Raw genomic sequence first — 53,919 nt, forward strand, 5'->3', positions numbered from 1 at the left:
AAAACCGCGCGCCGTGACCAGATCCTCAGCCTGCGCCGCGCGACGGCCTTTGTGTTCCAGAACTACGGGCTGTTTGCCAATCGCACCGCGTTGGAGAATATCTCAGAGGCGTTGATCACCGTGCAAAAACGCCCCCGCGAGGAAGCATTCGACCGCGCCCGCGCTATTCTGGCGGAAACGGGACTGGCGGATAAGGCTGACAGCTATCCTGCGGCGCTGTCCGGTGGACAGCAGCAACGGGTGGGAATCGGTCGCGCCATGGCGATCGGGGCAGAGCTTATGCTGTTTGACGAGCCGACCTCTGCGCTTGATCCGGAATGGGTGGGCGAGGTGCTGGACCTCATGCGGTCCGTGGCCGAGCAGCGCCAGACCATGCTGATCGTCACGCACGAGATGCGCTTTGCCCGCGAGATTGCGGATCGGGTGATCTTTATGGAAGGTGGGCGCATCGTCGAACAGGCCCCGCCCGATCAGCTGTTCGACGCGCCGAAAGATCCGCGGCTGCAGCAATTCCTGCGCCGCGTATCCGGCTGATTTCGCTTATGCCGAAGCAAGCGTGCGCAACTGATCGACGATAGAGGCCACAACCGCACGATCCTCGGACGCCGAGGCCACATGCGGTGTTACAAAGATCTGCGGATGCGACCAGAAGGCGTGGCCTGCAGGCAAGGGTTCAGTGTCGAACACATCAAGCGAGGCACCGGACAGATGGCCGCTGTCCAGCGCTGCGATCAAATCCTGCTCGACCAGATGTCCGCCGCGCCCGATGTGGATCAGCGCCGCGCCTTTGGGCAGCTTGGCGAAGGTGTCAGCGTTCAGAATGCCCTCTGTCTGCGGGGTCAGGGGCAGCACGTTGATCAGGATATCGCTGCGCGCCAGAAAGTGATCCAGACCGCCGTCTGTAAACGCCTCTACCCCGTCTTCAAGCGGCTCTGGCAGGCGTCGGGAATAGCCCGCCACGTCATAGCCAAGCGTCACCAGCGAGCGTGCCACCTCGCGTCCCATCAGGCCAAAGCCCATCACGCCCACGCGTTTTGACGCGGGCGACATGCGATGGTTGCGCGGGTTCCAGGCCTGTTGCGCCTGATCGTCCAGATATTGTCCCATGCGCCGGTGATGCCAGACCACGTGGAAGGCCGCGAAACCGGCCATCTGCAGGGCTTGGTCCGGATCTTCGACGCGGTAGACCGGCACATGATCGGGCCGTGACGGGCAGGCCATGATCGCATCCGTCCCCGCCCCGGCGGAGAAAATCGCACGCAGGTTGGGATAGGGCGCAAAAGTGTCGTCGTCCGGCACGAAGGTGAACACAAAGGACACCGCCGCCGGATCTGTGACCTCTTCGGGGCGCAGCAGGACCAGATCGGGGGCCAGCTCGGCGAATGCATCACCGTAATAGCCCAGCAAATCCACCGTGGCGCATGTGGCCACCCCCGTCAGCGCCTGTTCGGTCATGCCCGCTCCCTTTGTGCATCGGTCCATTGGCCGCCCGGTACAGCCGCCAACAGGTCGCGTGTATAGGCTTCTTTCGGCGCAAGGAAGATGTCGCGCACGGGACCGATCTCGATCAAGCGCCCCTTTTGCATCACCGCAATCCGGTCGCACAGCTGCGCCGCGACGCGCAAGTCATGGGTGATGAACAGGATCGACAGGTTCATACGGTCGCGCAGGTCCCGCAGAAGATCCAAGACCTGCGCCTGAATGGACACGTCCAGCGCGCTCACCGCCTCGTCCGCGACGATCAGTTCGGGGTCCATGGCCAGCGCCCGAGCGATCCCGATGCGCTGACGTTGACCGCCCGAAAACTCATGCGGGAAACGCTCGGCCGCATCCGCGCCAAGGCCCACAATCTCCAGCAACTCACGCGCCCGCGCCTGTGCCTGCGCGCGCGCCACACCTTTGGCAATCGGCCCATCGGTGAGCGCGCCCATGATCCGCTGGCGCGGGTTGAGCGAGGCATAGGGGTCTTGGAACACCATCTGCACCTTATGACGCTGGCGTCGCAGCTCTTCTTCGTCCAGGGCCGCAAGATCGGTGCCGCCGACGCGGACCTCGCCACTGTCGGGGGTGACCAGCCGGACAACGGTCCGCCCCAGCGTCGATTTCCCCGACCCGCTTTCGCCCACAAGCCCGACAACCTCGCCGCGCCCCACGGTCAGGGACACATCATCGACCGCGTGCACCTCGCGCACGGGGCGGAACAGTCCACCGCCGGTGCGATAGGTCTTGCGCAGGTGGCGGATCTCCAGCGCTGCATCTGACGCGGGACTGCGTGCAGGCGGCAGGGCGTCCGACGGGATCGCATCCAGCAATTTGCGCGTATATGCGTGCTGGGGATGGTCCAGGACCGCAGAGGCCGCGCCGCGTTCCACCACCTTTCCGTGGCGCATCACGATGACCTCATCGGCGATTTCCGCGACCACGCCGAAATCATGGGTAATGAACATCACCGCCATGCCGCGGCGGTCACGCAGATCAAGGATCAGCCGCAGAATTTGCGCCTGCGTGGTCACATCCAGCGCGGTCGTAGGTTCATCCGCGATCAGAACCGCCGGTTCCAGCGCCAGCGCCATAGCGATCATCGCCCGCTGGCGTTGCCCGCCCGACAGCTGGAAGGGAAAGGCGCGGATGATCTTTTCCGGGTCCGGCAGTTGCACCTCGCGGATCAGCTCCAGCGCCTTTGCGCGCCGCTCTGCCGGGGTGAAACGATTGTGGGCGGCAAAGACCTCCGCGATCTGGTCACCGATCCGCATCAGGGGGTTCAGCGCGGTCATCGGCTCCTGAAAGATCATGGCGATCTTTTCGCCCCGTAGTGCGCGGCGTTGCGCGTCCGGCAGACGCAGCACATCGGTGCCTTCGAATTTGGCAGCGCCTGCATGCACACGCACGCCCTGTGGCAAAAGCCCCATCAGCGCATTGGCGGTCATGGATTTTCCCGACCCGCTCTCGCCCACGACGCACAGGATGGTGCCCGCATCAATGGACAAGGACAGATCATCCACCGCAAAGGGGCGGTCCGCGCCCTGCGGCAGGGCGATCGACAGATGTTCGATGGCCAGCGTGGTCATGAGGTGCCCTTTCGGCTCAGATGCGGGTTCAGCGCGTCGTTCAGGCCCTCGCCAATCAGGTTCAGCGCCAACACAGTCAAAATGATCGCCACGCCGGGGAAGAAAGACAGCCACCATGCACTGCGGATCACGGTGCGGGCAGATCCGATCATGTAGCCCCAACTCATGGCGTTGGGATCACCCAGCCCCAGAAACGACAGCGAGCTTTCCAGCAAGATCGCCGTGGCCACCATCAAAGACGCCATCACGATGATCGGTGAGACCGTGTTCGGCAGCACCTGCTGGATCAGGATGCGCCTGCGTGTCAGACCGGCCAGCCGCGCGGCCTCGACAAATTCGCGTTGGCGCAGGGCCATGACCTCGGCGCGGACCAGACGCGCCACCGGCGGCCATGACACGATGGCAATGGCCAGCGTGATCGATCCCAAGGACGGTTCAAAAATCGCGACCAGCACAATGGCCAACGCAAAGTTGGGGATGGTCTGGAAGAATTCGGTAAAGCGCATAGCCCCCTCATCGACCCACGCGCCGTAAAAGCCCGCCAAGGCCCCCAGCGGCACACCGATCAAAAGCGCGACCAGCGTGGACACCAACCCCACCAGCAAGGACACGCGCGCGCCATAGGCCAGTTGCGCGGCCACGTTGCGGCCCAGCGTATCTGTGCCAAGCGGCAGACCGTCCATCGTGCCCGGCGTCAAAAAGGGACGCTGCACCATCTTCCACGGGCCACCGGGAAAAAGCACCGGCGCTAGCAGCGCGATGGCGAGCACCGCCAACAGCAACACCACACCTGCCATCGCGGCTGGATTTTTGCGAAACCGTTTCCACATGGCTCAGGCCCTCGAAGCGATGCGTGGATCGACAAGCCGGTAGACGATGTCGGTCACGACGTTGAAAAAGATCACCATGGCGGCAGAGACGATGAAAACGCCGAGAATGGTGTTGTAGTCACGGGCCGCGAGGCTTTCGAACATCAGCCGCCCGATCCCCGGCCATGCAAACACCGTCTCTGTCAGCACCGCCCCGCCCACAAGCTGCCCCGCCTGCAATCCGGCCAGCGTGACGACCGGCAGAATCGCGTTGCGCAGTATGTGGCGGCGTCGGATCACGCTGTCGGCCAACCCTTTGGCGCGGGCGGTTTTGACGAAATCCATCTGGCTCACCTCCAGCATGGAGGCGCGGGTCATGCGCATGTAAACGGCCATGAAAAACAGCCCCAAGGTCACCGCCGGCAGCACCAGATGGCGCGCGATGTCGACCAGTTTGGCAAGGCCCGTGTAATCCGCGCCCACGGTTTGATACCCAAAGCCCGGCAGCCATCCCAGCCAGACCGAAAAGACCAGAACCGCCATGAGCGCCGCCCAATAAAGCGGGGTCGCATAAAACAGCAGCGCCAGTGTCGTCAGGATGCTGTCAGACGGGCGCCCGATGCGCGCCGCCGCCGCCACACCAAAGGAAATCCCCAGCACGAGCGAGATCACAAAGGCGGTCATGGTCAGCAAAATGGTGGCGGGAAGACGTTCGGCGATCAGCTGCGCGACAGGCGCGCCTTGGCGGAAGGAATATCCCAGATCGAACTGCAGGATGCCCCATACGTATTTGCCAAGCTGCACGTGGAACGGCTGGTCCAGACCAAAGCGTTCGCGCAGCTGGGCAATGGTTTCCGCGTCGGCGGCGCCTGCTTCCCCCGCCAGCACCAGCGCGGGGTCGCCGGGTGCGGCGTGCAGCAGCAGAAAGTTCAGGATCGCGATGGCAATCAGGGTCAACGCCGCCTTCGCAAGCCGCGTGGCGATCGTCAGGAAAACAGTCATGACAGGGTCCTTTGGCAGGGTCGCAGGCGTGAGACAGAGCCCCTCACGCCTGCAACCGGCAGTCTTGCCCGCTTACTTTTCGATCCACGCGTCGCGCAGACCGTCGTTCACACCGATGGCCGTGGTCACCAGATCCTGCGTGTCACAGCGGTAGATGGTGGGGAATTCCAGCTCCATCAGCCACGCGACGGGCACGTCTTCGACGATCTCTTTCTGGATCTCGGCATAGGCCGCGGCGCGGTCTTCGGCAGAGACCATGGTCGCCGCCGCCGCCCATTTGGCGTCCAGCTCGGGGTTGTCATACCCCTCGACGTTGTTCCACGGGCTGCCCTTTTCGATACGGTCGGCGGTGTAGTTGCGCGACACACCCAAAGCGGGATCACCGTATTGGTACAGGTAGGTAAAGGCGATGTCGTAGTCCCACTGCGAGGTTTTCTCGTTCCAGCCGGCGACATCGGTGCTTTCCAGCTGGATGTTGATGCCGGCCTCGGACAGGTTCTGACGCACGGCTTCGGCCCACCGCAGCCATGTCTCGCCATAGGGGATCGGCAGCAGGCGCACCGGCTCGCCATCATAGCCCATCTCGTCGAGCAGTTCGCGCGCTTTATCAGGGTCATAGCTGTAGTCGGTGACGTCATCGCTATAGAAATTGGTCTTGGAGGAAACAGGCCCTGTGGCGACGGTGCCAAAGCCGTTCCAGACCACGTCACGGACGAATTCGCGGTCCATGGCATACATCACCGCCTGACGGAACCGCTCGTCCGAGGTCGGGCCTTCGCGGTTGTTCAACCACATCCACGCATGCGGGGCAAAGAACTCCCACCCTTTGCCGGTGGAACATACGCCGTCCATTTCGGTCAGGCGGGGCACATCCCAGTTTTCCACCGATCCGCCGGGCAACACGTCGACTTCGCCGGTTTCAAAAGCCACCGCACGGGCCGCCGCATCGGGGATCACGCGATAGTAGACCTCATCAAGGTGGGGCTGGCCCTCCAGATAGTAGTCCTCGTTCTTGACCAGATGGATGTAGCTGCCCTTTTCCCATTGTGCGAACTTGAATGGACCGGTGCCAATGGGCGTGGCGTTCATGTCGTTGGTGGCGTAATCGGTGCCCTCATAGATGTGTTTGGGCACGATGGGCATGGTACCCACCTCGAAGACGTTGATGAAGGGGCCAAACGGCTCTTTCAGCGTGAAGACAACCGTGTTGTCGTCGGGGGCCTCGATCGTGTCGACATAGGCAAGACTGGCCCGCAGACGCGCATGGGTTTCACGCAGGAACACATCTGCCGAGAACACCACATCCGCCGCCGTGAAGGCCGTGCCATCATGCCACGTCACCCCGTCCTGCAGCGTGAAAGTGTAGACCAGACCGTCATCGGAAATCTCCCATGACTTGGCAAGGCTCGGCTGCGGGGTCAGTTCCGTGTCATAGCGCAGAAGGCTTTCGTAGATGTCACCGGCCACCAGTTGGGTCGGCCCGTTCTGCACCAGACCCAGCATCAGGCCCGGCGGCTCTGGCTGCACCACAATATCAAGCCGTCCACCGGCCTCTTGGGCGGCCAAGGGCGCCGCAAGAGCGGCCGCAATGAGAAATGTCGTCGCTTTGAGGTAAGTCATCGGTTTTCCCTGTGGTGTTGAAGGAGGAACAAAAGCCGCGCGGTTGACCCGCGTCCTATTTTGATCAGTCAGCCCAGCCGGGCATCTCGCGGTCCAGCTTGCGCAGCATCGCGTCCCATTCGGGGTTCTTGCCGCTCCGCTCGACGCTGTCGTAGCCTTTTTCGTATTGCTGCGCGGTGTGTTCGGCGATGTCATCGGGCAGCACGCGCGGGGTCAGCCCCATGGAATAGGCCGCCACCTGCGCCTGACAGGACCGTTCAAGGTTCAGCGCATAAATCGCCGCTTCTGCCACCGAACGCCCCAGAACAAGCGTGCCGTGATTGCGCAGCAACATGATGTTACGCGCGCCCAGATCGGCCACGATCCGTTCGCGTTCGGACAGATCCAGCGCGATGCCTTCGTAGTCGTGATAGGCGATGCGGTTGTGGAACTGTGCCGACCATTGGTTCAGCGACAACAGCCCCTCCTCGATCGAGGACACGGCCACGCCTGCCACGGTATGATTGTGCAGCACGCACACCGCATCATGGCGCGCCATATGCACGGCGGAATGGATGGTGAACCCGGCGGCGTTCACACCTGCACCAAAGGGATCGTCGATCACCGCTCCTGTTTCGTCCACGGTCACCAGATTGCTGGCGCACACTTCATCAAAGGCCAGACCGTAGGGATTCAGCAGGAACCGCTTCTCTCCCTCCGGTCCATCGGGCAGGCGCGCCGATATATGCGTGTAGATGCTGTCATCCATCCCCCACAGCGCGATCAGGCGATAGGCCGCCGCAAGATCGCGGCGGATCTCGGAGACGGGGGTGTTTGCACCATCAGGCATTGAATTGATCCTTTTTTGTTCGCTTGACCCCAGCGTAACGTCATCGCCCCCGCCTTCGTCAAGAGAATTGTCGACAATCGGCAATTCTACAATTACGCTGACTGAGAAAGATGCAGTTTTGAGTAATGAAAGCCGTCAAACTATGGATGACACACAGGGCAATTCCGGGTTTGCACCACTGGACCGCGAAGGTTTGGTCGAAAGGATCACCAATCGGTTGTCGCAGGCGATTGTCACGGGCCAGCTTGCGCCCGGCGCGCGTCTGTCGGAATCCGTGATTGCCCGCGATCTGGGTGTGTCCCGCGCCCCTGTGCGCGAGGCGGCGCGGCTTTTGGAATCCTCGGGGCTGGTGTCCTACATCGCCAATCGCGGGTTCTTCGTCCGCCAGATCGACGCCAAGGCGCTCGACGATCTATACGAGCTCCGCATCATCATCGAGACCGCATCGATCCGGCGCCTGATCCGCGACGGTCTGGGCGAAACAGAGGCGCAGTTACGCGCCCATATCGACCGGCTGCACGAGGTGGCCAAACCCGGCCATGACATGCTGACGCAGGTGGAGGCCGATATGGAATTCCACCGCGCGCTTTGCGCAGGTTCCGGCAATCCCAAGCTTTTGGCAGTCTTCGACCAGATCGCCACCGAGACCGAGTTTTCCATCATGGTGATCGGCAGGCTGTATGACGATCCCGCCAAAATGGCGGAGACCCACGAACCCATTCTGGACGCCTTGCGCGCCTCGGACGAAACCCTGGCCGTTGAGGCCATCGAATACCACATCGAGGTCGCCCGTGATCTGGTGACCCAACAGTTCCGCTCTCTGGAAGAAGGCAAGCCCACCCCATGAAATGCTTTTACGCGCCCGACACTGAAGCCCACGATCCCGTCTTTCGCCTGACCAACGGCAAGATCCACCGCAACGCCGAACAAGCAGAGCGCGCGCGGCTTTTGCGCGCCGGACTGGATCAGCTTGGCCTTACAACTCAGACGCCCGCCCGCGCCCCGCAGGACGCGCTGGAAGCGGTCCATACTCCTGCGTTCCTGCAGTTTCTCGAGACCGCATGGGACGAATGGCAAAAGCTGCCCGATGCAGGGCCAGAGGTGGTGCCAAATGCCTTTGCGCAGCGGGCAACCGCGACCTATCCGACGGGTGTCGTGGGCCGCGCGGGTTGGCATATGGGCGACACCTCGGCGCCTTTGGGCGAACACAGCTGGCGCGCTACTCGTGCCGCAGCCGACTGTGCCGTCGCAGCGGCAGATGCGGTGATCTCGGGCGAACGAGCGGCCTATGCCCTGACCCGCCCACCGGGGCACCATTCCAGCGCCGATATGGCGGCAGGCCATTGCCTTCTGAATGTCTCGGCCATCGCCGCCGGACGGCTGCGCACGAAATTCGACAAGGTCGCGGTGCTCGACATCGATGTGCACCACGGCAACGGCACACAGGCGATCTTCTACGACCGCGCCGACGTGCTGACCGTCTCTGTGCATGCAGAGACGCAGGCCTATTATCCCTTCTTCGTCGGTTATGCCCATGAAACAGGCAGTGGCGCGGGTGAGGGCTACAACCTGAACCTGCCCCTGCCCCGAAGCACCACCGATGACGGTTGGATCGCGGCCATCGAAACCGGCCTTGCGAGGATCTCTGACTTTGAACCCGATGCCTTGGTCATCAGTCTGGGTCTGGATGCCCATGAAAAAGACCCATTGAAAGGGATGCAGGTTTCGTGGGACGGATTTGCACAGGCCGGACGTCTGATCGCCGCAGCCGGTCTTCCTTGTGCGATTGTCCAGGAGGGCGGCTACCTCTCGGACGATCTGACCACCTCTCTGACCTCTTTCCTTGGCGGCTTTATGGGCCGCCCCGCCCGCTGATCCCATTCTTGACACGCGCCACCGGAGCACTCCAATGAACGAACGCCCCAATTCGCTGCATGCCTCTGACATCGCCCATTCGATGCATCCCTACACCAACATGCGCGCCCATGAGACAACCGGCCCCATGATCATGACCCACGGCGATGGCGTGCGGGTCTTTGACAGCGAGGGCAAGGAATACATCGAGGCGCTGGCCGGGCTGTGGTCCGTCGCCGTGGGGTTTTCCGAAACCCGTCTGGCCGATGCCGCCTATGCGCAGATGAAAAAGCTGCCCTACTACCACAGCTTTGCCCATAAGGCGCATGAACCGTCGATCCGTCTGGCCGAAAAGCTGGTCGAGCTGACACCCGAGGGCATGAACCGCGTGTTTTTCACCAACTCCGGGTCCGAGGCCAACGACACCGTGGTCAAAATGGTCTGGTTCATGATGAACGGGCTGGGCAAGCCACAGAAAAAGAAGTTCCTGTCGCGCAACAAGGCCTATCACGGCATCACCATTGCGTCCGGATCCCTGACGGGGCTGCCGGCCAACCATACCGATTTCGACTTGCCCGCCATTCCTGTGGTGCATCTGACCTGTCCGCACCATTGGAAGTGGGGCGAGGCGGGAGAGTCCGAGGCCGATTTTACCGCCCGTCTGCTGCGCGAGATGGAGGACACCATTCTGGCCGAAGACCCCGATACCATCGCGGCCTTCATCGGCGAACCGGTCATGGGTGCAGGCGGCGTGATGACCCCGCCCGAAGGCTACTGGCAGGGGGTCGAGGCGCTGTGCCGCAAGTACGATATCCTGATGGTGTCAGACGAGGTCATCAACGGGTTCGGACGCACCGGCGCGCGCTGGGGCTGTGAGCGCTATGGCTTTACCCCCGACATTCTGGTGACCTCGAAACAGCTGACCTCCAGCTATCTGCCGCTGGCGGCCATTGTGGTGAATGATCGTGTGTATGATGCCGTGGCAGACCACACGGCCAAGCTCGGCACCTTCGGGCATGGCTTTACCGCATCCGGCCACCCCGTCGCCTGCGCCGTTGGTCTGGAAAACATCGCCATCATCGAAGAGCAAGATCTGATGGGCAACGCCGCGCGGCTGGAGGACGCCTTTCAAAACGGCCTGCGGCAGTTTGCCGACCACCCGTTGGTGGGTGAGATCCGCGGAGTCGGTCTGATTGCGGGGATCGAACTGGCCGCAGACAAGGACGCGCGGCGCGCCTTTGAACCTGCGGGCTCCATGGCTAAGAAAGTGGCCGAATTCGCTGCCGAAGAGGGGCTGATCATTCGCGCGGTCTATGAAACCGTGGCCTTCTGCCCGCCGCTGATCGTGACCGAGGACGACATCGCCGAGATCCTCGCCCGCACCGGCCGCGCGCTGGACCGCGCGCTCGACTGGGCGCGCGCCGAAGGGCTGAAATAATACCGACGGGTCGCTGCGAACCGGCGACCCATTCCCATTCCAAACAAAGGACGACCCATGTCGCTTGCAAAAATCCCCCTGTCAAAGTCCCGCCGCGTAGGGTCCACCCTGTATCTGTCGGGGGAACTGGGCTTTGACGCGGATGGCACGATCCCCGACGGGATCGAGGCGCAGACCCGCAACTGTCTGGACCGGATCACCGCCACGCTGGCTAGCGAAGGCATGGACCTTGGCAATGTGGTGTCCTGCACCTGCTACCTGACGGACAAGGCCGACTTCGCAGCATTCAATACTGTATACGCGTCGTATTTCTCCGATCCTTTGCCGGTGCGGACCACCGTCGTGGCCGATCTTGTGATTGATGCGCGATTGGAAATCACTGTCATCGCCGAAGCCTGATCGCTTATGGCAGAGGTCGCGATCCTTGGCGCCGGTATGATCGGCGTGAGCAGCGCGCTTGAGCTTCAGGCGCGCGGCCACGACGTGACACTGGTGGACCGCCGCGCGCCCGGACGGGAAACCAGCTTTGGCAACGCAGGCATCATTCAGGCCGAGGCCGCCGAACCCTATGCCCTGCCGCGCGACCTCCGCACGCTGTTGCGCTATGCGCTGCGACGCGACAACGATGTGACCTATCACTGGGGGGCGTTGGCGCGGATGGCGCCCGCCCTTTGGCAGTATTTCCGGCACTCGGCCCCCGCCAGCCACGCGCGGATCAGCGGGATCTACGCACAGATGACCTTGGGCGCGACAGCCGACCACGCCCCTTGGATCAAAGCCTCCGGTGCAGAGGAGCTGATCCGCCGCGATGGCATGATGCTGGTGTTCCGCAATCCGCGCGATCTCGACGCCGCTGTCGCAGACGCGGCACGGCTGCGGGCGCGGTGGGGCGTCACCTCGCACCACTTTGACAGCACAGGCTTGCGCGCAATTGAGCCTGCGCTGACTGATCGGCCCGCTGGCGGTCTGCTGATGGATCAGTCATGGGCCTGTTCTGATCCCGGTGGTTTGGTGGAACGCTATGCACGATTGTTCACCAAGCGCGGCGGACATGTGGTGCGGGGAGACGCCGAGACACTGCAGCACCGGTCGGGCGGATGGGACATCGCGACAGACGACGGATCCCTTCAGGCCGAACACGTGGTCATCGCGCTTGGGCCGTGGTCAGCAGATTTGGCGGCGCGCTTCGGTTTGAAAATTCAAATGGTATACAAGCGCGGATACCATGGCCATTTCACAGCGCCTCACCTGCCGAACCGGCCGCTTGTCGACGCAGACAACGGCATCGTGGCAAGCCCGATGGCCCAAGGGCTAAGGCTGGCGACCGGCGCGGCCCTTGTGGCACGCAACGCGCCGCTGGACCCACGCCAACTGACGACCGGCGCCCGCCGGATCGCAGACATTCTGCCCATTGGCCCACGGATTGCAGAACCGCAATGGCTCGGCACGCGACCCTGTATGCCGGATATGCTGCCAGTGGTGGGCGCGGCGCCGGATCACACATCGCTTTGGGTCAATTTCGGCCACGGGCATCAGGGCTTCACGCTTGGCCCCACCTCTGCGCGGCTGCTCGCCGATGCTATGGACGGCGCTGGTGGCCCTGTTCTGGATGCCCTGTCGCCTGCGCGTTTGCGGCGCTAGATCAGCGCCGTGATCACCCCGCCAAAGGCTGCGACGATCACCACGCGCAGCGGCGATTGCTTCCAGACGATCAGCAAAACAAAACAGGTCAGAGCCAGCGAGAAATCCGCCATGCCTTTGATTGCGCTGGTGAAAACCGGATCGTAGAGCGCCGCGCCCAAAATGCCTACAACCGCTGCGTTCGCACCGCGCATCATTGATTGCGCAGCGGTCAACGCGCGGAAACGATCCCAGAAGGGCAGCACCCCAACGAGCAACAAAAAGCCGGGAAGGAAGATTGCGATCAATGCGACAAGCGCACCGCTCCACCCGCCCATGGCCGCGCCAAGGTAGGCCGCGAAGGTAAACAATGGCCCCGGCACCGCCTGCGCCGCGCCGTAGCCCGCCAAGAACGTGTCTGCCGCCAGCGCGCCGGGTGCAACGGTTTCCGCCTCCAGCAGCGGCAAGACCACATGCCCCCCGCCAAAGACCAGCGCCCCCGAGCGGTAAAAGGCGTCGAACATTCCGAACCCGCTATCCGCCGCAAAAGGCAAGCCTAACAGCAATACCGTGCAGGCGATCAGCGCTGCGATCCCCTGCGCTGGTCGGATCGGCAACGACATCTCTGACGCGGGCGGAACGGCTTTGTCTTTGTCCAGAACCAACCCCGCCACCGCGCCGATCACAATCGCCGCAACCATCCCGAATGGCCCAGACATGATCGCCAAGCTGATCACCGCCACAACGGCAATACTGGCGCGGAGGGGGTCAGGGCACAGCGTGCGCGCCATGCCCAAAACCGCCTGCGCGACAATTGCGACGGCCACGACCTTTAACCCGTGAAGCACCCCATCCGCGACAGGTCCGTCAAGCGAGGCGGCTGTCAGCGCAAAAACCGCCATCACAATCGCTGACGGCAAGGTAAACGCCACAAAGGCCGCAAGCGCGCCAAGCCAACCCGCCCGCATCATACCAAGCGCAAATCCCACCTGGCTCGATGCGGGACCGGGCAGAAACTGGCACAAGGCGACCAGATCCGCGTAGGCGTGATCGGTCAGCCAACCGCGCCGCGCGACGAATTCCTCGCGAAAGTAGCCCAGATGCGCCACCGGCCCGCCAAAAGATGTCAGCCCGAGCTTCAGAAAGGCGCCCAGAACCTCTAGGACACGACCAGAAGGCGGTGCGGGGGCGTGTTCCGGCTTGGTCATCTGGGCTCCTTCAGAGGCGATAAATATTGCGAGATGTCTGCTCTCCTAACATGGAAATTTTATGAAGGTCAGTGCAATATTTTATCGGCGCTTGACCTTGAGCATTACACTCGATGATCACCTTGGGAAAAATAGAGGAGTCTGAAGGGGTAGGAAATTCGAGACCACTATGATTCAAAAAACTGTGGCCCCCTTCGGAAAACGGGTGTAAAATTAAATCTTAAACCGGCCCGCGATTACCGGCGGCCGCATGCGATATACAGGAGCCAGTCCAAAATGAGCGGCGCATCCAATTCAGCAGTCGAAAAGGCGGAACCGCGCAGGCTGGCCAGTGCGACGATTGCCGAAACGCTGGAGGCCGAGATCGTCGCAGGACTGCATCCCGCCGGATCAAAGCTGGATGAAAACAAGCTTGTTCAACGGTTTGGCGTCTCCAGAACCCCGATCCGCGAGGCATTGCACGAACTCGTCGCCCGCGCCTTGGCAGAGCGGAAACCCTACAAGGGCGTCATCGTGGCCGATGTGTCGCGCGAGCGCGTGGAACAAATGTTTGAGGCTATGGCCGAAATAGAGGCACTTTGTGGCAGATTGGCTGCAGAACGCATGACAATGGGCGAGCGCGTCAATCTAGAGGCGCTTCATGTCAAAATGGGAAAATTGGCGAAACGCGACGAACAGGCGGAATATGACAAATCCAATAGCGAGTTTCACAAAATAATATTTGCCGCAACGCAGAATACAGATCTAATTGAATTGGCAAATACCTTGCGCGTTAAATTGGCGCCTTTCCGTAAGTTCCAACTGCAAAGCGCAATGCGTATGGCGCGGTCCCATGACGAACATGAAGAGATCGTAAAATCCCTTCTGGACCGTGACCCCAAAGGGGCGGAACGCGCGCTCCGGCGGCACCTGATGAGCGCCGCCAGAGAAGTGCTGACCCGGATGGGCTAGCGCTTAACCCAGCAGCATCCGCAGCGCGGTCACCCCTAGAAACAGCGCGAAGGCGCGTTTGATCCAGATGGCATCCAGACTGTGCGCCAACCGCGCGCCGAGCGGGGCAAAGCCCACAGTAAACGGCAGGATCAGCAAGGCCGCCGGCACGCTGACATAGCCCAGCGAGAACGGCGGACGATCTGCCACGCCCCAACCTGACACCACAAACCCCAGCATCGCGGGCAAGGCGATCAGAATGCCAAAGGCCGCCGCAGTCCCCACGGCGCGTTTGATGTCGAATGAAAAGGCTGACAACGTGGGGACAGACAAGGTGCCCCCGCCAATCCCCATCAAGGCCGAGAAGAACCCGATCACCGTTGAAATCGCGCCATTTGCCGCGCGGGAGTTGGGCAAGTGATCAGACAGGACCAGCGTTTTCGGTGTGGCCATATTGACCGCGACCACCAAGGCAATGACGCCAAAGATCATGCGCAATCCATCAGGCTGGATAAACTTGGCGGCCAGACCTCCGGCCAAGGCGCCCAGCACCAGACCCGGCCCCCAGCGACGCATCAGCGCGGTATCGACGGACCCGCGTTTGTGATGCGCGCGGGCCGAGGAGATGGAGGTGAAAATGATCGTCGCCAGCGAGGTCGCCACCGCCATATGCATCGACAGCGCAGCCGGGAAATCGATGAACGACAAGATCCAGAACAGCACCGGCACAAGGACGATACCGCCCCCCACCCCCAGAAGGCCGGCCATGATCCCCGCAAGGATCGACGCCGCGATGACGCCCGCGACAATGGGCAAAAGCTCTAACATCTGATGACCCTCAACTTGTCAGGGCAGCGCCGTCGGCGCGCGGATCACTGGCCGCCTCGATCAGCCCGTTCGGGTGGCGCACCACCGCGCCTGCGTGACCGGCCAGATCGGAAAAGGCATCGATATGTTCCACCGCGTGTCCCGCATCGGACAAGGCCGCGACCAGATCGGGGGCAAAGCGGTCCTCGATCTTCAGCGTGGTCGAGTCATCGCCCCATGTTTTGCCCAACAGCCAGCGCGGTGCTGTGACAGCGGCCTGCAGATCCATCCCGAATTGTACGTGACGGGTGAAGACCGCTGACTGGGTCTGTGGCTGGCCCTCGCCGCCCATCGTGCCGTAGGCCATCACACGCCCGTCGTTCAACAACGCCAAGGCAGGGTTCAGCGTATGGAACGGCTTGTGGCCGGGGCGCAATTGGTTGGGGCCCGGCGTCAGGCTAAAGCCCGCGCCGCGGTTCTGAAAGAAAACCCCTGTCTCGGGGCAGGTCAGGCCAGAGCCGAACTCCCAGAACACGCTTTGGATAAAGCTGACCACGGTGCCGTCCGCATCCGCCGCGCCCATCCAGATGGTGTCACCGTCCTTGGGCTCGTAGGGCCATGGCAGGGCGGTCTGCGGATCGATCCGGCTGGCCAGATCGTCGAGATGCGCGGCATCCAGCCAATCCTGCGCCTGCGTGGCCATGCTGCGGGGGTCGCCCAGCTCCGCGTTGCGCTGGATGAAGGCCTGTTTGGTTGCCTCGATCAGACCGTGGATATGGGCAAAACCTTCACCTTCGGTCACTCCAAGCCGGTCGAACAGGGCAAGGATCATGAGCGAGGACACACCTTGCGTGGGCGCAATCATGTTGAACAGTCGCCCGTGCGATGTCTCAACCGACAGGGGGGTGACATGCTCGGCGGTTTGGCTGGCGAAGTCGGACGCGCGCAGCGGGCTGCCCTGCGCCTCAAGGAAGGCGGCATGGGTGCGCGCCAGATCGCCGGTATAATAGCTGTCCAGCCCTTCGGTGGCCAAGGTTTCGAACGTACGGGCCAGTGCGGGCTGGCGCATCAGGTGACCCGCTTGGGGCGCTTGGCCGTCCACCAGAAACGTCTCGGCAAAGCCCGGAACATCGCGCAGGCCTGCCAGCTTTTCCGCCGTGGTCCGCGCCTGATTGCCTGTCACGGCAATGCCGTCGCGGGCATAGCCCGTCGCCCGCGCCAACAGATCCGGCAGCAGTAGGCGGCGGGTCTCCGGCACCAGCGACAGCGCCGCCTGCCAGCCTCCGACGGTGCCGGGCACCGTCAACGCGGCCGCCCCACCCCGCGTCGGCAAGGCATCAAACCCCTGCTCTGCGTACCATTCAGGCGTGGCGAGGGCCGCCGCCTGCCCACAGGCCGAAATGCCGATGGGGTCCTCACCGGGGCGGTGAATGATCCAGAACCCATCGCCCCCGATGCCGTTCATATGCGGATAGACCACGGCAATGGTGGCGGCAGCGGCGACCATCGCCTCGATCGCGGTGCCACCTTTGGCCAGCACCTCCTGGCCCGCCAATGCAGCGGCGCGATGCGGGGCAGAGACCGCCCCCTTATAACCCAATGCGGAATGCAGCATGATTTACCACCCGATGGCTTGGGGCAGCCAAGTGGCCAACCCGGGGAAAGAGAACACCAGCGCCAGCCCGATCAGCTGCAAGCCGATGAAGGGCAGGACGCCTTTGTAGATGTCCCATGTTTTGACCTGCGGCGGGGCCACGCCCTTGAGAAAGAACAGCGCCCAGCCAAAGGGAGGTGTCAGGAACGAGGTCTGCAGGTTCACCGCCACCAGAATGGCGATCCATGCCATATCGACGCCCGCGTTCATGAAGATCGGCAAAAACAGCGGCAGCGCGATATAGGAAATCTCGATCCATTCCAGAAAGAACCCCAGCACGAACAAAAGCAGCATCAGGAAAAAGATCTGTCCGTTGATCCCGCCCGGCACCATGGAAAAGGCGTCGTGCACGAGGTTTTCGCCACCTAATCCCCTAAACGCAAGGCCAAAGGGCTGCGCGAAGATCAGGATCAAGAAGACCATGGCCGAGGTCACAAAGGCGCCGCGCACCGCGTCACGCATCACCGGAAACGACAGCTTGCCCGACATCGCGGCCAGCACAATCGATCCCAAAGCCCCCATCGACGCCGCTTCGGTCGGGGCGGCGACACCGCCGATGATCGACCCCAACACCGCGACGATCAATGCGATGGGGGGCAAGACGACGCGCAGCAGCTTTTTAGCCAGATCGCCGCCAGACAGGGCCGCGCGTTCCTCGGCGGGAATGGCAGGCAGAGATGCCGGTTTGAAGAACCCAAGGGCGAGGACATAGGCCACAAACAGGCCCGACAGCAGCAGGCCGGGGAACAGGGCTGCGGCAAACAGCGTGCCCACGGATTCCCCCATGATGTCCGCCAGCAGGATCAGCACCAGCGACGGCGGAATAATCTGCCCCAATGTGCCGGATGCGCAAATGACCCCGCAGGCCACGCCCGTGTCATAACCCCGGTTCAGCACCGGACCCAGCGCGATCAGCCCCATGGTGACCACGGTCGCGCCGACCACGCCGGATGCGGCGCCCATCAGAACGCCCACCAGAATGATCGCCAAGGCCATGCCGCCGCGCAGACCGCCCATGGCAAAGCCGATCACGTCCAACAGCTCTTCGGCTATTTTCGATTTCTCCAGCATGATGCCCATGAAGATGAACAAGGGCAGCGCCAGCAGCGTGTAATTGGTGATCACGCCGAAGATACGCGCCGGCAGCAGCGTGAACAGGAAGGGGCCAAAGCCCGCATAGCCGAACACCAGTCCGGTCACGCCCAGACAGACGGCCACGGGAATGCCACCCAGCAGCATCACGAAGAACGCCCCGATCATCACGAGGGCGAGGATTTCAGTAAACGGCATCTTATGTCTCGGATTTGGGGTGTAGAAGCGCCATCAGCGCGTGCCCCGTCATGGCAAGGCATTGCAGCGCAAGCAGAACAAAGGCCACCGGCAGGCAGGCCTTCAGCAGATAGCGGTAGCCCAGACCACCCGGATCGGGGGACCCCTCGTTGATGGAATAGCTCGACTGCACATAGGCGATGCACAGATAGGCGATGATCAGCGACACCGCGCACATCAGCACAGCGCTGGTCAGATCAATGGCCGCCTGCACACGCGGCGAGAACTTGGCGTAGGCAATGTCGACACGGACCTCGCCGCCTTGGTTCAGTCCGTAGGACATGCCGAACAGGGCCGCGACCGCCATCAGGTGCCATTCCGCCTCTTGCAGCGCGACGGAACCATAGGAGAACAGGTAGCGCGACAACACGTTGAACGCCACCAACAGCACAAGGGCGAGGCCGCTCCATGCGGCGACCTCCCCCACGACGCGGACGATGCCATGGGCACCGTCCGTCAGTTTCGCGATCACGGCCATCTTAGGTCGGCAGCCCGTACAGCGGCTTTTCCGACACGGCAGCCCATGCCGCATGTTCGGATTTGAACGCCATGAACGCATCGTGGACTTTCTTGACCTGCTCGTCTTGGGCTGCGAAATCGGCCAGCACAGTGTCGGTCACCGACTTCAGCTCAGCCACGACGTCGTCGGGCAGAACCTGCGCCACGACTTCTTCGTTCTCGACCAGATCCTTCAGTGCTGCGGCGTTGTTGGCCTCGCACCAGGTGTGGCTTTCGAGGTTGCACGCCATCGCGGCGGTTTTCACGATTTCTTGCAGGTCGGCGGGCAGGCTGTCCCACGCTTTGGCGCCGATCAGCAGCTCGGTGACGTTCGACGGCTCGTGCCAGCCGGTTGTGTAGTAGTATTTCGCGGCGTTCTGCAGGCCCAGACGACGGTCCTGATAGGGGCCTACGAATTCTGCGGCATCGATCACGCCACGTTCTAGCGCGGGGAAGATCTCGCCACCCGGCAGCAGTTTCACGTCAACGCCAAGCGCGGCGTAGACCTTGCCCGCCAGACCGGGGATGCGCATTTTCAGGTCTTGGAAGTCGGCCACGGATTCGATGGGGTCGCGGAACCAGCCGGTCATCTGCACGCCGGTGTTGCCCATGGGCAGCGCCTTCAGGCCCAGCGGCTGATACAGCTCGTCCCAAAGCTCCATACCACCACCGTGATAGAGCCATGCGTTCATGCCCTGAAAGTTCATGCCGAAGGGCACCGTGGTGAAATACTGCGCCGCCGGAATCTTGCCCGCCCAGAAATAGGCGTTGGCCGCGTTCATCTCGATCGCGCCGGAGCGGACCGCATCAAAGCCTTCAAGCGCGGGGATCAACTCGCCTGCAGCGAAATGCTGGATCTTAAGACGGCCATCGGACATGGCCTCGACCTTTTTGCAGAAATCCATCGGGCTGCCGGGGCCTTCAACATAGAAGGGCGAGCCGGGGCCGTAGGCGTTGGTCATCTTCCAGTTGAATGTGGATTGAGCGCGGGCAACGGTGGGGGCGGCCAAGGCACCCACAGTGGCGGAGGAGGTGAGGAATGTACGACGGTCCATGTCAGATCCTTGTGAGAAGCGGAGGAGTGTCTCTAGGCTTTCTGCAAAATGGCCGACCCGTCATCTCTTTTGCCGACAATCTTCGGTCTTACATGTCATTTTGTATACAAAATCTAATTCGAGGTAAATTTTGAATACAATTTATGCAGTTTGAAAACGTCGCGAACGGGTTTTGACGCCATTCAGCACCAGATTTGCGGGGGTTCAGCGCACAGGATTTCAGCCGCAGCCCTAAGGATCACCCCGCAGGCAAACCGATTCCCACGCCTCGGATGGACAATTGCGCCCGCGCTGGCGACTGTCCGCCCGTGTACAGGGCGAGGCCACGCATGACCGTTCTATTGATGAACCCCAACAGCAACAGCGACACCACGCGTGCGATGGTCACCATTGCGCAAAACTGTCTGGATGACGTCTGCGGATGGACCGCGCCTGCCGGGCCACGAATGATCACCGACGAGGCCGCCTTGGATGCCCAAGCGCTGGAGGTCGCCCGCGCCGATGTAGGCCAACCCAGCGGTGTCATCGTGTCCGCCTTTGGCGATCCGGGGCGTGAGGCCTTGGCACGCAGGCTCCCCTGCCCTGTCATCGGTATCGGGGCGGCTGCGGCCCGAGCGGCCGCCAAGATCGGCCCGTTTGCGGTGGCGACAACGACACCCGGATTGCGCGCGCGGATAGATGTGCTGATGCAGCAGCATGCCACGACACCTTATATAGGGTGCTTTCTGACTGACGGCGATCCGGAGGCGCTGATGCGCGATGCCAAGCTGCTCGACGCATCGCTGGACGCGGCGGTGGCACAGGCCGCGCAGCGTGGCGCACAGGCCGTCATCATCGGGGGCGGCCCTTTGGGAGAGGCCGCCGAACGCCTGACCCCGCCGCTTGGGGTGACATTGATTTCCCCAATTCGCGAGGCGGCAAAGGCCATGCAAATCGCCCTGACGACTCGTTGACCTAGCAACTCAACGGGGATTCGTGAGGATGGCCGCACAGCTTTCGCTGCGTAATGCGGCACTGCGGCGTTAATCAGCCCGCCGATTGTGCAGCTGCAGAAATGCAAACCGCATATCTATGTTTCTGACACGTTTGAATTCTGGCCAAGCGAAAAAGCCGCTGACCAGAGTTTGGGTATGGAACCACGCTCGTGATCGCCATCACGGGCCAAACATAACAGCGCCGCAACCGGCGCATACCCAACGGAGAGACACCTATGCCCCTGTTTAAAAAGGGACTTACCGCCCTTGCGACAATCGCGGCGCTGGCCTTTACCCCGGCATTTGCCGAAGGCACGCTGCGCATCGGCATGACCGCCGCAGATATCCCGCTGACCACCGGCCAGACCGATCAGGGCGGCGAAGGCATGCGCTTTATCGGCTATACCGTCTACGATTCCCTTATCGAATGGGACCTCACCAGCGCGGACAAGGCATCTGAACTGATCCCCGGACTGGCGACGGAATGGTCCGTGGGTGAGGACGAACTGACATGGACCTTCAAACTGCGTGAAGGCGTGACCTTTCACGACGGCTCGCCGCTGACGGCAGACGTGGTGGTCTGGAACTTCGACAAGCTGCTGGACGAAAGCTCGGAACAATATGACTCGCGGCAAGCCGCGCAGGGCAAATCCCGCATCCCCGCCGTGGCCTCCTACGAGGCGGTGGACGATCTGACCCTGACCATCACCACAAAAGAGCCCGACGCCACCCTGCCCTATCAGCTGGCGTGGATCCTGATGTCGTCCAAGGCAAACTGGGAAGCGCTGGACAAGGATTGGGAACAGGTCGCCATGTCCCCCTCGGGCACCGGCCCGTGGAAGCTGACCGAATTTGTCCCCCGTGAACGCGCGGTTCTGGAACCCTTTGCCGAGTATTGGGACGACAGCCGCGTGCCGCAGTTGGACGAGTTGGTGCTGATCCCCCTGCCCGAGCCGAACGCCCGCGCCGCGGCGCTGATGTCCGGTCAGGTCGACTGGATCGAGGCCCCCGCCCCTGACACCATCCCCGCGATGGAGGCCAATGGCTTCAAGATCTCCTCGAACGCCTACCCGCACAACTGGACATGGCACCTGAACCGCCGCGAAGGGTCCCCGTGGAACGATATCCGCGTGCGCAAAGCCGCCAACATGGCCATCGACCGCGAGGCGATGATGCCGCTTCTGGGCGGGCTGATGATCCCGGCCAAGGGCTTCCTGCCGCCGTCGTCGAACTGGTTCGGCACACCGGATTTCGATCCCTCCTATGATCTCGATGCCGCCAAGGCGCTGATGGAAGAGGCAGGCTTTGGCCCCGAGAACCGGCTTGAGGTAAAGGCGCTGATTTCGCCCTCCGGCTCTGGCCAGATGCTGCCCTTGCCGATGAACGAATTCGTGCAGCAAAGCCTTGCCGAAATCTGGATCGACGTCGAATTCTCGGTCGTGGAATGGAACCAGATGATCAACCTGTGGCGGGCAGGTGCCGGTGACGAAGCGGTGGACGGCGCGCAGTCGATCAACTTCACCTACTTCATTCAGGACCCGTTCACCGGCCTGATCCGTCACCTCGATTGCAACCTGATCGCACCCAACGGCACCAACTGGGGCCATTACTGTGACGAGGAAATGCAAGCGCTGTTCGAAGAGATCAAGACCACCTTCGATCCCGAAGCCCAACAGGCCGTGCTGCAGAAAACCCACGAGAAATACGTCAACGACGCGCTGTTCTTGTTCGTGACACATGACGTGGCACCGCGCGCCCTGTCGCCCAAGGTCGAAGGATTTGTTCAGGCGCAGAACTGGTACCAGAACTTCTCGTCGATCACGATGGCCGACTGATCCGGCCACCTCCGCGGGCGGGCGATCTGCCCGCGGAGCTCCTGCGACCCTGCAACCCGAAGGTCAGACCCTTGCTTACCTATTTAATTCGCCGCCTCATCCTTGTGCTGCCTGTGGCTTTTGGCGTGTCGGTCATCTGTTTCCTGCTGGTCCAGATCGCCCCCGGCGATCCGTTGACCGCCATCATGCCCGTTGATGCCACCGCCGAAGAACAAGCCGCCATGCGCGCGGCCTACGGTTTGGACAAACCGCTGCCGGTTCAATACGCCATCTGGATCGGCAACCTGCTTCAGGGGGACATGGGCCGGTCCATCGCCACAGGCCGCCCCGTCGCGGGCGAAGTCTTTGGAGCGGTCCAGAACTCGCTTTTGCTGGCTGTCACGGCGGCTGTGATCGCCTTTCCCATCGGGACCGCGCTTGGCTTTTTGGCGGGGTACTTCCGCGACACATGGATCGACCGCACGGTGACCGCGATCTCGATCGCCGGTGTGTCGGTCCCCAATTACTGGCTGGGCATCGTGCTGGTCATCATCTTTTCCGTGAACCTTGGCTGGCTGCCGTCCATGGGGGCCGGGCCCGGCGGGTCATCGGAATGGCAATGGAACTGGGAGCACATGCGCCACCTGATCCTGCCTGCCGTTACCCTTGCCGTGGTGCCCATCGGGATCGTATCGCGCACCGTGCGCGCACTGGCCGGTGATATCCTGTCACAGGATTTTGTCGACGCCCTGTATGCCAAGGGTATGAGCCGCGCCGATGTGCTGCGCCACGTGGCCCGCAACGCCGCCGCCACCGCCCTGTCGGTGATGGGGCTGCAGCTGGGCTACCTGCTGGGCGGGTCCATCCTGATTGAAACCGTGTTCAACTGGCCGGGGTCCGGGTTCTTGCTGTCGAACGCCATCTTCCAGCGGGATCTGCCGCTGCTGCAAGGCACGATCCTTGTGCTTGCGCTGTTCTTTGTCGCCATGAACCTGATTGTCGACGTGGCCCAAGCCGCCATCGACCCCCGCATTCAAAGGACCTGATCATGGCCATGACAGACACACCTGCCACCGCCGCCATTGCTGCACCTGCCACAGAGAAGCCCCAAGGGTACTGGGCCGGCGTGGGCGCACGGCTGGTCCGTGACCCGCTGACGATGATCTGTGCGGGGGTGATCCTTGCGCTGATCCTTGCGGCGATCTTTGCCCCGTGGCTGGGGCTGGCCGATCCTTACAAAGGGTCGATGATCGCGCGGCTGAAACCCTTGGGCACCGAAGGCCACATCCTCGGCACCGATGAACAGGGGCGCGATATGCTGGCCCGCCTGATCTATGGCGGGCGGCTGACGCTGTTCATCGGGCTGATGCCTGTGGTGCTGGCCTTTTTCATAGGCTCGGCTTTGGGGATCACCGCCGGTTATGTCGGCGGGCTGACCAACACGATCATCATGCGCACGGTCGATGTGTTCTTTGCCTTTCCGTCTGTGCTGCTCGCGATTGCCATCTCGGGCGCTTTGGGCGCGGGGATCACCAACAGTCTTGTGTCGCTGACCATCGTGTTTGTGCCGCCCATCACCCGCGTGGCCGAGGCGGTGACATCGGGCGTGCGCGCCCTGGATTACATTGATGCTGCCCGCGCCACAGGGGCCAGTGCGTGGACCGTGATCCGCGTGCATGTCATAGGCAACGTCCTGTCGCCGATCTTTGTCTATGCCACCTCGCTGACCAGCGTGTGCATGATCCTTGCGGCGGGGTTGTCGTTTCTGGGCATCGGCGTGCGCCCACCAGAGCCGGAATGGGGTTTGATGCTCAACACCCTGCGCTCTGCGATCTACGTCAATCCATGGCTGTCCGCCCTGCCCGGCGTCATGATCTTTATTACTTCGCTGTGTCTCAATCTGCTCAGCGATGGCCTGAGGAGTGCCATGAATGTCCGCGACTGAAACCTACACCCCCAGCCCCGACACCGGCGGACCGGCGCAACCCTTGTTGATCGTGCGCGAATTGCAAAAGCACTTTCCGGTGCGCGGCGGGCTGCTGGGCCGCACGCAGGCGCAAGTGCAGGCCGTGGATGGCGTGTCCTTCGCGGTCAAAAAGGGCGAAACCCTTGGCATCGTGGGCGAAAGCGGCTGCGGCAAATCCACCACCGCCAAGCTGCTGATCGGCCTGACCGAAAAGGACAAGGGCGACATCATTTTCGACGGGCACGCCTTGGGTGAACGGCTGTCGCTGAAGGATCTGCGCCGCAGCGTCCAGATGGTGTTCCAAGACAGCTATGCCACGCTGAACCCGCGCCTCACGATCCTTGATTCCGTGGCCTTTGGTGCCGAGGTGCAGGGGCTGGACAAGCCGCAAGATCTGGCCCGCGCCATGCTGGACCGCGTCGGTCTGGACCCCAACCGCTTTGCCCACCGCTACCCGCACGAGCTGTCCGGCGGCCAGCGGCAACGGGTCAACATTGCCCGCGCGCTTGCCATGTCGCCGCGACTTGTGGTCCTCGACGAGGCCGTCTCCGCGCTGGACAAATCGGTCGAGGCGCAGGTGCTGAACCTGCTCAGCGATCTGCGGGCGGAATTCGGGCTGACCTATATCTTTATCTCTCACGACCTGAACGTTGTGCGCTATATCTCTGACCGCATTCTGGTCATGTATCTGGGGGAGGTGGTCGAGGTCGCGCCGGTGGACAGCATCTGGCAGGCGCAGGCGCATCCCTATACCCGTTCGCTGTTTTCCGCGATGCCCTCGATGGACCCGGACAACCGCACCAAGGAGCCGCCCTTGGTCGGCGATCCGCCAAACCCGATCAACCCGCCCAAGGGCTGCCGTTTTCACACCCGCTGCCGCTTTGCCGCCGAGGTCTGCAAAGGCCGCGCGCCGACGCTGGCGGGATTGCGCGACAATGCCGATCATCTGGTCGCCTGCCATCTGCATGACGCAGGCTCTGGCCATCCCAAAGGCGGACAGGGGGTGCCGCAATGACACTGACACGCCCCCAACAACCCCGCAGCGCCCCTTTCTGGACGGCCTCCGCCACTGAGACCAAGGACGCCACATGACCAAACTTCTCGAAATTGATGATCTGAGCGTGCGCTTTTCCGGCAAACGCACAGTGCATGCGATCAACAACGTGTCCTTGTCGATGGAACAGGGCGAAACGCTGGCCTTGCTGGGCGAAAGCGGCTCTGGCAAATCGGTGACGCTCAAGACGCTGCTGGGGCTTTTGCCCCCCAAACGCAGCACGGTGGAGGGCAGCATAAAGGTCAACGGCACCGATGTTTTGTCCCTGTCGGGCAAGGCGCTGCGCCGCTATCGCGGGGCGGAGGTGTCGATGGTATTCCAGGAACCGGCGCTGGCGCTGGACCCGGTCTATACCGTGGGTCACCAGATTGCAGAGTCGGTGATGCGCCACAAAGGCCTGAGCAAGGACGAGGCCATGTCCGTCGCCTTGGAGATGCTCGACCGTGTGCGCATCCCGTCGGCCAATCGCAGGCTGCACAATTATCCGCACGAGCTGTCCGGCGGCATGCGCCAACGGGTGATGATCGCGCTGGCCTTGGCCTGTCGCCCCCGTCTGTTGCTGGCGGATGAACCCACGACCGCACTGGATGCCACGGTCCAGATCCAGATCCTGTTGCTGCTGCGCGAGCTGCAAAAGGAATTCGGCATGGGCGTGATCTTTGTCACCCATGACATTGGCGTGGCGGTGGAAATCTCCGAACGGGTGGCGGTCATGTATGCCGGCCAGATCATCGAAGAAGGCACCACCCGCGAAATCATCCGCGATGCGCGGCACCCCTATACCCAAGGGTTGCTGGCGGCGAACCTGCACGATGTGGAACGCGGGGCGCGGCTAAACGCCATTCCCGGCGCGCCTCCCGCGCTGGAGACCAAGCCCGACGCCTGCCCCTTTGCGCCCCGCTGCCCCAAGGTGATGCCCGCCTGCCGTACCGCCTTGCCCCCGGTCGCCACCCCCGCCGCACGTCGTCGCGTGGCCTGTCTGCTGGAAACCGCCCCTATGGCGGCCGAATAAATCGAGACGCCTATGTTATTGGACAAAGACCCCTACCGCTGTTTCATGCCCTACTCGCCCGTCGCCGTGCCCAATGGCCAAGGGCCGCTCGACGGGCTGACCCTCGGGGTGAAGGATCTCTATGATGTCGTGGGCTATCGCACCGGTTCGGGCTGCCCCATCGCGCTGGCCATGAGCGAGGTCGCGACCACGACCGCCCCTGCGGTGCAGAAACTGCTCGACGCAGGCGCGCGCTTTGTCGGCAAGACCCACACGGACGAGCTTGCGTGGTCGATGTACGGGATGAACGCGCATTTCGGCACGCCGGTGAACCCTGCCGCGCCGGATCGCATTCCCGGCGGGTCGTCGTCGGGATCGGCGGTGGCTGTGGCTGCGGGCCTGTGCGACATCGCTTTGGGCACTGATACCGGCGGGTCCGTGCGCGCCCCGGCCAGCTTTTGCCGGATCTGGGGCATCCGCCCGACCCATGGGCGCATTTCATTGGACGGGGTACAGCCGTTGGGTCGCAGCTACGACACCGCCGGTGTCTTTGCGCGCGATGCGGGCACGCTTTTGCGGGCCATGTCCGTTTTGTTGGACGATGATGGTCCCACGCTCGACACCCCGCGCATGATGCGCCCTGTGCAGATGTGGGACGACGTCGGCGAAGCACAGCGCGCGGTGCTGGAGGGTGCATTTGTCGACATCCCGCACCAGCCTTTGGACAACCTGTATCCCGACGGGATCGACGCCCTGTACGAGACATTCCTGACCACCATGAGCGCCGATGCCAAACGCGATATCGTGCCCTTTATCCGTGCCTCTGGCATGCCGACGGTGCGCGGCATCGACGGGCGGGCCGCTGCCGCCGAAGCGTTGACAGACGAACAAGCCGCTATTGGGCGGGCCGCCCGCGATACGTTCCGCGCACATGTCGATGCCCTGTTAGGGGCAGATGGCGTGTTGATGGCACCGGTCAGCCATGATGCGCCATTCCGCCTTGATGCGCCGGAGAGCGTTTTTGACAGCTACCGCCACCACGCCATGCGCCTGCTGTGCGTGGCGGGCCTTGCCGGTCTGCCGCAGGTGGTGATGCCGGCGGGGGATGTGGATGGCGCGCCCTATGGCGTGTCGCTGATCGGCCCGCGCGGATCGGACCTTTCATTAATACGGCTGGCGCACTCACTGTCAGCCTACACCAAACAGGAGATCCCCGCATGAGCTGCCCCGTAGAGACCCGCCTGACCGAGATGGGGTTGGCCCTGCCGCCCTCTGCCCCGTCGCGGGCACTGTTCCTTCCCGGCAAAGTCACCGGCAATCTGTTGTACCTGTCCGGCCAGATTTGCGAATGGGAAGGGGTGCCGCAGTATTTCGGGCCCGCAGGCGAGGGTCTGGATATGGAGATGGCGCAGAAGGCCGCACAGATGTGCGCGCTGAACATGCTGTTCTGCATCAAACAGATCACCGGCAGTCTCGACAGCGTGGCCAGCGTCGTCCGCTTGGGTGGCTTCGTCGCGGCAGAGCCCACCTTTGGCAAAGGTCCAGCCGTGGTCAACGGCGCCTCGCAACTGTTCATCGATCTGTATGGCGAGGCCGGGCGCCACGCCCGCACCGCCGTCAATGTGGCCTCGTTGCCGGAATGCGCTTTGGTCGAGGTCGACGCCGTGGTCGAACTGCACTGACCCCCACGGGACGTGATCGCCTTAGAATTTGGCGATCACGTTCACAAAGGCCCCTTTGTCGTCATAGGTCAGATCCGTCAGGTCGTCGGAAAAGCTGCCAAAGTTGTAGCCCACGCCCAGTTTGAACGTGTTGCCAAAGTGGCGGTACACCGCGCCCACGGCCGAGGTCTCTGATATCTCGGCCTGCTTGGCCTCCAGATGCCGGGCCTCCAGCAGGACATCCCAGTTGTGGACCGCGTGCCAGCGCAGGTTGCCCACCGCCAGCCACGCATCATTGCGCGCGAAGTCGACGCTTTCATCGGGGCTGCTGCGTGACCAACGGCCACCGAATTTGCCGCCCACCGACCAGCGCTGCGTCAGGTCATATTCCGCATCCACGCTGAGAACATGGCTTTCCTGACGGGGGCCGTATTGGTCTGTGCCGTCGATTTCCTGACCGATGCTGTCGTACAGGTACCGGTAGCGGAACAGCAGGTTGAACCGGTCGTCCCAGATCGGACGGATCGCATAGCCCAGCGAGCTTTCGATATAGGTGCCAGACTCCAGCGAGGCAGAGTTTGCATCAATGTCGGAATAATCGAGGTTGAACAGCAACCTGCGTTCCTCATCGATCTTGTAGGTCGCGCTGGCCGCCAGCAGCAGCGAATCAAGGTCACGGTCCGTGCCCGACAGCGTGCCCCGATCCACACGGTATTCCAGACGCGCCCGCGCCTGCAGACCCGCTCCGTCATCATGGCGAAAGCCCACCGACACCCCGTTGCGGTCGTAATCGTCGTCAAAAGCGCTGTCGTTCACGCGTCCGGTTTCCAGCCCGGCGAACAGAACGGTTTGCTCACTCGCGCGGTATTCCACGCCATAGGCACTGGTCAGCGCATGATGGCGGCCAAACAGATCGTAGGTGTTCTCACCAAAATAGGTCACATCCTCATTGACCTGCTTCTGGCCACCGACAACAAAGGTGCCCCTATCCTCGCCACGCAGGGTCACGCCGCTGAAATCTCGCCCCGGCTGCAAACGGTAGCCCAGATAGACGTTGTCGCTGCCCTCGCCCTGACGGGTGAACAACAGCGCCCCGCCCGTGCCCTGACTGCCATCGGACAGCTCGCCCTCGACCGTCCAGTTCTCGGTGAAACGGTAGCTGATGCCCGCGCCGATACGGTCGTTGTTTTCGATGTCGCCGGACTGTTGCAGCGTGGCTTGGCCAAACAGGTAATAGCTGAGATCCTCGCGCGGGGCGAAGGTGATGCGCACCGCCGCATCCGTGCGTTCGCCTGTGTCGTCGCTGGACAGGCTCGGATTCTCGACATCCAGATGTTCAACACCGAAGCTGAGCGTTGTCTTAGCCGACAGCATCAGATCCAACTCGGCGCCGCCCTCGCGAATGGCCTTCCCAGAGGTGTCGTGGGCGTCGTCGTAATACAGGCGCAGTGCCACACCCTCACGCGGGGTGAATTGCGCGGACAGACCCCACAGCTCTTCGTCCTCGTCGATCTGGTAATCGAGCGACGAAAACCCGGCCTCGCGGCGTTCGTAGTAACCGGCAATAGACCCGTCCAACCCGAGCCCGAGATCGGCAAAATCTGCATGGCCTTGTGCGGCCCATGCCTCGCCCGTGCCATCGCTGCCTGCCTCGGTGGTGACGATCAGGCCCCCGTTGGACGAATAGGACGACCCGAACCCCGGCCCATCGGTGCGCGCGTGTTCCAGATCAAGATAGGTGTTTTCCGTCCGTTGCAGGCGCAGGTCCACACCGCTGGCGGTGTGATCGGCAAAGCCCGTGCGGTCCACAGTACGCGTGGCCCCCACACGAATGCCATCGCTGACCCATGCCTCGACCCGGCCACCAAAGTTGGTGCCATCCACGTCACCGGCGACAGGGGTGTATTCGTATTGCACCACCAGATCGACGTCATAGTCCCCGCCCGGATCGGTGACGACGGTGCCCCTGCCCGTCGACCCTGTCAGCGGCGCGTTCAACAGCACTGACCCTTGCGTGTAGTTGATGGTGTAATCGCGCCCTTCGACCAGGCGGGTGGTCGAAATCACCCGGTCGGTGTCCGTGTCGCGCAGTTGCACAGTGACCGTTTCCGACCCGATCGACAGATCCGCATTCTGCAAGAAATACACAGAACCGCCGGTGCCGCGAAACACCTCGCGCCCCGGAAGGCTGTCCGGCGTGGCGGCGAAGGCCTCCACCGACAGGCGCGGCTGCCCGTGCGAGGTCTGCGCCGGACTGCGGTACACCCCTTGCGCGCCGTACAACTCGCGTTCGTTGCGCAGGTAGTAGGTCCCGTCGATGGAGGTCTTGAAGTTGCCCCACATCAGGTGACTGCCGTCCCGTTCCGCCCGCAGATAGAATTTCCCGTCCGACGGGGTGTCATCCTCGATCACGGAATCGTCGCCGTAGGTCGGGTAAGCCGTGTCGCGGCTCATCCGCAACAGGGTGCTATAGGGATCCTTTTTGTCGAAATCGTCAAAGATCTCGTCCAGATCGGTCTCGTTCGTGTCGACGGAGGCGGTGATCGTCCAGCCGCCGCGCACTTTGCCCTTGGCGTAGCCTGCGATCCGCCCATGAGAGTAGCTGTCGGGCAGCGACGCCCCGTTTGCACCCGTCGGATCACCGAACCGGCGGCCAAAGGTCAGATCAACCGTGCCAGTGTAGAACCAGTCGCTGGCGGGCACCGTGATATCACGCTCCAGATCGAGCGAGCGATTGACGCCATTGACCTGCACCTGCACCGGATGATCCCCGGGCGGCAGAATCCGCTGGATCACAAAGCGCCCGTCCGGATCCGGGCGCAGGGTTTCGCCAAGCGTCTGGATGCGCGCCCCGTCGGGCACGTTGTCGCCACGCACGGTCACCGCGCCCCCATGCACCGGAATGCGCGTCCGCGCCAGCGTGCTGGTGCCTTCCTCGACCGCAAGATCCCCCAGACGCGCAAGCCCCGCCTCATCCGCGCGCAGCGGGATCGAGGCGGTTTCGTCATAGCGGCCGCGCGCGTCATAGACCCGGTGCGACAGCACCAGATCAACGCTGTCGCTCGGCACTGTGACCTCGGCCGTGCCATTCGGCGCAATCGGCACCACGCTGATGGTGCGCGGCCCGCCCCGCGCGCCGAGATCAATCACGCGCAGGTCCGCACGGCGCACAAACGCGGGGTAGTTCATCTGGCTTTGCACCTGCACCGTCTGGCCCGCGCGGATCGGGCCTTCGGTCAGAACCAGCGCATCAAGACGCCGCTTCACGTCCAGCCCGTCAAAGCTGACCGCGATGTCAGACGCCGCAAGCTGCCAGTCCACAGGCTGTGGCAAAGCTGTCGCCACCTCCGGGCTGGGGGCCGCGACGCCGGTGAAATCCTCGGACACGCGCGCAAGCCCGTCGCCTGCATCCACAGAGATCACAAACCCCGTTCCCGTGGCGATAACATCCTGCGCGGCCCCTTGGCCGGACAGAACGCCGAGAACCAGCGCCGTGGCGGCGGTGCGGTATAGATGGTGCATAACAGGCATCCTCATGACTCAGCGTTTCGACCGAACGACATGGCGTTCGATATCAAGCCGGTAACTGCCCCGCCCACGCCACGCGCGACGGATCTGACGTTCAAGTTCACGCAAACGGGACCGCGCCTGATCCGCATCCTCGCCCGGGGCCAGCGTGTAGCTGAGCCGCAGGAAGGATGGTGTGCGCGCAATCTGCTGGACCAACCCGTCGATGGCCTGATCCAGACCAGCGGCAGGTGCCGACGACCCCGGCGCAAAGGCCTGATGGGTCAGGTCGATCCGCACCAGCTTGCCCAGTTGCACGCCAAAGTTCAGGCGCGCCATCTTACCGGCGGTGACGCGGATGTTGCGCGGGTTTTCAGTGGTCACACGGTATCCCGACGGCAGGCTGCGCGGATCGAGCTTGAGCTGGAAGTTCGACCCGATGTCACGCGGCAACGCCGCACAGGGCACGCTGAACCGGCCATGTTCATCGGTGGTGATGATCGTCCCGTCAGGCGTGACCAGACGCACTGCGGGCATGCCCGGCTCGCGCGTGTCAGGCCGGACGGGCTGCGGTGACAGCTTGCCCTTGCCCTCGGTCAGGACATCGTCGCGCAGGATCGGCTCCGGCAGGCTGCCCGGTCCGTCCTGATATCCGTTGCCATTGCGGTCATGGAACACCTTGCCGATGACATCCGAGCAGTCGAAGACATGTTCCGGTTCGACCGACACGCTGGCCTGCGCCACGTTCGACAGGATGCGCCCGCTGCTATGTTCCATCCAGGTGCGGTTGATCCGCTCGCCAAAGGTGCCGGTCCGCGTAACGCGCGCGGCAAATGTCAACACATCGGTTTCGCCCGCATCCAGATCGGTCAACCAGACAAGCCGCCCGCCGGAGGTCGACACCGGCTCCTGCGCCACGCCGTTCACCGACCCGCTGCCCGGAGTGTAGACCATGCCTTCGGGCAGACGGTCGATCACCCGCGCATCGCTGTAGTCGTTCAGCGTGTCATTGCGGAAGCTCAGCGTGTAATTCACCGTCTCGCCAAAGACTGCCGTGCGCCGGTCCGCGATCTTGCGGGCCGTGACATCGTTGATCTCCGCGCAGTTCTGATAGGGGATGTTGACGTTGATCAGATACGGGTCGCCCGCCTCGATCACGAAGGTCCGCGAGTAAGGGTTCGCCGCCGCGCTGAAGTCTGCAAGCACGCCCGAGCTGCCCCGTTCCGACGCGCCCAGCACGCCGGGGTTCGCAGGCAGGAGCGACGTCAGATCCAGCGGCCCACCGGGCAGGCGGCTGGTCGAGGGCACACCCGCACTGGGATCGGTAAAGCTGATCGAATAGCTCCCCGCAGCCGTGACGTAGAACTGGAAATAGCCCGACGCGCCATCTTGGACCACCGTGATAGGGCCGGCGGAGCCGACGCCCGTCTGGCTAAAGCCGCCCCCGCTGACGGTCACTTGCCCGCCGGTCAGGATGCGCCCGTCCTCCTCGCAATACAGATAGCCGGTGGGGTCGTAATCCTCGTTGTCGGGGATGCCGTCACCGTCACGGTCGCCGGTTTCCAGATCATCGGGAATGCCATCGCCATCACTGTCGACCACAATAACCCGCGACTGGGCCGTGACCGGCACAGGCAACTGATCCGACGTGACAGAGGCTGTGTTGACGCCGGGCTGGCCGGAGGCCGTGGAATAGACAAGCGTCACGGTCACTGTGCCTGTGGCCTCTGGTGCCAGTTGCGCGTCACCTGCGATCAGCTCGATCACATCGCGGCCATTGAATTCCGCGTTGGCCACCGCATCCGTGCCAAAGCCCGCGACAGTGACCTCAACCGGGTAGACATCATCCAGCAGCACCGCCGGCGCGACGAAGGCCAGCAGATCGTCGGTGATCTGCACGCCGGTCTGCGTGACGTTGCCGGTGTTGGTGGCCGTCATGGTAAAGGTCACACGCTCCACCGTCGGGAACAGGATTTCCGGTCGGTTGGCCGTCTTGGTCAGCGCGAAGCCCGGCAAGGGCGTCGTCGCACCAACGGTCGGATCATCCAGACCGGTGCCGTCGTCATCGGATACATCCGACAAGGTCCCGCCCTGCGGCGTTCGCACCGACGCCGTCGCAGAGTTCAGCACCCCGCCCGCATCCATATCCGCCAGCGTCAGCGTGCCGACCGCGCGGTAGATGGCCGTCTCGCCCGGACGCAGCGTGCCCGCAGGCGACGGCGGCGTGCCATCGCTTTGCACAAAACTGGGGGTCAGGCTGCGCGCCGTGTCACCGGCCAGATCGGTCATCTCGTCGGTGACGGAAACCTCGGTCAGCGTGACGTTACCGGTGTTCATGACAGCGATGTCAAAGCTCACCTCTTCGCCAGCGGCCGCACCGATCTCGACCAGCGTCTTGATCACCTCCAAAGCGGGCGCAGGCGTGATGCCGAAAACGCTCGGGTCGTCGGTGGTGTTGCCATCGCCAAAGTCATCGTCCGCCGACAGGTCATTCACGCCAGAACCATCCGCCGCCTCGGCTGTGGCCTGCGCCGACAGCCGCAGACCGCCTGCGTCGACATCATCCTGTGTCAGAACGTAGATGACCTGCCAAACCGCGTCCTCGCCCGGGGAAAGCTCATCCGGCAGGCTGACGGGCACAAGCTGCGCCTCGACCACCGTGCCATCGGCGCGGGTCAGGGTTTCTGTCACCCCGATATCGGACAGATCAAGGTTACCGGTGTTGGTCACCGTGATTTCGAAGATCACCGTATCACCGGGGGCTGCCCCGGCCTGTACAAGGCTGGTGATGACCGTCAGTTCCGGTTCAGTGACGGGCGTAAAGATCGTGGGATCGTCGCTGGTGTTGCCATCGGTGTCGACACCATCGTCCGACACGTCCGAGGCGCGCAACCCGTCCGGCCCGTCAGCGGTGACGGTGACCTGATTGCTCAGCCCGCCGTTGTTCAGGTCCGTCTGGCTCAGCGTGCGCTCGGCGGTGTAGATCCATGTTTCGCCCACGTCCAAAGCACCATTGCCGTCGTCGCCCGACGCCAGCGCAAAGGGCGCATCCAGAACCACAGGCTGGCCTGCGGCATCGGACATCACATCGGTGATATCCACGCCGGTCAGGGTCACATTGCCGGTGTTTTCCACCGACAGGCGGTAGCGCACGGGCGATCCCGCCTGCGAAATGGTGCCGGGCAGCAGAACCTTGGTCGCCTGCAGCGCGGCCACGCGCGCAGGGCCGTTCGTGGTGATGCTGTCCGTGTCGGACACCGGCGCGCCATTGGCAGCGGTTCCCGTCACACTGGCGGTGTTGTCCTGCGCGCCTGCGTCCACCATCTCCTGCGTCACAACGGTCGTCAGGCTACAACTGCGGTCCGTGGCACCGGGCGCAAGACTGCTGATGGTGCAGGCAAAGCCCGGATCCAGCGGATCAGTGACCGTCAGGTTGGACAAGGTGACGGTACCGGTGTTTTCCACCGCAAACAGGTAAGTCAGCGAGGTGCCCACCGCACCAAAGGGCGAAGGCGTGGCGGTCTTGGTCAGCGCAACACCCGTCTGTGCCGCAGGCAGCGCCACGGGAAGTGCTGCATCATCGCTCACCCCTGCGCCTTGCGGCGTCACGGCGCGGGCCGTCGCGGTGTTGACCAGCGAGCCGCGGTCCAGATCCGCCTGCGTCACGGTGTAGTCGCCCTCGCAGACAAGCTGTTCGCCGGGGGCGAGGCTGCCTGTCGTACATTGGAACCCTGCGATCAAAGGATCGCGCACCACCACATTGTCCAGCGTCTGGTTGCCCGTGTTCACAGCCGTCAGGGTAAAGATCAGCTCATGGCCCAGACCGATGACGGGCAGCGGTGCCGCCGTCTTGGATAGGGTCAGTTGCGGCCCGAGAGATCCATCCACCCGCTCCAGATCAGGCGCCGACAGCACGGTGGTGTCTTCTGCCCCGAATGTGGTCTGGGCGTAGGCCTCGTTCTGGATGTAGCCGCGATCAAGATCCTCTTGCGTGACTACAACCTGCGTTTCGCAGGTCACGATCTCGCCCGCTGTCAGGTCAGGATCGTCCGCAGTTGGGGCAAAGCAGCTTACGGGGCCGGTCAGCGTATCATTCACAATGACCTCGCGGGCAAAAGCACGCGTGCCGGAGTTCTCCACCACAAAGGTGAAGGGAATGAGCTGTCCAACAGCGTCGAAGGCGCTGACACCGGCGACCTTGTTCACGGACAATGCAGGGATCCCCTCGTTCGGGATCAGCGCATCGTCAAGCTCGGAGACGGTGGTGCCATCGGTGGCAAACGCCACGTTGGTCACACTGCCCAGATCAACATCCGTGGCCGTGACGGTGTAGGTGCCGGTGCAGCCATATGTCGCACCGGGGGCCAAGCCGTCCTGCGGGAAGGCGTCACAGGTCAGTTGGTCCTGCGGGATCAAGGTATCGACGACCTCGATCGGGTCAGTGATGGTCACGTTGCCGGTGTTCGTGGTGACAAAGCGGTACTCAGCCACGGCGCCGGTGACGAACGCCTCCGCCGGCATGTCGGGTGCGATCTTCTCCAGCGCCACTTGCGGGTTTTGCACCGCGCCGATTGTGATCGCCGACGGATCGCTGGTCTGCCCGTCCATGGCGGCTGTTGCGATGTTTGTGATCCCGCCCGCATCGATATCCGCCTGCGTTACCGCCAGAACAGCGGTACAAGTCACATCCGCACCGGGGGCAAGCCCCGCGGGTGGCACGGCCTCGCAGACGGGCGTCACCCCCGCCGCCGTCAGGAGCGGGTCGTCGATGGTCACGGGACCGGACAAAGTGACGTTGCCGGTGTTTGTTACCGTGAAGTCATAGGGGATCTGCACCCCGACCGTATCAAAGCTGGCCGGCGCATCCGCGCCCAGATCCTTGAGCAGGCTGATCGACGGGGTTGCAGGGATGACCTGCACCGCCGGAGTATCAAGCGCAGCCGTCAGCGCACCGCCCACCGGCGGGGTGGCAATGGCGCGCACCGTGTTCGACAGCCCGCCCGCATCCACATCCGCCTGCGTGATCGCATGGCTTACCTGATAGGTCGCGACCTCGCCGGGCAGTAGAACACCCAGACCGGATCCCTGATCAGCGCCCACAAACACCGCAACCGGCGCGGGGCTGATGGGGGTGCCATCCAGACGGGTCAGGACCTCATCCGTGATGCCCACGTCGCGCAGGGTGACGTTGCCGTCATTTGCGATGGTGATGTCAAAGACAAGCGTCTCCCCCACGGCCGTGGCAGTGGTGCTGACAACCTTGGCCACGTCCAGCGCCGGTTGCGACGGAACCGACACCACGGCGGGCTCGTTGCCCCGACCAGCGCGAAGGTCGCCGTCGCCGGACAGATCCTGAACCAGACTGTCATCAGGCGACAGCGCGCGGGCCACCACATTGTTGGAAATGCCGCCCGCATCGATATCCGCCTGTGTGAGCGTATAGCTCGCACGGTAGGTCCAGCGTTCGCCCACAGACATCTCGCCCGGTGTGTCCGTATCGCCGCCGACGAAGACCGGCGGATCCAGCGTCAGAGCCGTGCCATCATTGCGGCGCAGCACCTCGACCAGCGTGACCGTGTCCAACGTCTGGTTGCCGGTGTTGGTCACTGTGATGTCAAAGCCAGCGACCTCGCCCGCGACGGCAGGAGAGGACAGCGCACTGTCGTCAAGCGACTTCAGCGCCGTCAATCTTGGGGCGGCCTGTTCGACCGTCACCGCCAGCGTGTCACTGTTGGTGATCGGCGTGCCCTCAGGGTCAGTGGCCTGCACAGAGGCCGTGTTGGTCAGCACCACCTGTGCGTCGATATCCGCCTGCGTCACCGTGTAGCGCGCGGTGAAACGCACAGCATCACCCGGGCGCAGCACGTCCCAAACACCATCCGCCGCGCCATCGCTGCTGTCATTCGCAGGGGCGGCATCCGTCAGCAGCGCGTCGCCTGCCACAGTCAGCGCCACGGTTCCCCCTGCCGCGCTGTGCTGGTCGGTCACTGTGACATCGCGCAACGTCTGGTTGCCCGCGTTGCGCACCGCGTAGGTGTAAGTCACCTCTGTGCCCACTGCGACGTCGCCTGTTTCTGATGCGGTCTTTTCGATGGTCAAGGCGGGGGCCGCCGTCACCGGAAGCGTCAGACTCGCGGTCTCATCCCCCGGTGCGGCAGGCAGAACCGCCTGATCGGAGAACGCCCGCGCGACATTCGTCAGCGATCCGGAATCCACGTCATACTGCGTGACTGTGTACAGCGCTTCGCAAGTCAGTGTCTCTTGTGGGGCCAGCCCGCCCAACGGCAGGGCGGGACAGGACACATCCGCGATCTTGTCATCTGTGACCGAAATCGGATCGACCAAGGTCACATTGCCTGTGTTGGTCACAACATAGCTATAGCGGACCTGTTCACCCGCCGTGGCAATGGCCGCAACATCTGCAGATTTGGCCAGGGCCACTTGCGGCGCCGCATCGGGGCCGCGTACGGTCACAGACCCTTCGGCTTCGACGGCCGCCCCGTCAGGTGTCGCGCTTGTGCCAAGTGCCGTGGCCGTGTTCAGCACAGAGCCAAAGCCATCACCGGCCACACCGTCGATATCGGCCTGCGTCACAGTATAGCTGACAACGCACAGCGACTGCGTCTGCCCGGGCGCAAGCGTGCCCACATCGCAGGTCGCCGGAACCACCGGCAGATCATCGGCGATGGTGATATCCTCGACCGTGACGTTGCCGCTGTTGGTGACCTCGATCAGGAAATCGACCGTATCCCCGACGTTGACAAAAGCAGGCTGCGCGCCGACCGGAGCGGGAGTGACCGATTTCACAACGCTCAATTCCGGGGCGGGGGTCGCCAGCGGTACAACGGCGCTGTCGCTATCTGTGATGTCTTCGCCCAAAGGATCGAACCCGCGCACATCGGCGGTGTTCGTCAGAGTCTGCGCATCCAGATCCGCCTGCGTCACCACGTAGGTGCCGGTACAGAGCAGCGCAGCACCGGGGGCCAGCGACACATTCGCCGCAGCCGGAACCGCATCGACAGTACATGTCAGATCCGGCAGCAGCGGGTCAGAAATCACCACCCCTGCAATCGTCTGGTTGCCGGTGTTCTCTGCGCTCAGCGTAAAGGTCACCACATCCCCGACGGCGGCATTCGCCGGCGCATCGGTCAACGTCTTGGTCAGGGTCAAAGCCGGTGCGGGGTCCGCGTCGACCGTCTTGGTCGCCGGGTTGGACAACACGGCGCGTTCATTAACCGTACCGGGGGCAAAGACCGTGTCGGCAAAGGCCTCGTTGGTGATAAAGCCCGCATCCAGATCCGCTTGGGTGACTTCGTAGATCGCCTCGCAGGTGTGGCTTTGGCCGACGCTAAAGACACCGTCGCTGGCGGGGCGGCACAGGAATGGCGCGTCCAGACGGTTGTCCGTGATCGAGATATCCTGATCAAAGGCCACGTTGGAATTGTTCGTAACGGTGTAGCTGTAGGTGATCAGATCGCCCGCCGTGGCAAAGGTCACATCGCCGGGATTGCTGTCCTTGGCCAATGTCAGCGCAGGCTGAGCATCGACCGGATAGATCGCCGTATCCGCAGGCGACACAACCGCTGCGCCACCAAACACCCCATTCGCACGGGCCGAGTTGTTCACCGCGCCCAGTGAGATATCGCTGGCGATGATTGTGTATGTCGCGGAACATTCCAACTGCCCGCCGGGGGCAAGGTCGTCATTGGCGGCAGGCTCACAGGTAACCGTGTCGATCAGCGGATCGTCTACAGTGATCGGGCCGGTGATTGTCACATTGCCCGGGTTGGTGATCGTGAACCCGTAGGCGAGAACAGAGCCCACATCAAAGGTGTCCGGCGTGGCCGACAGCAAATCCTTGACGATGGCAAGCTGCGGATTCTGGATCGCTGTGACGGTGACGCTGTCCTCATCCGACTGGACAGGCGCGCCATCATAGAGCGTATTGCCCGTGGCCGTGTTGGTCACCTCGCCGTCGTCCAGATCGTCCTGCGTTACGCTGTAGCTGTGCGCACAGCTGACCGAGGCACCGGGCGCAAGCGGGCCTGTATCGCAGGCCAAACCATTGCCGATGCGGTCGTCATTGACGGTAAAGGGACCAGCCAAGGTCACATTGCCGCTGTTGGTCACCGTAAAGTCATAGGTGATCTGATCGCCCACGGCGGCAAAGGTTCCGGCGGATGTGGCCGCCAAGGTTTTGGCGATATCCAGCGCCGGGTTCTGGTCCGCGGCGACGGTGACCGTGTTGGTCGTGGCGGTGGCGGTCGCCTCGCTCGGGGCGCCGGGGGCCACGGGAACCAAAGGCTGCGTCACACTGGCGCTGGCGGTATTGACCACCTCGCCGTCGTCAAGATCCTGCTGCGTCACCGCATAGCGTCCGGTACAGGTCAGCGTCTCCCCCACGGCCAGAGGCGGCGCAGGACAGTTGATCGCCGCCTGAGACTGCACCAACGGATCGGAAATCCGGATCGGGGCCGTGATGGTAATATTGCCGGTGTTGGTCACGTCAAAGCTGTATTCCAGCATCTCGCCCACTGCGCTGAACGGATCGGGACCTGCGCTGAGCGATTTGACAACAGCGACGGTGGGGACGCCCTCGATCGTGACAAGAGTCGGGTCACCTGTTCCGGTGCCATCGTCGTCAGAGACGTCCGACACCTCGCCATTTTGCGGATCGGCGGCGGTTACGGTAACTTGGTTCTGGACGCCACCGGCATCCAGATCTTCTTGGGTCAGGGCATGGGTGGCGCGGTACTCCCACGTCTCCCCGACCTCCAAGGCCCCTGCCACACCGGCGTCACCGGCACTCAGCGCAGGCGTAATGGAAAGGGGTGTCCCGTCCCGACGTTGGAAATCCTCGTCCAAAGCGACGGAATCGAGCGTCACATTGCCGGTGTTTTCCACCGTGATCACAAAGGTAACAGGATCGCCGACCTGCGCCGGGTCCTGAATTCCGCTGGTGATGGCGGTTTTCAGAACCTCGATCGTCCCTTCGGTCGGGATCGGCGTCTGGGTCGGTGCGTCGCTGGCGGGGTCCGCGCCACTGATATCCCGGACCGTCGTGCCATCCGGTCCATCCGCCTGCGCGGTGGCGGAGTTTTCGACCACGCCTGCATCGATATCCGCCTGCTGCAAGGCATAGGTGGCGGTAAAGACAACCGGCGCGGCCCCAACAGCCAAATCAGCACCATCCGCATCGCCATCCAGATCTGCGCCGCCGCTGAACAGTGCTGGCACAGGCGCAGCCCCCGCACCGGCAAAGCCGGTTTCGACCACATCCACGTCGAACAGCGTCACATTGCCCGCATTTTCGACGCTGTAGGTGTAGGTGATCATGTCACCCACGCCCGCGATACCATCTGCGCCTAGATCCAGTGCTGCGTTTTTGACCACGGTCAGGGCAGGCGCGCGTGTCAAAGCGGTATCGGTTGGCGTATCCCCGCCCGGCGTGCTGCCATCGTCAGACACGTCAGAGGTCGCCGTGCCATTCGGTCCAGTGGTCTCTGCCAGAACGGTGTTGCTTAGCCCGCCGGCATCGATGGCCTCTTGGGTGACCACCGCCTCGGCATAGTAGGACCAGGTTTCCCCCACATCCAACACACCGTCGCGGTCCAGATCTCCGCCGCTGAGGGTCGGCGCGCTGCCCAGTGTTTGTGCCTCGCCCGTGGCAGTTGTCAGCGTGTCCGTCAGCACTGGCGCGGCCAGCGTCACGGTGCCAGTGTTCTCGACCGTGATCACATAGCCGACCGTATCACCGGGGACCGGCGGGGACGACAGGCTTGCGGTCGCGGTTTTGATCACCTCGATTCCGGGCTGTTCGACAAATGTCGTCACCGTCGGTGTATCGTCAGCCGTGCCCGAACCGCTGGCATCCGACACGGAGCCGCCCAGCGGATCTGTCGCCTGTGCCGTGGCCTGATTGGTCAGAACCCCTGCGTCCACATCGTCTTGGGTCAGCGTGTAGCGCGCGGTGAAGGTGATGGTGCCGCCAACGGGCACATCCAACACAGTGTTGCCATCCAGATCCGACCCGCCAGAGGCATAGACTGGCGCAGGTGTCGAGCCCGTGCCGCTAAAGCTGGTTTCTGACAGGTCTGCATCGAACAGCGTGACGTTGCCAGTGCTTGTGATCACATAGGTGTAATCGACAGTATCCCCTGCATCGACACGGCCATCCCCCCCGTCATTCACGGCAGAGGTTTTTACCACCGCCAGCGCGGGGGCCTGCGGAATGGTTACAGAGACCGGCACATCCAGCGCGTCGCTGGCTTGTGTGCCCTGCGGGTCGCGGGCTGTGGCTGAAACGGTGTTGGTCAACCCACCGGCATCGAGCGCCTGCTGATCGACGTCGAAGGCGGCGCTGTAAACCCAGACCTCGCCCACGTCAAAAGTCCCGTTGCCATCATCGCCAGAGCTCAGAACCGGTAGGGCGGTCAGCGTCAAAGGCGCATCATTGGCGTCACGCAACAGGTCGGTCAGATCCGGCGCGGACAGGGTCACGTTGCCTGTGTTTTCCACAGTGATGGTAAATGCAATCGTCTGCCCCAATGCGACGGGATCGTCCAAGGCACTGTCATCGGCGGATTTTGTGACGACCAATGCTGGCGCAAGGCCAATCGGCGTAGTGGTCGGCGTGTCGTCGGCGTTTGTCGCTCCGGACAGGTCGCTGACCGGCGCACCTTCGGGATCGGCCGCGGTGCCCGTGGCTTGGTTCTCCACCTGCCCCGCATCAATATCGTCCTGTGTCAGCGCGTATGCGGCGGTGAAAGTGATCGTCCCACCAACCGGCACATCCAGAGTGCTGTCGCCGTCCAGATCAACACCACCCGACAGGTAGGCCGGGACCGGCGTGGCCCCTGCCCCACCGAAACCGGTTTCGACGACAGCCGCGTCGAACAATGTCGCGTTGCCGGTGTTTGTGATCACGTAGGTGTAGCTAATGATATCGCCCACATCGGCGCGCCCATCGCCACCGTCATCAAAGCTGGAGGTTTTGACCAGCGCCAAGGCAGGCGCCCGATCAATGGGCACCGCCACCGGCGCGGGCAACGTGCCACTGACCTGCGTGCCTTGGGGGTCGTCGGCGGTCGCGGACACCGTGTTTTCCACGCCGCCCGCATCCAGCGCCTGCTGATCCACGGCAAAAGCGGCGCTGTAGCTCCAGACCTCGCCCACGTCGAACAGACCGTTGCCATCGTCGCCTGAGGTGTAACCGGGCAGGCGGGTCAGCGATAGCGCGGCCCCATTGGCATCTGTCAGTGTATCGGTCAACTCCGGCGCGGACAGCGTGACGTTGCCGGTGTTTTCCGCTGTGATCACAAATGTGATCTCCTCCCCCAAGGAGACCGGCGTTCCCAGTCCCGTGTCATCCGCCACCTTCGTCAAGGCGATGGCCGGTGCTTTGGTGATCGGTCGCACGATTTCGGTGTCGGTGGCGCTGGCCGGACCGCTGGTGCCCGGCCCCGTGGCCGTGACCGTCGCGGTATTGGTAATGTCGCTCTGTGCATCCAGATCCGCCTGAGTGACCTGATAGCTTGCGGTGAAGGTCACGCTGTCGCCGGGCGCGAGGCTGTCCCAAACCCCGTCCGATGCAGTTCCATCGGTGGACGTGCCCGTTTCGTTTACGTCGGCCAGCAACGTCTCTGACCCGATGGTCAATGCGGCGGTGCCGCTGGCAGAGCTGTGCTGGTCGGTCAAAATCACCGTGCCCAGCGTCACATTGCCAGTGTTTTCAACAGTATAGGTGTAGGTGACGGTTTGCCCGGCCTCCAGACCGCTTGTGACATCTGCCTGCTTAGCGACGGTGACCGCCGGTTGCTGGACCGCAGGAATGGACAGCGTGGCTGTGACGGGATCGGTGACTTCGCCACTGGTCGCGGTGGCCGTGTTCACCATGGCACCGCTGTCGAGGTCGGACTGTTCGACGCGGTCGGTCGCTGTACAGCTGTAAAATTCCGAGGGCGCAATGCCGCCCGCAGGAATCCCCGCACAAGTAAACGTGCCAATCCGGTCATCTGTGATCTCGGGTGCTTCGAACAGGGTCACATTGCCGGTGTTTGCGATGGTAAAGCGATAGGTGACCAGTGCATCCCAAGTGTCGATTTCCGTGGTCTCGGACTCTTTGACCAAGGCAAAGGCAGGCGCCCGATCCGGCCCCTGTACGAATACCGTCCCCTCCCCTTCGGCGGTGGGCAGGTCCGTGTTCAACGGCGTCGACACTGCGGAGGCCGTGTTGGTAAAGCCAGCATAAACCGTTGATCCGTCACTGCTTGCGGCATCAATATCCGCCTGCGTCACGGTGTAGACAAATTCGCAACTGTCGTCGCTTTCACCGGGGTCCAGCGTGCCGATGGTGCAGCTGACCGGGCTGACGGGCAGGCTGTCGGTGATGGTTGTGCTCGCTTGCGTGACGTTGCCGGTGTTGGTCACCGTGATCCGGAAGACCAGCGGCTGGCCCGGATCGGTGAAGGCCGGTTGCCCTGCCGCAGGGGCGGGGATGATCTCCTTGACCACATTGATCGACGACAATGGCGCGACCAATGGCTGATCATGCGTGTCGGAACCGGCAATCGTGTTGCCCTGCGGATCGGTGGAGGTCGCATCCGCGCGGTTGGTCAGCGTCTGAGCATCGATATCCGCCTGCGTCACGGTATAGACACCGCGACACAGCAGGGCATCGCCCGGCAACAGCACCACATTGGCAGGCGCTGGCATCCCGCCGACGGTGCATGTCAGCTCGGGGATCAGCGGATCGGACAAGGCGACGCCGCGCAGCGTGGTGTTGCCGTCGTTTGTGGCGGTGATCTGGTAGGTCAGCGCATCGCCCACGCGCGCCACACCGTCCGTCAGCGGCGTGGTCATGGATTTCGCGACGGTCAGAAGGTCCGTCTGGGCCGCAGTGATCGTGGCCGCCACACCGGGAGAGCGCACATCCGTCGCAGGCCCGTCCGGCGCGTAGACGGTATTGGCCGTGGCATTGTTGGTCAGCGTCCCCGCATCCAGATCGTCCTGCGTGATGCTGTAGGGGAAATCACAGACATGGGTCGTGTTCGGGTCAAAAACCGGAATGGCTCCGCCAGACGCGGGGCGGCAGTCCAGCGTGCCCATAACGTCGTCTTCTATCGTGATGGCGCCCGTCAGGCCCACATTGCCGGAGTTTTCGACCGTGAACCGATAGGTCACGACCTGACCCACCGCAGAGTAAGGCAGGTTTGCGGGCAGCGCTTCCTTGGTCAGGGTCAGGGCGGGCTCTGCATCAACGGGATAGATCGCCTCGTCACTGGGGGACTGCACGCTTGCGCCGTCAAAGACGCCCGTGGCGTAGACCACGTTTGTGGAGGACCCGAGATCAAGGTCGTTTTGCGTCACGATATGAGTGGCTGAACAGGTCAGCGTGTCATTCGGGGCCAAGGCGCCACCGGGCACAGCGGGGCAGACCGGCGCCGTCAGGTTGTCGACCAGATTGATCGGCGCATCAATCGTCACGGTGCCGTCGTTGGTGACCACGATGGTGTAGCTGAGCTCGTCTCCGACAGTGAAGAAGCCGGGGTTGTCCGTCCCGTCGAAGGTCTTGACCACGGCCAGCGACGGATCCTGCACCGCGTTAATGGTGACGCTGGCCACGGCGCTTTGCACCGCAGCGCCATCAAAGACGGTGTTTGCGGTGGCAAGGTTGGTGACCTCGCCCGCATCCAGATCATCCTGCGTCGCCGTCCAGACCTGTTGGCAGGTGATCTGGCCGCCCGGGGCGACCGGATCGGTGCCACAGCTCAGCGTGCCGGGGATCTTGTCATCCACGACCGTAATCTCGTCCGTGGTTGTGACGTTGCCGATGTTTGTAACCACATATTCAAAGGTCACGGTATCGCCCACGGCATCAAAACTGGACGCGCTGCCCGTGGCCACTCGTTTCGCAATCCGCAGGGCAGGCTGTTGGTCGGCAGTGACGGTTTCGGTATCCTCGTTCGATTCAACGGTCACGTTGACCGGATCACCGGGATTGCGGGGAATAACCGCTTGCGTCACCTCGGCCGAGGCGGTGTTGGCCACAAACCCGCGATCCAGATCGGTCTGCGTGACCTCGTAGCTGCCGGTACAGGTATAGGTGCCGCCCGGCGCAATGCCACCCAGCGGCAGCAGCGGGCAATCCACATCCGCAATCAGCGCATCGTTGACTGTGATGTCAGAGGTCAGGGTGATATTGCCGGTATTCGTCACGACAAAGTCATAGGTCAGGATCTGGCCGACGCTTTCCAGCGTGCCCGCAAATGTGCTGACCTTGTCCATCGAGATCGCAGGAACCTGCGCCGGACCTTCAAGCGTTTCCGTATCCGTTGCCTCGACCGGCGTGCCCAGTACATCGGACTGGCCAGTCACAGTGACGGTGTTCGAGAAGCTGCCCGCGTCCACATCGCCCTGATCAAAGGTTTTGGTGACGCTCAGGGGCGTGACGCCATCAGCGCAGAACTCCGTGCTGGCACCCGGCGCGAGATCAGGCAATGCGCAGGACAAGACAGGGTCCGGATCGCTGAGCGACAGGCCGCTCAGCGTCACATTGCCGGTGTTGGTCACTGTGAAGGTGAAGGTCTCGGTGTCCCCTGCCCCGCTATAGGCGCCATCGGTGGATTGCTTGTCGACCGACAGCGCGGCCATTTCAGCCGGACCTGCGATGACGACCGTGTCGCTTTGCGCGGGGGGCGCCGTCACTCCGGCGGGGGTCTCAACCGATGCGCTGGCGCTGTTGGTGATCTCGCCCGCATCAATATCCGCTTGGGCGACCGTATAGCTGGCGGTGCAGGAGGTGTCGCTGACACCCGGAGCGAGGCTTGGTATGGTACAGGTGACGGGCGTGGCAAAGAAGGGATCGTTGATCGCCACATTTGTCAGGGTCACATTGCCGGTGTTGGTGACGGCAAAGGTGAAATCAACCACTTCTCCGACTGAAGAGAACGTTGCATCCCCTTGTTTGTCAAAGACAAAGGATGCCGTGCGGGCAGGCCCTGTGACCGTTGCCTGCGCCGTCACAGCAGCCACATCCGGCGATTGGGCGGAGGCAGTGTTCACCACCTCGCCCGCATCCACATCCGCTTGGGTGATGATATGGGTATAGGTGCAGGTCACATCCTGCGCGCCGGGCGCAAGCGTCGGGATCAGACAGCTGTAGGACGGGTCGAGCGTGTCGGTCACAACCACATTGCGCAGCGTCTGGGTGCCCGTATTTTCCACCGTAAAGGTATACAGGACCGGCTCGCCTACGGCGAGAAAAGCGCCCCGATCCGGCGTCTTGGCAAAGCTCAGCGATTGCGTGGCCGCCAAGGGATCAATGGTGGCGGTGTTGCTGCTGGTCTGGGTCAACTGCGGCCCGCGCGCCGGAACCGCCACGGCCGTGGCCGTGTTGACGATGGTTTCCGCGTCCACATCTGCTTGCGTCACGGTATAGCTCGCACTGGGGCAGCTTGCCGTGGCACCCGGAGCAATGCTGCTCAGGACACAAGACATCGCGGGGATCAACGGATCGCTGACGGTCACCTCGGCCAATGTCACATTGCCCGTGTTGGTCACCGAAAACGCGTAAGACAGCGTCTGGCCAAGCGCGTCATAGCTTGCCGGTCCTGTCTTGGCGAAGCTCATGGCAGGGCTGGCCGTGGCAGGCACACGCGCTGTGCTGGCGTTCGACTGGATCGTGACGGTCTGGCCGCCGCTGGTGAAGGGGAAGGACGCTGTGGCCGTATTGTCCACCTGCCCCGCGTCCAGTTCGGTCTGCGTTACGCCACTGCGCAGGCCGCTGCACGCAAAGCTGTCACCGGGGTTCAGCACCGCTGGCTGCGCAGAGCAATCCGCAAGCCCCGTCAGACCCGCATCCGCAATCGTCACAGGCTGAACGGGCAACAGGATCTGCGTGTCGCCGGTGTTCTCGATCGTGAAGACATAGCTGATGCTGTCGGTGGTGGCGCTGACGCTGGCTGTGGTGGCCGTTTTGGTCAGCGTGATCTCGGGCGTCAGCTCCGGCGCGATCTGCGCGCTGTCCTGCGGGGAAACCACGCCGCCCGCGCTGGCGCTGGCCTTGTTCACAACGCGCCCCGCAAGTATATCGTCCGAGGCCAGGACATAGGGCGCGGTACATTGCACCGACGCGCCAACATTCAACGGCAGCGGCGCGCAGGAGAAGCTGCCGATCTTGTCATCGGTGACCGTGATCTCCGCCACGCCGGTCAGTGCCTGTGTCAGCGTTACATTGCCCGTGTTGGTCACGTCGAACGTGTAGGTGACAGTTTGCCCGACAGTGAACTGGTCTGCGGGCAACACAGGCGCGGTTTTCTGCAAGGCCAAGGCCGGAGCCTGCACCGCGTCCACCGTGACGGTATCGCTGGCGCTGGTGACCGGCTCTGCGGCGTCACCCGATGCGGTCGCGCTGGCGGAGGCGATATTTGTCACCGACCCCGCGTCCAGATCCGCTTGCGTCACGCTGTAGCTGTCCGAGGTGCAGGTCACCTGTGCCCCCGGCGCGATGTCCGTGGCGGCACAGGTCACTGCGACCTTGTCGTCGGTCACAGTGGGCGCGGTCAGCGTCACGTTGCCCGTGTTTGTCAGCACGTAATCATAGCTCAGCACGTCACCGACGGCATCGAATGACGTGTCCGAGGATGCGGACAGACGCTTGTCCAGCGTCAGCTCCGTGCGGCGCACCGCCGTGACACTTGCGTCGTCACTGTCGGACGCGGTCAGCGCCCCGACCGTCGCATCAACCGTCGCCGTGTTCAGCACCTCCCCCGCGTCGAGATCCGCCTGGACCACCGTATAGGTCGCCGTACAGGTCACCGAGGCGCCGGGCGCCACCGGACCCGCAGGACAGGTCGCGCCCCCCGTCAGGGCATCCTCAATCACAGGCTCGGGCAGCGACACCGTGCCCGTGTTGGCCAGGACGAACTGATACTGCAGCACGTCACCAACCGCATCAAAGCTGGCGGTCAGCGCGGTTTTGGTCAGCGTCAGGTCCAGAACAGGCGTCTGACCCGGAACGCTCGCGCTGCCGGTCTGCGTCAACGGGCTGTTATCTGGCGCGCGGGCCGTGGCTGTGGCCGTGTTATCAATCGTGTAGGACGGGTCCGCCGCCACCGCATCCACATCGGCCTGCGTCACGGTGTATTCACCGGTACAGGTGAAACTGTCGGATGGGGCCAGATCCGGGATCGTACAGGCCAGCCCCGGCAGTCGGGGATCGTCCACCTCGACCGAGGACAGCGTCACATTGCCGTCGTTGCGCACCTCAAAGCTGTAGACGACGGTATCACCCGCCGCACCAAAAGCCGCTGTGGTCGCGGTCTTTTCAAAGAAAAGCACGGGGTTTGCCTGCGGCCCTGTCAGTGTCACCTGATCGCTCAGCGCACCAAGCGTGCCGAAATCCGGCACCCCTTCTGCAATCGCGATGTTCGTGACAAAGCCGCGATCCACGTCCGCCTGCGTCGTGGTATAGGTCGCGGTACAAACACTGGTGTCAGGCGCCTGCGCGCCGCTGGGCTGGTCCAGAATGACGGTATCCGCACAGGTGACCGCCCCGATCTGGTCATCAAAGACCGACAGCTGGCGGATCGGAACCGAGCCGATATTCGCGATCTCATAGGTAAAGGTGACGACCTCGCCCGCGGTCGTAAAGGTTTCGGCATCTGCCGACTTTTCCAGCGTATAGCCCGGCGCAACCGTCACAATATCCTGATTGCCAAGCGACTGCCCGCGACGGAAATCCCAATAGTTGTCGCTGGGGTCATCGTCATAGACCTGTGTGATGGTCTGCCCCGTCGACAGGATATTGGCCAACAGCGCGGAATTGCTGGACGAGAACCACCCCGTGTTAAACGTGTTGTTGCCGAAACCGGTTGTGAAGCCAAAGCTTTGTGTACCATTCGTGTCCGTAATCTCGGTCGTCAGCCCGGACCAGCTGCCGACGTTAAAGCCGTTCAAAATCAGCGAGATATCGTTCTCGTCAAAACCGCCGGGCTGGGTGTCGCCGTCATAGGCGCTGAAGCGGATGTAGACCTGCGCGAGCGATCCGCCAAAGTAGTCCGCACAATCGGAAAACCCGCAATCCAACGAGATCGGATCGTTGATGGTGAACGGGTTGCCTCGGAATTCCCTTGGCGTGCCGCGATTCTGAAAGCCTACAAACGCGCCGTCCGGATCGGAAAACTGGTAATACAGGTTGCCGTTCGCACCTTGCAGAACGATCGCCACACCGCCAGCATCGGGGTATTCGTCCGGCAACACGATCGAGGTTCCGGGCACGGTCGTCGTGAAAGTGGTCGCCCCGACTGGCGTGGCCAATACGCCAAGAGACAGACCGACAACTTGCGCAGCGCGCATCAACACAGAAGACATGCTCGAACCCTCACAGATCCGGACGTTGACGCCGCCGGATTTGGTTTCAGAATTACAATGAGGGGCGTGCACACGCCATGGGCATCACATTATGCAATTCCCATGTTGCATGGCCGCAACAGGCAGATTTTATGGATTTTTTTCAAGCACTTCACAATCTTGACCAAAGGTAAATATATATCGTTTTGAATGCATTTCTTTACCATTTTTCGCGTTAATCATGTGTTTTTGCTCGCCACCCAGCACATCGCGCGGTCGCCGACAGACACTTGCTTATACAAAAGTATACTGCTGGGATTTTTCAGATGAACACGCCCCCGCCCGTCTTAAACCCGACGTTTGGCACGATCACCCAACGGCACAGGAAACCCTACTCCCCCTCGGGACATACGCTTAGGCAATCCGCTACCGAGCAGTGGACGTCACTCGCCACACGGCGACCTGAGCCCCGCTGTCTTCGAGCGAAGAGCTCCGGAAGAGAGATGAATGCTGTCCACGAAAGCCGGGCGGGTCCAATACGTTTTAAAATCAAAACCGAACGCTGGCACCCCCGGGGAGGGACTAGGCCAAATACGCGCAAGAAGCGCGCTCAAGTCGACACCGTGACAACTCTCCATAAAGCGGCTATGACCCGTTGCACGGCTCCGTGGCTCAACTGGATAGAGCAGCCCCCTCCTAAGGGGCAGGTTGCAGGTTCGAATCCTGCCGGGGTCGCCAGTGTTCCATTAAGTCAGAAACAGCATATTAGTGCGCAAACGACGGCATAAGTCTGCGCAAAGGCTGTCAAGTGGTTTGTTTGCTTGCCCCGATTTTTCGTGCGCAGGTTTTACCTATGTGATTTCAATGCTTTTTCGTAATCTGTCCGACGTCTGATAGCAGGTAGATGCCCTCGAAAACCTCGTCTCCCGCGGAGAACGGCGACAAGCCTTGGCGTTGGAACTGGCTGATGATTGTTCTGCGATGGACGCCCGCTTCTTTCGCCAGCAGCGCCGTGGTGGTGAATCGCGCGTGGAATGCTTCGATATCATCTTCCGTGAGAGACCACTGCTTGCGCTTCGTGACTGAATTTATGATCTCCGTGCCCGGACTGTTCCCGGTCGCGACCAGGCGCACCATGTACTTCGGCTCAACCAGTCCGATCTGCTTTCCGAAGACGCTGGCGCTGATCACTTTGGTTTCAGGCCGCTCGACGAGAGCGTCTGGCGGCAAAGTTTCGATCAAAGCCGCCACGTCCGTCCGATCGACCGTGATCGCATGGAAGCCGCCCCGATCTTCATACCGGAAGGCGGCCAGTCGACCATCCTGAATGGCTCCGATCAATGCGGAAAGCCGCACACCAAGGGCTCTCTTTGTCATCAGAAGCGTATCGACATTCCGTGACGCCTGTCCCTGTTGGATGCGCGCATCCAGCGTCTCACGCAGGGCAGTGGCATCCGCCCGGCGCCACCTGTTCTTGACCTTGGGCGCCTTGAGATACGGCCGCAGCACCCCCTCCTCGCACAACGCCTCGAACTCGGTCTCGGTCGCGCCGAGCTCGGTCATCATTTCGGTGCCAAGGATAAGATGTGGGATTTCCTTGAGAAGGGTCGCGAAGGTCGCCGCGTCGAAGCTACGCGGACGTGTTTGCCGGATACGGTTTCCATCAAAGGCGCCCTCGGCGGTCAGGATCTCCTGAAGGAGCCCCTTCCGCAGCCCTGTCTCCTCTGCGGCACTGGCGACGGTATGGAACCGACGCGTCTCTGTGACCCCTCCGAAAATAATGTCGCCCGGAGCGACGGGCCAAAACGTCAAAAGTTCATTGCGGATGATCTGCCGGAAATCGTCGAACTCCGCGCTGTCACGGTAGACGTCATTCAGCGTGTAGGACAGGGATTTCAACGGGGCTTTCGAGATCATCAGCCGGCCGTCGTCCATGCGCAGGAGGCGGCGGATCACGCTGCGTATCGCGTCTGGCCCTTGGCTCATAACATCGAACCCAGCGGCCTTGGCGGCCCGGTCATTGGGCGGAAGTCCCTTATGCCGGAGAATATCCTCGCCGAAGGCCAGGCACATGGTCATGGCCGCAAATGTGGTCTGGGTCTGCAGCCAAGTGTGATCAAGGTTCTGGGCCAGACGTCCATCTAGCCAGGCATCATATGCGCTGACCTCTACGCTCTCCGCCTCGGCTGCCCGTGAAGCCAAGTCTGGCGACAGGTCGCGCAGGTGTTCGCCGATGTCATCGCGCAGCACAGGATTGGCTTCCGTCCAAAGTGGCGTCAGCGCCTGCTGGTGCGTTACGCAGACGTCGACTCCACGGCACAGCCAATGTCCCTGCATGGCCAGGTTGGTGAGAGGGCGATCGGTCTCTGCCGCCTGATCTGCAAGACATCGCACGCAGCCACGCACAACGGGGTTCCTGAGCGCGCGTGAGACGTACACCTCACCCCGATACAGCATTCGAACATCGCCCACGCGCTCCCCCGTCCAGGACAGGATTTCGACCATGTCGTCGTCGGTGAGGCCTGCGAGCTGGCGCACCAGTTTTACCGTCTCCGCCTCCTGATTGACCACGCGCTTCAAACTAACGCCCATATCCATGGCGAAATTGCTTGCGTCTGTGCCGTTCGCGGCAGCGAGGCGGGCAAAGAAAGATGGAAGTGTCTCGCGGGGGAGCGGAACGACGGTAAGGGGAAGCTGAGAGACCATATCATGCCGATACAGAAGTTGGGATTGACCTTCCACATGCCCGTCACGAGGCCAGCCCGCAACCGCAGGCCGAGGGTGTCGCGAAAACCGGAGCATCCGCATCGCCGCTAGGCAGGACAGCGATCCTGCATGAAACCAGGAACTCCCTACATCAATCTTTCATAAGCCCATCAGGACAAATCCATAAGGAGGTGATACCAGCCATCGCGAAGAGCGGACGTTGCAATCCCGCGCGACGAATGACTTGTGTCAGCCCTTCCACGACATCGTGCTAAGCGCAGCATCGACACGAAGGGCGGATTGTGTTGAAGAATCCGTTCGAGATCGCCGATTTCGTGGCTCGGGTTTCTCCGGCAACGCCAAGTCGTTCGGGCCTCGGCCCGACTGACCGCCTCAAGGCGGCTATCTGGCCGGTCAACTCATGCTGCGGCCCCCTGCAACGCGCATTGAGGGCGTAGCTTCGCGAGTTTTCGGAGGTTCTGGGCGATGGCGGCGAGGAGGAATTCGTCCTTGGCGCCGTTTGGCCCGCGCAGCCGCAGCCGGGTCAGGCCGAGGATGCGTTTCAGGTGGGCGAAGAGCATCTCGACCTTCTTCCGTTTGTCGCGCGACACCTTGTAGGCCTTCGTCTTGCGGCACTCTCTGGCGAACTCGCGCGCCTCTTCATGAGGCTCGCGCGTGACGTATCGCGCATCGGCTTTCGGACAGCATATCTCCTTCGATGGACAAGCCTGGCAGGTCGCTTTCAGGCAGCGGTATTTCTTGCGCACGCCGGTATCCTGCCCTCGGTTCGGGTCGGAATAATTCCGGCGGAATTGTTTAAGCGCGTGACCCTCGGGGCAGATGTACTGGTCATTTGCCTCGTCCCACTCGAAATCAGACCGGGAGAACGTCCCGTCGTTTCTCACTGACTTGTCTATAACCGGGATGAAGGGAATGATGCTGCGCTTCTCGACTAGCCAGCCCAAGTTCTCGGCATTGCCATAGGCGGTGTCGGCAGCAAGCCAATCGGGCCTGATCCCGAACCGCTTCTCCGTCCTGTCGATCATGGTGCGAGACGCCCCGATGTTGATTGTCACTGAGAACTGACCCGGTAGCCCCATAAATTGTCACTGAGAATTGACCCATGTGAACACACTTCCCCGACGGTTTTGGTTGGGGGGATTTGGAGTGATCG

At 62.6% G+C, this 53,919-nt stretch carries 30 protein-coding genes, 1 tRNA gene and 1 pseudogene (1 of these 32 only partly in view); 16 read left to right on the forward strand and 16 right to left on the reverse strand.

Features of this window, described 5'->3' with window-relative positions; all coding sequences use genetic code 11:
* A protein-coding gene (locus ACN5AZ_RS16060; protein WP_419429920.1) for an amino acid ABC transporter ATP-binding protein crosses the window boundary here: on the forward strand, positions 1 to 534 show its 3' portion. 201 nt of this gene lie to the left of the window's left edge; the window shows 534 of its 735 coding nt (coding positions 202-735); its start codon lies beyond the left edge, outside the window; it ends in the stop codon at positions 532 to 534.
* A gap of 6 nt (positions 535 to 540) precedes the next feature.
* Here the strand turns inward: ACN5AZ_RS16060 and ACN5AZ_RS16065 are convergent, their stop codons facing one another.
* The 6 genes from ACN5AZ_RS16065 to ACN5AZ_RS16090 all read right to left on the reverse strand — a co-directional run bounded on the left by ACN5AZ_RS16065 (position 541) and on the right by ACN5AZ_RS16090 (position 7,328).
* Complete coding sequence (locus ACN5AZ_RS16065) at positions 541 to 1,455, reverse strand: 2-hydroxyacid dehydrogenase (protein ID WP_419429921.1); 915 nt, start codon at positions 1,453 to 1,455, stop codon at positions 541 to 543.
* Complete coding sequence (locus ACN5AZ_RS16070; protein WP_419429922.1) at positions 1,452 to 3,068, reverse strand: dipeptide ABC transporter ATP-binding protein; 1,617 nt, start codon at positions 3,066 to 3,068, stop codon at positions 1,452 to 1,454. Before ACN5AZ_RS16070 ends, ACN5AZ_RS16065 begins: the two co-directional genes overlap by 4 nt.
* Positions 3,065 to 3,898, reverse strand: coding sequence for an ABC transporter permease (locus tag ACN5AZ_RS16075; protein ID WP_419429923.1), 834 nt, complete (start codon positions 3,896 to 3,898; stop codon positions 3,065 to 3,067). The genes ACN5AZ_RS16070 and ACN5AZ_RS16075 overlap by 4 nt, the downstream gene beginning before the upstream one ends.
* 3 nt (positions 3,899 to 3,901) lie before the next feature.
* Complete coding sequence (locus ACN5AZ_RS16080; protein WP_419429924.1) at positions 3,902 to 4,879, reverse strand: ABC transporter permease; 978 nt, start codon at positions 4,877 to 4,879, stop codon at positions 3,902 to 3,904.
* A gap of 72 nt (positions 4,880 to 4,951) precedes the next feature.
* Positions 4,952 to 6,499 carry an ABC transporter substrate-binding protein gene (locus tag ACN5AZ_RS16085; protein WP_419429925.1) on the reverse strand — a complete coding sequence of 516 codons (1,548 nt, stop codon included), beginning with the start codon at positions 6,497 to 6,499 and terminating at the stop codon, positions 4,952 to 4,954.
* Positions 6,500 to 6,563: 64 nt separating this feature from the next.
* Positions 6,564 to 7,328, reverse strand: a complete 765-nt coding sequence (locus tag ACN5AZ_RS16090) for a class II aldolase/adducin family protein (protein ID WP_419429926.1) — start codon at positions 7,326 to 7,328, stop codon at positions 6,564 to 6,566.
* Positions 7,329 to 7,470: 142 nt separating this feature from the next.
* Here ACN5AZ_RS16090 and ACN5AZ_RS16095 point away from each other — a divergent pair, with 142 nt between their 5' ends.
* The 5 genes from ACN5AZ_RS16095 to ACN5AZ_RS16115 are packed head-to-tail and all read left to right on the forward strand — an operon-like array spanning position 7,471 to position 12,261.
* Positions 7,471 to 8,175 (forward strand): GntR family transcriptional regulator, encoded by a 705-nt coding sequence (locus tag ACN5AZ_RS16095; RefSeq protein WP_419429927.1) that lies wholly within the window; start codon positions 7,471 to 7,473, stop codon positions 8,173 to 8,175.
* The gene (locus ACN5AZ_RS16100) at positions 8,172 to 9,203 is read left to right on the forward strand and encodes a histone deacetylase family protein (RefSeq protein WP_419429928.1); all 1,032 of its coding nucleotides are present in this window, start codon (positions 8,172 to 8,174) and stop codon (positions 9,201 to 9,203) included. The genes ACN5AZ_RS16095 and ACN5AZ_RS16100 overlap by 4 nt, the downstream gene beginning before the upstream one ends.
* 34 nt (positions 9,204 to 9,237) lie before the next feature.
* Positions 9,238 to 10,620: an aspartate aminotransferase family protein gene (locus tag ACN5AZ_RS16105; RefSeq protein ID WP_419429929.1), complete on the forward strand. Its 1,383-nt coding sequence runs from the start codon at positions 9,238 to 9,240 to the stop codon at positions 10,618 to 10,620.
* 57 nt (positions 10,621 to 10,677) lie between these two features.
* Positions 10,678 to 11,019: a RidA family protein gene (locus tag ACN5AZ_RS16110; RefSeq protein ID WP_419429930.1), complete on the forward strand. Its 342-nt coding sequence runs from the start codon at positions 10,678 to 10,680 to the stop codon at positions 11,017 to 11,019.
* 6 nt (positions 11,020 to 11,025) lie between these two features.
* The gene (locus ACN5AZ_RS16115; RefSeq protein WP_419429931.1) at positions 11,026 to 12,261 is read left to right on the forward strand and encodes an NAD(P)/FAD-dependent oxidoreductase; all 1,236 of its coding nucleotides are present in this window, start codon (positions 11,026 to 11,028) and stop codon (positions 12,259 to 12,261) included.
* Here the strand turns inward: ACN5AZ_RS16115 and chrA are convergent.
* Positions 12,258 to 13,448, reverse strand: coding sequence for a chromate efflux transporter (chrA, locus tag ACN5AZ_RS16120; protein WP_419429932.1), 1,191 nt, complete (start codon positions 13,446 to 13,448; stop codon positions 12,258 to 12,260). The genes ACN5AZ_RS16115 and chrA overlap by 4 nt on opposite strands.
* Before the next feature lie 276 nt (positions 13,449 to 13,724).
* Here chrA and ACN5AZ_RS16125 point away from each other — a divergent pair, with 276 nt between their 5' ends.
* Positions 13,725 to 14,399: a GntR family transcriptional regulator gene (locus ACN5AZ_RS16125; RefSeq protein WP_419429933.1), complete on the forward strand. Its 675-nt coding sequence runs from the start codon at positions 13,725 to 13,727 to the stop codon at positions 14,397 to 14,399.
* 3 nt (positions 14,400 to 14,402) lie between these two features.
* On the opposite strand, the gene ACN5AZ_RS16130 is transcribed toward ACN5AZ_RS16125, so the two are convergent.
* From ACN5AZ_RS16130 to ACN5AZ_RS16150, 5 genes are read right to left on the reverse strand one after another with little or no spacing between them, the layout of a single operon-like run.
* Entirely contained in the window at positions 14,403 to 15,206 is an 804-nt protein-coding gene (locus ACN5AZ_RS16130) for a sulfite exporter TauE/SafE family protein (protein ID WP_419429934.1), read from the reverse strand.
* Positions 15,207 to 15,216: 10 nt separating this feature from the next.
* Complete coding sequence (locus ACN5AZ_RS16135; RefSeq protein ID WP_419429935.1) at positions 15,217 to 16,800, reverse strand: gamma-glutamyltransferase family protein; 1,584 nt, start codon at positions 16,798 to 16,800, stop codon at positions 15,217 to 15,219.
* A gap of 3 nt (positions 16,801 to 16,803) precedes the next feature.
* Positions 16,804 to 18,129 carry a TRAP transporter large permease gene (locus ACN5AZ_RS16140; RefSeq protein WP_419429936.1) on the reverse strand — a complete coding sequence of 442 codons (1,326 nt, stop codon included), beginning with the start codon at positions 18,127 to 18,129 and terminating at the stop codon, positions 16,804 to 16,806.
* Position 18,130: 1 nt separating this feature from the next.
* Complete coding sequence (locus tag ACN5AZ_RS16145; RefSeq protein WP_419429937.1) at positions 18,131 to 18,646, reverse strand: TRAP transporter small permease subunit; 516 nt, start codon at positions 18,644 to 18,646, stop codon at positions 18,131 to 18,133.
* A gap of 1 nt (position 18,647) precedes the next feature.
* Positions 18,648 to 19,721, reverse strand: a complete 1,074-nt coding sequence (locus tag ACN5AZ_RS16150; RefSeq protein ID WP_419429938.1) for a TRAP transporter substrate-binding protein — start codon at positions 19,719 to 19,721, stop codon at positions 18,648 to 18,650.
* Between the two features lie 329 nt (positions 19,722 to 20,050).
* Between ACN5AZ_RS16150 and ACN5AZ_RS16155 the strand changes: the two genes are divergently transcribed.
* From ACN5AZ_RS16155 to ACN5AZ_RS16190, 8 genes are all read left to right on the forward strand, one after another.
* Positions 20,051 to 20,674, forward strand: coding sequence for an aspartate/glutamate racemase family protein (locus ACN5AZ_RS16155; protein WP_419429939.1), 624 nt, complete (start codon positions 20,051 to 20,053; stop codon positions 20,672 to 20,674).
* A 257-nt stretch (positions 20,675 to 20,931) separates the two neighbouring features.
* Entirely contained in the window at positions 20,932 to 22,530 is a 1,599-nt protein-coding gene (locus tag ACN5AZ_RS16160; RefSeq protein ID WP_419429940.1) for an ABC transporter substrate-binding protein, read from the forward strand.
* A 71-nt stretch (positions 22,531 to 22,601) separates the two neighbouring features.
* The gene (locus tag ACN5AZ_RS16165; RefSeq protein WP_419429941.1) at positions 22,602 to 23,555 is read left to right on the forward strand and encodes an ABC transporter permease; all 954 of its coding nucleotides are present in this window, start codon (positions 22,602 to 22,604) and stop codon (positions 23,553 to 23,555) included.
* 2 nt (positions 23,556 to 23,557) lie between these two features.
* A complete protein-coding gene (locus ACN5AZ_RS16170) occupies positions 23,558 to 24,454 on the forward strand; it encodes an ABC transporter permease (protein ID WP_419429942.1) in 897 nt (298 codons plus the stop codon).
* Entirely contained in the window at positions 24,441 to 25,490 is a 1,050-nt protein-coding gene (locus ACN5AZ_RS16175; RefSeq protein WP_419429943.1) for an ABC transporter ATP-binding protein, read from the forward strand. The genes ACN5AZ_RS16170 and ACN5AZ_RS16175 overlap by 14 nt, the downstream gene beginning before the upstream one ends.
* Positions 25,491 to 25,563: 73 nt before the next feature.
* On the forward strand, positions 25,564 to 26,541 hold the full coding sequence (locus ACN5AZ_RS16180) for an ABC transporter ATP-binding protein (RefSeq protein WP_419429944.1): 978 nt from the start codon (positions 25,564 to 25,566) through the stop codon (positions 26,539 to 26,541).
* A gap of 12 nt (positions 26,542 to 26,553) precedes the next feature.
* Positions 26,554 to 27,741 carry an amidase gene (locus ACN5AZ_RS16185; protein WP_419429945.1) on the forward strand — a complete coding sequence of 396 codons (1,188 nt, stop codon included), beginning with the start codon at positions 26,554 to 26,556 and terminating at the stop codon, positions 27,739 to 27,741.
* Entirely contained in the window at positions 27,738 to 28,202 is a 465-nt protein-coding gene (locus tag ACN5AZ_RS16190) for a RidA family protein (protein ID WP_419429946.1), read from the forward strand. Before ACN5AZ_RS16185 ends, ACN5AZ_RS16190 begins: the two co-directional genes overlap by 4 nt.
* Before the next feature lie 21 nt (positions 28,203 to 28,223).
* Here the strand turns inward: ACN5AZ_RS16190 and ACN5AZ_RS16195 are convergent, their stop codons facing one another.
* Both ACN5AZ_RS16195 and ACN5AZ_RS16200 read right to left on the reverse strand, forming a co-directional pair.
* Complete coding sequence (locus tag ACN5AZ_RS16195; RefSeq protein ID WP_419429947.1) at positions 28,224 to 31,703, reverse strand: hypothetical protein; 3,480 nt, start codon at positions 31,701 to 31,703, stop codon at positions 28,224 to 28,226.
* Between the two features lie 18 nt (positions 31,704 to 31,721).
* The gene (locus tag ACN5AZ_RS16200; protein ID WP_419429948.1) at positions 31,722 to 50,060 is read right to left on the reverse strand and encodes a DUF7507 domain-containing protein; all 18,339 of its coding nucleotides are present in this window, start codon (positions 50,058 to 50,060) and stop codon (positions 31,722 to 31,724) included.
* Between the two features lie 640 nt (positions 50,061 to 50,700).
* On the opposite strand from ACN5AZ_RS16200, the gene ACN5AZ_RS16205 reads away from it, so the two are divergent.
* Positions 50,701 to 50,777 (forward strand) — tRNA-Arg (locus tag ACN5AZ_RS16205).
* A 123-nt stretch (positions 50,778 to 50,900) separates the two neighbouring features.
* Here ACN5AZ_RS16205 and ACN5AZ_RS16210 read toward each other — a convergent pair.
* Both ACN5AZ_RS16210 and ACN5AZ_RS16215 read right to left on the reverse strand, forming a co-directional pair.
* A complete protein-coding gene (locus ACN5AZ_RS16210; protein ID WP_419429949.1) occupies positions 50,901 to 52,847 on the reverse strand; it encodes a TniQ family protein in 1,947 nt (648 codons plus the stop codon).
* A 317-nt stretch (positions 52,848 to 53,164) separates the two neighbouring features.
* A pseudogene (locus ACN5AZ_RS16215) lies at positions 53,165 to 53,809 on the reverse strand (transposase); the annotation flags it as partial.
* Positions 53,810 to 53,919: the final 110 nt, after the last annotated feature.

The sequence above is a fragment of the Sagittula sp. SSi028 genome (assembly GCF_048553715.1).
GTDB lineage: Bacteria > Pseudomonadota > Alphaproteobacteria > Rhodobacterales > Rhodobacteraceae > Sagittula.

Coding starts and splice junctions, on each gene's coding strand:
- ACN5AZ_RS16070 (WP_419429922.1), bottom strand. CDS start 3,068: ATGACCACGCTGGCCATCGAACATCTGTCGATCGCCCTGCCGCAGGGC.
- ACN5AZ_RS16170 (WP_419429942.1), top strand. CDS start 23,558: ATGGCCATGACAGACACACCTGCCACCGCCGCCATTGCTGCACCTGCC.
- ACN5AZ_RS16080 (WP_419429924.1), bottom strand. CDS start 4,879: ATGACTGTTTTCCTGACGATCGCCACGCGGCTTGCGAAGGCGGCGTTG.
- ACN5AZ_RS16065 (WP_419429921.1), bottom strand. CDS start 1,455: ATGACCGAACAGGCGCTGACGGGGGTGGCCACATGCGCCACGGTGGAT.
- ACN5AZ_RS16105 (WP_419429929.1), top strand. CDS start 9,238: ATGAACGAACGCCCCAATTCGCTGCATGCCTCTGACATCGCCCATTCG.
- ACN5AZ_RS16110 (WP_419429930.1), top strand. CDS start 10,678: ATGTCGCTTGCAAAAATCCCCCTGTCAAAGTCCCGCCGCGTAGGGTCC.
- ACN5AZ_RS16130 (WP_419429934.1), bottom strand. CDS start 15,206: ATGTTAGAGCTTTTGCCCATTGTCGCGGGCGTCATCGCGGCGTCGATC.
- ACN5AZ_RS16190 (WP_419429946.1), top strand. CDS start 27,738: ATGAGCTGCCCCGTAGAGACCCGCCTGACCGAGATGGGGTTGGCCCTG.
- ACN5AZ_RS16100 (WP_419429928.1), top strand. CDS start 8,172: ATGAAATGCTTTTACGCGCCCGACACTGAAGCCCACGATCCCGTCTTT.
- ACN5AZ_RS16085 (WP_419429925.1), bottom strand. CDS start 6,499: ATGACTTACCTCAAAGCGACGACATTTCTCATTGCGGCCGCTCTTGCG.
- ACN5AZ_RS16140 (WP_419429936.1), bottom strand. CDS start 18,129: ATGCCGTTTACTGAAATCCTCGCCCTCGTGATGATCGGGGCGTTCTTC.
- ACN5AZ_RS16180 (WP_419429944.1), top strand. CDS start 25,564: ATGACCAAACTTCTCGAAATTGATGATCTGAGCGTGCGCTTTTCCGGC.
- ACN5AZ_RS16195 (WP_419429947.1), bottom strand. CDS start 31,703: ATGCACCATCTATACCGCACCGCCGCCACGGCGCTGGTTCTCGGCGTT.
- ACN5AZ_RS16160 (WP_419429940.1), top strand. CDS start 20,932: ATGCCCCTGTTTAAAAAGGGACTTACCGCCCTTGCGACAATCGCGGCG.
- ACN5AZ_RS16075 (WP_419429923.1), bottom strand. CDS start 3,898: ATGTGGAAACGGTTTCGCAAAAATCCAGCCGCGATGGCAGGTGTGGTG.
- ACN5AZ_RS16115 (WP_419429931.1), top strand. CDS start 11,026: ATGGCAGAGGTCGCGATCCTTGGCGCCGGTATGATCGGCGTGAGCAGC.
- chrA (WP_419429932.1), bottom strand. CDS start 13,448: ATGACCAAGCCGGAACACGCCCCCGCACCGCCTTCTGGTCGTGTCCTA.
- ACN5AZ_RS16125 (WP_419429933.1), top strand. CDS start 13,725: ATGAGCGGCGCATCCAATTCAGCAGTCGAAAAGGCGGAACCGCGCAGG.
- ACN5AZ_RS16155 (WP_419429939.1), top strand. CDS start 20,051: ATGACCGTTCTATTGATGAACCCCAACAGCAACAGCGACACCACGCGT.
- ACN5AZ_RS16175 (WP_419429943.1), top strand. CDS start 24,441: ATGTCCGCGACTGAAACCTACACCCCCAGCCCCGACACCGGCGGACCG.
- ACN5AZ_RS16145 (WP_419429937.1), bottom strand. CDS start 18,646: ATGGCCGTGATCGCGAAACTGACGGACGGTGCCCATGGCATCGTCCGC.
- ACN5AZ_RS16135 (WP_419429935.1), bottom strand. CDS start 16,800: ATGCTGCATTCCGCATTGGGTTATAAGGGGGCGGTCTCTGCCCCGCAT.
- ACN5AZ_RS16090 (WP_419429926.1), bottom strand. CDS start 7,328: ATGCCTGATGGTGCAAACACCCCCGTCTCCGAGATCCGCCGCGATCTT.
- ACN5AZ_RS16200 (WP_419429948.1), bottom strand. CDS start 50,060: ATGTCTTCTGTGTTGATGCGCGCTGCGCAAGTTGTCGGTCTGTCTCTT.
- ACN5AZ_RS16210 (WP_419429949.1), bottom strand. CDS start 52,847: ATGCGGATGCTCCGGTTTTCGCGACACCCTCGGCCTGCGGTTGCGGGC.
- ACN5AZ_RS16185 (WP_419429945.1), top strand. CDS start 26,554: ATGTTATTGGACAAAGACCCCTACCGCTGTTTCATGCCCTACTCGCCC.
- ACN5AZ_RS16095 (WP_419429927.1), top strand. CDS start 7,471: ATGGATGACACACAGGGCAATTCCGGGTTTGCACCACTGGACCGCGAA.
- ACN5AZ_RS16150 (WP_419429938.1), bottom strand. CDS start 19,721: ATGGACCGTCGTACATTCCTCACCTCCTCCGCCACTGTGGGTGCCTTG.